58 protein-coding genes, 1 other RNA gene, 1 pseudogene, 1 riboswitch and 1 other annotated feature (2 of these 62 cut by a window edge) are annotated in these 57,671 nt (G+C 42.4%); of the genes and pseudogenes, 13 read left to right on the plus strand and 47 right to left on the minus strand.

Annotated features, from left to right (window positions below; genetic code table 11):
* From QNI08_RS04020 to QNI08_RS04045, 8 genes and pseudogenes are all read right to left on the minus strand, one after another.
* Window positions 1-66, minus strand: the 5' end (the start) of a protein-coding gene (locus QNI08_RS04020; protein ID WP_483313737.1) for an ankyrin repeat domain-containing protein. Its footprint begins 630 nt before the window's first position; 66 of the gene's 696 nt are visible here — the first part of the coding sequence; its start codon is at window positions 64-66; its stop codon lies beyond the left edge, outside the window.
* Window positions 67-351: 285 nt separating this feature from the next.
* Complete coding sequence (locus QNI08_RS04025; protein ID WP_285766143.1) at window positions 352-1,038, minus strand: response regulator transcription factor; 687 nt, start codon at window positions 1,036-1,038, stop codon at window positions 352-354.
* Entirely contained in the window at window positions 1,016-2,482 is a 1,467-nt protein-coding gene (locus QNI08_RS04030) for a sensor histidine kinase (RefSeq protein ID WP_285766144.1), read from the minus strand. Before QNI08_RS04030 ends, QNI08_RS04025 begins: the two co-directional genes overlap by 23 nt.
* Window positions 2,483-3,280: 798 nt before the next feature.
* A complete protein-coding gene (locus QNI08_RS22490) occupies window positions 3,281-3,484 on the minus strand; it encodes an aldehyde dehydrogenase family protein (RefSeq protein ID WP_352231196.1) in 204 nt (67 codons plus the stop codon).
* Window positions 3,485-3,567: 83 nt separating this feature from the next.
* Entirely contained in the window at window positions 3,568-3,768 is a 201-nt protein-coding gene (locus tag QNI08_RS22495; RefSeq protein WP_352231197.1) for an aldehyde dehydrogenase family protein, read from the minus strand.
* A gap of 164 nt (window positions 3,769-3,932) precedes the next feature.
* Window positions 3,933-5,214 (minus strand): annotated as a pseudogene (locus tag QNI08_RS04035) (phytoene desaturase family protein); the annotation flags it as partial.
* 56 nt (window positions 5,215-5,270) lie between these two features.
* Window positions 5,271-6,146, minus strand: a complete 876-nt coding sequence (locus QNI08_RS04040) for a phytoene/squalene synthase family protein (protein WP_285766145.1) — start codon at window positions 6,144-6,146, stop codon at window positions 5,271-5,273.
* A 4-nt stretch (window positions 6,147-6,150) separates the two neighbouring features.
* On the minus strand, window positions 6,151-7,695 hold the full coding sequence (locus QNI08_RS04045) for a phytoene desaturase family protein (RefSeq protein WP_285766146.1): 1,545 nt from the start codon (window positions 7,693-7,695) through the stop codon (window positions 6,151-6,153).
* A 347-nt stretch (window positions 7,696-8,042) separates the two neighbouring features.
* On the opposite strand from QNI08_RS04045, the gene QNI08_RS04050 reads away from it, so the two are divergent.
* Window positions 8,043-8,903, plus strand: a complete 861-nt coding sequence (locus QNI08_RS04050) for a MerR family transcriptional regulator (RefSeq protein WP_285766147.1) — start codon at window positions 8,043-8,045, stop codon at window positions 8,901-8,903.
* A gap of 265 nt (window positions 8,904-9,168) precedes the next feature.
* Here the strand turns inward: QNI08_RS04050 and QNI08_RS04055 are convergent, their stop codons facing one another.
* Together QNI08_RS04055 and QNI08_RS04060 are read right to left on the minus strand one after the other, a co-directional pair.
* The gene (locus tag QNI08_RS04055) at window positions 9,169-9,645 is read right to left on the minus strand and encodes an endolytic transglycosylase MltG (protein WP_285766148.1); all 477 of its coding nucleotides are present in this window, start codon (window positions 9,643-9,645) and stop codon (window positions 9,169-9,171) included.
* Entirely contained in the window at window positions 9,635-10,015 is a 381-nt protein-coding gene (locus QNI08_RS04060; RefSeq protein WP_285766149.1) for a hypothetical protein, read from the minus strand. The genes QNI08_RS04055 and QNI08_RS04060 overlap by 11 nt, the downstream gene beginning before the upstream one ends.
* Before the next feature lie 493 nt (window positions 10,016-10,508).
* Here QNI08_RS04060 and QNI08_RS04065 point away from each other — a divergent pair, with 493 nt between their 5' ends.
* Complete coding sequence (locus QNI08_RS04065; protein ID WP_285766150.1) at window positions 10,509-10,955, plus strand: DUF5392 family protein; 447 nt, start codon at window positions 10,509-10,511, stop codon at window positions 10,953-10,955.
* Window positions 10,956-11,072: 117 nt separating this feature from the next.
* Here QNI08_RS04065 and QNI08_RS04070 read toward each other — a convergent pair whose 3' ends face one another.
* From QNI08_RS04070 to hmpA, 4 genes are all read right to left on the minus strand, one after another.
* Window positions 11,073-11,516: a general stress protein gene (locus tag QNI08_RS04070; protein WP_285766151.1), complete on the minus strand. Its 444-nt coding sequence runs from the start codon at window positions 11,514-11,516 to the stop codon at window positions 11,073-11,075.
* Window positions 11,517-11,596: 80 nt separating this feature from the next.
* On the minus strand, window positions 11,597-12,844 hold the full coding sequence (locus QNI08_RS04075) for a glutamate-5-semialdehyde dehydrogenase (protein WP_285766152.1): 1,248 nt from the start codon (window positions 12,842-12,844) through the stop codon (window positions 11,597-11,599).
* Window positions 12,845-12,883: 39 nt separating this feature from the next.
* Entirely contained in the window at window positions 12,884-13,972 is a 1,089-nt protein-coding gene (proB, locus tag QNI08_RS04080) for a glutamate 5-kinase (RefSeq protein ID WP_285766153.1), read from the minus strand.
* 57 nt (window positions 13,973-14,029) lie between these two features.
* Window positions 14,030-14,246 (minus strand) — a binding site (T-box leader).
* 63 nt (window positions 14,247-14,309) lie between these two features.
* Window positions 14,310-15,518, minus strand: coding sequence for an NO-inducible flavohemoprotein (hmpA, locus tag QNI08_RS04085; RefSeq protein WP_285766154.1), 1,209 nt, complete (start codon window positions 15,516-15,518; stop codon window positions 14,310-14,312).
* Between the two features lie 170 nt (window positions 15,519-15,688).
* Between hmpA and QNI08_RS04090 the strand changes: the two genes are divergently transcribed.
* Entirely contained in the window at window positions 15,689-16,153 is a 465-nt protein-coding gene (locus tag QNI08_RS04090; protein WP_285766155.1) for an RrF2 family transcriptional regulator, read from the plus strand.
* A gap of 13 nt (window positions 16,154-16,166) precedes the next feature.
* On the opposite strand, the gene QNI08_RS04095 is transcribed toward QNI08_RS04090, so the two are convergent.
* From QNI08_RS04095 to QNI08_RS04105, 3 genes are all read right to left on the minus strand, one after another.
* Window positions 16,167-17,156, minus strand: a complete 990-nt coding sequence (locus QNI08_RS04095) for an HD-GYP domain-containing protein (protein WP_285766156.1) — start codon at window positions 17,154-17,156, stop codon at window positions 16,167-16,169.
* 84 nt (window positions 17,157-17,240) lie between these two features.
* The gene (locus QNI08_RS04100; protein WP_285766157.1) at window positions 17,241-17,426 is read right to left on the minus strand and encodes a zinc-finger domain-containing protein; all 186 of its coding nucleotides are present in this window, start codon (window positions 17,424-17,426) and stop codon (window positions 17,241-17,243) included.
* Window positions 17,423-18,103 carry a reverse transcriptase-like protein gene (locus tag QNI08_RS04105; RefSeq protein ID WP_285766158.1) on the minus strand — a complete coding sequence of 227 codons (681 nt, stop codon included), beginning with the start codon at window positions 18,101-18,103 and terminating at the stop codon, window positions 17,423-17,425. The genes QNI08_RS04100 and QNI08_RS04105 overlap by 4 nt, the downstream gene beginning before the upstream one ends.
* A gap of 213 nt (window positions 18,104-18,316) precedes the next feature.
* Between QNI08_RS04105 and QNI08_RS04110 the strand changes: the two genes are divergently transcribed.
* Together QNI08_RS04110 and QNI08_RS04115 are read left to right on the plus strand one after the other, a co-directional pair.
* The gene (locus QNI08_RS04110; protein ID WP_285766159.1) at window positions 18,317-18,730 is read left to right on the plus strand and encodes a reverse transcriptase-like protein; all 414 of its coding nucleotides are present in this window, start codon (window positions 18,317-18,319) and stop codon (window positions 18,728-18,730) included.
* A complete protein-coding gene (locus QNI08_RS04115; RefSeq protein WP_285766160.1) occupies window positions 18,714-19,625 on the plus strand; it encodes a DMT family transporter in 912 nt (303 codons plus the stop codon). The genes QNI08_RS04110 and QNI08_RS04115 overlap by 17 nt, the downstream gene beginning before the upstream one ends.
* Before the next feature lie 44 nt (window positions 19,626-19,669).
* On the opposite strand, the gene QNI08_RS04120 is transcribed toward QNI08_RS04115, so the two are convergent.
* The 7 genes from QNI08_RS04120 to QNI08_RS04150 form a co-directional block, all read right to left on the minus strand.
* Window positions 19,670-19,963: a DUF6123 family protein gene (locus QNI08_RS04120; RefSeq protein WP_285766161.1), complete on the minus strand. Its 294-nt coding sequence runs from the start codon at window positions 19,961-19,963 to the stop codon at window positions 19,670-19,672.
* A gap of 389 nt (window positions 19,964-20,352) precedes the next feature.
* The gene (locus QNI08_RS04125) at window positions 20,353-21,228 is read right to left on the minus strand and encodes a 5'-3' exonuclease (RefSeq protein ID WP_285766162.1); all 876 of its coding nucleotides are present in this window, start codon (window positions 21,226-21,228) and stop codon (window positions 20,353-20,355) included.
* Between the two features lie 85 nt (window positions 21,229-21,313).
* Window positions 21,314-22,141, minus strand: a complete 828-nt coding sequence (locus QNI08_RS04130; protein WP_285766163.1) for a sulfurtransferase — start codon at window positions 22,139-22,141, stop codon at window positions 21,314-21,316.
* A gap of 312 nt (window positions 22,142-22,453) precedes the next feature.
* Window positions 22,454-26,161, minus strand: a complete 3,708-nt coding sequence (locus tag QNI08_RS04135) for a dynamin family protein (protein ID WP_285766164.1) — start codon at window positions 26,159-26,161, stop codon at window positions 22,454-22,456.
* Window positions 26,162-26,353: 192 nt separating this feature from the next.
* On the minus strand, window positions 26,354-26,512 hold the full coding sequence (locus tag QNI08_RS04140; RefSeq protein WP_285766165.1) for a hypothetical protein: 159 nt from the start codon (window positions 26,510-26,512) through the stop codon (window positions 26,354-26,356).
* Between the two features lie 141 nt (window positions 26,513-26,653).
* The gene (locus tag QNI08_RS04145) at window positions 26,654-27,187 is read right to left on the minus strand and encodes an isoprenylcysteine carboxyl methyltransferase family protein (protein ID WP_352231194.1); all 534 of its coding nucleotides are present in this window, start codon (window positions 27,185-27,187) and stop codon (window positions 26,654-26,656) included.
* A complete protein-coding gene (locus QNI08_RS04150; RefSeq protein ID WP_285766166.1) occupies window positions 27,184-28,269 on the minus strand; it encodes a type III polyketide synthase in 1,086 nt (361 codons plus the stop codon). The genes QNI08_RS04145 and QNI08_RS04150 overlap by 4 nt, the downstream gene beginning before the upstream one ends.
* 192 nt (window positions 28,270-28,461) lie before the next feature.
* On the opposite strand from QNI08_RS04150, the gene QNI08_RS04155 reads away from it, so the two are divergent.
* A complete protein-coding gene (locus QNI08_RS04155) occupies window positions 28,462-28,911 on the plus strand; it encodes a chemotaxis protein CheX (protein WP_285766167.1) in 450 nt (149 codons plus the stop codon).
* 349 nt (window positions 28,912-29,260) lie between these two features.
* On the opposite strand, the gene QNI08_RS04160 is transcribed toward QNI08_RS04155, so the two are convergent.
* From QNI08_RS04160 to QNI08_RS04225, 14 genes are all read right to left on the minus strand, one after another.
* Complete coding sequence (locus tag QNI08_RS04160; protein ID WP_285766168.1) at window positions 29,261-30,580, minus strand: nucleobase:cation symporter-2 family protein; 1,320 nt, start codon at window positions 30,578-30,580, stop codon at window positions 29,261-29,263.
* On the minus strand, window positions 30,573-31,172 hold the full coding sequence (locus QNI08_RS04165; protein ID WP_285766169.1) for a xanthine phosphoribosyltransferase: 600 nt from the start codon (window positions 31,170-31,172) through the stop codon (window positions 30,573-30,575). The genes QNI08_RS04160 and QNI08_RS04165 overlap by 8 nt, the downstream gene beginning before the upstream one ends.
* A 162-nt stretch (window positions 31,173-31,334) precedes the next feature.
* A riboswitch (purine riboswitch) is annotated at window positions 31,335-31,436 on the minus strand.
* A 187-nt stretch (window positions 31,437-31,623) separates the two neighbouring features.
* Window positions 31,624-33,141: a carboxypeptidase M32 gene (locus QNI08_RS04170; protein ID WP_285766170.1), complete on the minus strand. Its 1,518-nt coding sequence runs from the start codon at window positions 33,139-33,141 to the stop codon at window positions 31,624-31,626.
* Window positions 33,142-33,262: 121 nt separating this feature from the next.
* Window positions 33,263-35,176, minus strand: coding sequence for an ATP-dependent DNA helicase (locus QNI08_RS04175; protein ID WP_285766171.1), 1,914 nt, complete (start codon window positions 35,174-35,176; stop codon window positions 33,263-33,265).
* A gap of 195 nt (window positions 35,177-35,371) precedes the next feature.
* Window positions 35,372-35,572: a cold-shock protein gene (locus QNI08_RS04180; RefSeq protein WP_034307871.1), complete on the minus strand. Its 201-nt coding sequence runs from the start codon at window positions 35,570-35,572 to the stop codon at window positions 35,372-35,374.
* Window positions 35,573-35,761: 189 nt separating this feature from the next.
* Window positions 35,762-36,913, minus strand: a complete 1,152-nt coding sequence (locus QNI08_RS04185; protein WP_285766172.1) for a THUMP domain-containing class I SAM-dependent RNA methyltransferase — start codon at window positions 36,911-36,913, stop codon at window positions 35,762-35,764.
* A gap of 21 nt (window positions 36,914-36,934) precedes the next feature.
* A complete protein-coding gene (locus QNI08_RS04190) occupies window positions 36,935-37,099 on the minus strand; it encodes a hypothetical protein (RefSeq protein WP_285766173.1) in 165 nt (54 codons plus the stop codon).
* A 301-nt stretch (window positions 37,100-37,400) separates the two neighbouring features.
* Window positions 37,401-37,790: RNase P RNA component class B (rnpB, locus tag QNI08_RS04195), an RNA gene on the minus strand.
* A gap of 77 nt (window positions 37,791-37,867) precedes the next feature.
* A complete protein-coding gene (gpsB, locus tag QNI08_RS04200; protein ID WP_057915139.1) occupies window positions 37,868-38,179 on the minus strand; it encodes a cell division regulator GpsB in 312 nt (103 codons plus the stop codon).
* A 200-nt stretch (window positions 38,180-38,379) separates the two neighbouring features.
* Window positions 38,380-38,931 carry an SLOG family protein gene (locus tag QNI08_RS04205; RefSeq protein WP_285766174.1) on the minus strand — a complete coding sequence of 184 codons (552 nt, stop codon included), beginning with the start codon at window positions 38,929-38,931 and terminating at the stop codon, window positions 38,380-38,382.
* Between the two features lie 66 nt (window positions 38,932-38,997).
* A complete protein-coding gene (locus tag QNI08_RS04210) occupies window positions 38,998-39,405 on the minus strand; it encodes a CotD family spore coat protein (protein WP_285766175.1) in 408 nt (135 codons plus the stop codon).
* A 498-nt stretch (window positions 39,406-39,903) separates the two neighbouring features.
* Window positions 39,904-41,178, minus strand: a complete 1,275-nt coding sequence (locus QNI08_RS04215) for a ribonuclease H-like domain-containing protein (protein ID WP_285766176.1) — start codon at window positions 41,176-41,178, stop codon at window positions 39,904-39,906.
* A gap of 32 nt (window positions 41,179-41,210) precedes the next feature.
* Window positions 41,211-43,490 carry a DEAD/DEAH box helicase gene (locus QNI08_RS04220; RefSeq protein ID WP_285766177.1) on the minus strand — a complete coding sequence of 760 codons (2,280 nt, stop codon included), beginning with the start codon at window positions 43,488-43,490 and terminating at the stop codon, window positions 41,211-41,213.
* A gap of 120 nt (window positions 43,491-43,610) precedes the next feature.
* Window positions 43,611-44,375 carry an alpha/beta fold hydrolase gene (locus tag QNI08_RS04225; protein WP_285766178.1) on the minus strand — a complete coding sequence of 255 codons (765 nt, stop codon included), beginning with the start codon at window positions 44,373-44,375 and terminating at the stop codon, window positions 43,611-43,613.
* Window positions 44,376-44,515: 140 nt separating this feature from the next.
* Here QNI08_RS04225 and QNI08_RS04230 point away from each other — a divergent pair, with 140 nt between their 5' ends.
* Window positions 44,516-44,974 (plus strand): Hsp20/alpha crystallin family protein, encoded by a 459-nt coding sequence (locus QNI08_RS04230; RefSeq protein WP_285766179.1) that lies wholly within the window; start codon window positions 44,516-44,518, stop codon window positions 44,972-44,974.
* 72 nt (window positions 44,975-45,046) lie between these two features.
* Here QNI08_RS04230 and QNI08_RS04235 read toward each other — a convergent pair whose 3' ends face one another.
* From QNI08_RS04235 to QNI08_RS04250, 4 genes are all read right to left on the minus strand, one after another.
* On the minus strand, window positions 45,047-45,691 hold the full coding sequence (locus tag QNI08_RS04235; protein WP_285766180.1) for a YppG family protein: 645 nt from the start codon (window positions 45,689-45,691) through the stop codon (window positions 45,047-45,049).
* Between the two features lie 79 nt (window positions 45,692-45,770).
* On the minus strand, window positions 45,771-46,139 hold the full coding sequence (locus tag QNI08_RS04240; RefSeq protein ID WP_285766181.1) for a YppE family protein: 369 nt from the start codon (window positions 46,137-46,139) through the stop codon (window positions 45,771-45,773).
* A gap of 67 nt (window positions 46,140-46,206) precedes the next feature.
* A complete protein-coding gene (locus QNI08_RS04245; RefSeq protein WP_285766182.1) occupies window positions 46,207-46,479 on the minus strand; it encodes a hypothetical protein in 273 nt (90 codons plus the stop codon).
* 351 nt (window positions 46,480-46,830) lie between these two features.
* The gene (locus tag QNI08_RS04250; protein ID WP_285766183.1) at window positions 46,831-47,793 is read right to left on the minus strand and encodes a DUF2515 family protein; all 963 of its coding nucleotides are present in this window, start codon (window positions 47,791-47,793) and stop codon (window positions 46,831-46,833) included.
* Window positions 47,794-47,937: 144 nt separating this feature from the next.
* Between QNI08_RS04250 and recU the strand changes: the two genes are divergently transcribed.
* From recU to QNI08_RS04265, 3 genes are all read left to right on the plus strand, one after another.
* Window positions 47,938-48,549, plus strand: coding sequence for a Holliday junction resolvase RecU (gene recU, locus QNI08_RS04255; protein ID WP_285766184.1), 612 nt, complete (start codon window positions 47,938-47,940; stop codon window positions 48,547-48,549).
* 28 nt (window positions 48,550-48,577) lie between these two features.
* On the plus strand, window positions 48,578-51,289 hold the full coding sequence (locus tag QNI08_RS04260; RefSeq protein ID WP_285766185.1) for a PBP1A family penicillin-binding protein: 2,712 nt from the start codon (window positions 48,578-48,580) through the stop codon (window positions 51,287-51,289).
* Window positions 51,290-51,361: 72 nt separating this feature from the next.
* Complete coding sequence (locus QNI08_RS04265; protein WP_285766186.1) at window positions 51,362-51,526, plus strand: hypothetical protein; 165 nt, start codon at window positions 51,362-51,364, stop codon at window positions 51,524-51,526.
* A gap of 48 nt (window positions 51,527-51,574) precedes the next feature.
* Here QNI08_RS04265 and QNI08_RS04270 read toward each other — a convergent pair whose 3' ends face one another.
* The 4 genes from QNI08_RS04270 to asnS all read right to left on the minus strand — a co-directional run bounded on the left by QNI08_RS04270 (window position 51,575) and on the right by asnS (window position 54,891).
* Window positions 51,575-52,114 carry a YpoC family protein gene (locus QNI08_RS04270; protein WP_285766187.1) on the minus strand — a complete coding sequence of 180 codons (540 nt, stop codon included), beginning with the start codon at window positions 52,112-52,114 and terminating at the stop codon, window positions 51,575-51,577.
* Window positions 52,111-52,767, minus strand: coding sequence for an endonuclease III (gene nth / locus QNI08_RS04275; protein WP_285766188.1), 657 nt, complete (start codon window positions 52,765-52,767; stop codon window positions 52,111-52,113). The genes QNI08_RS04270 and nth overlap by 4 nt, the downstream gene beginning before the upstream one ends.
* Before the next feature lie 20 nt (window positions 52,768-52,787).
* Complete coding sequence (locus tag QNI08_RS04280; RefSeq protein WP_285766189.1) at window positions 52,788-53,483, minus strand: DnaD domain-containing protein; 696 nt, start codon at window positions 53,481-53,483, stop codon at window positions 52,788-52,790.
* A gap of 115 nt (window positions 53,484-53,598) precedes the next feature.
* Window positions 53,599-54,891 (minus strand): asparagine--tRNA ligase, encoded by a 1,293-nt coding sequence (asnS, locus tag QNI08_RS04285; RefSeq protein WP_285766190.1) that lies wholly within the window; start codon window positions 54,889-54,891, stop codon window positions 53,599-53,601.
* 348 nt (window positions 54,892-55,239) lie between these two features.
* Between asnS and QNI08_RS04290 the strand changes: the two genes are divergently transcribed.
* The 3 genes from QNI08_RS04290 to QNI08_RS04300 are packed head-to-tail and all read left to right on the plus strand — an operon-like array spanning window position 55,240 to window position 57,206.
* On the plus strand, window positions 55,240-56,004 hold the full coding sequence (locus QNI08_RS04290; protein ID WP_285766191.1) for a fumarylacetoacetate hydrolase family protein: 765 nt from the start codon (window positions 55,240-55,242) through the stop codon (window positions 56,002-56,004).
* Window positions 56,005-56,020: 16 nt separating this feature from the next.
* Window positions 56,021-56,809 (plus strand): fumarylacetoacetate hydrolase family protein, encoded by a 789-nt coding sequence (locus tag QNI08_RS04295; RefSeq protein ID WP_285766192.1) that lies wholly within the window; start codon window positions 56,021-56,023, stop codon window positions 56,807-56,809.
* Between the two features lie 16 nt (window positions 56,810-56,825).
* The gene (locus tag QNI08_RS04300) at window positions 56,826-57,206 is read left to right on the plus strand and encodes a 5-carboxymethyl-2-hydroxymuconate Delta-isomerase (RefSeq protein WP_285766193.1); all 381 of its coding nucleotides are present in this window, start codon (window positions 56,826-56,828) and stop codon (window positions 57,204-57,206) included.
* A 74-nt stretch (window positions 57,207-57,280) separates the two neighbouring features.
* Here the strand turns inward: QNI08_RS04300 and hpaB are convergent, their stop codons facing one another.
* Window positions 57,281-57,671, minus strand: partial view of a 4-hydroxyphenylacetate 3-monooxygenase, oxygenase component gene (hpaB, locus tag QNI08_RS04305; RefSeq protein ID WP_285766194.1) — the end only. Its footprint extends 1,082 nt past the window's final position; 391 of the gene's 1,473 nt are visible here — the last part of the coding sequence; its start codon lies off the right edge, out of view; the stop codon is at window positions 57,281-57,283.

Genomic DNA, 57,671 nt, shown 5'->3' on the forward strand with positions numbered 1-57,671 from the left:
GGATTCAGGGGTACAAGCCTGAAGCAAGAGAACACTTCCTGCGATTACAAACATCCACTTCCACATCCTTAACCACCTCTTTTATCATTCATTAATCCTTCTTCCTGATTTCAGCGCGTTACTCACTCAGACTCTCCATAGTTTCTCCCGAATCACCTTCCATCCCGCTAAATTGACGACTCAAGTTTATACCGAAAGCGCCGTTCAATCTCCTCTACTGAGTTATGATTCTTTCACTATGATGTTAACGCTTAATCATTAACTCCCGATGTATAATCTCTTAAAAAAAGCTTAACGTTTAGTTAAACAACAAAAAACCGCCACTTTTGTGACGGATAGGAAGTGCAAGATTTAAACATTGAATCGGTAGCCAGCACCCCAAACCGTTTCCAAATATTTAGGACGTGCCGGTTCTCTTTCAATTTTTTCACGTAATTTTCTAATATGAACAGTCACAGTTGAAACATCCGCCGCGGACTCCATTCCCCAATTGCTTTCATATAGTTGCTCTTTGCTTAATACTTGGTTAGGATGCATCACTAGAAAAAGCAACAAATCGAATTCCTTTGTCGTGAATGGCACTTCTCCGCCATTGATATGAACTTTTCGCGATGCCTTATCGATGGAAATGCCATGAACGAAAACTGTATTCATTTTGGCATGATTCCCTGCCAAACGCTCGTAGCGGGATAAATGGGCTTTTACGCGAGCAACCAGTTCACTTGGACTAAAAGGCTTTGTGATATAATCATCCGCCCCTAAACCGAGTCCTCGAATTTTATCGATATCCTCCTTTTTAGCAGACACGATCAATATCGGAATATCCTTGGCAGCCCGTATTTGTTTGCATATTTCAAATCCATTTACACCGGGGAGCATGATGTCAAGAATAATTAAATCGTATTCTTTTTGAAGGGCCTGCTTAAGCCCAGCATCACCTGTATGTTGAATGTCGACTTTAAAATCATCAATTTCTAAATAATCACGCTGCAGTTCAGCAATGCTTACATCATCTTCAATAAGTAATATTTTTTTCATTTCCCTCACCTTTCTTTAAGGTAAAGAAGACACTTGTGCCTTTTCCTTTTTCGCTTTTAGCCCAAATATCCCCGTTATGCTCTCGTATGATTTGTTTAGCAATCGCCAGCCCTAAGCCGCTTCCGCCGGTTTGGGAATTCCTTGATTGCTCAGCCCGGTAAAAGCGGTCAAAAATGTAAGGAAGAGCAGAAGGTTCTATCCCTTGGCCATTATCCGTAACCTCCACAGCTACATCATCACGACCCTCATGCAAAGTTATGGAAATGTTCACTTTCTCCCTCTCTGCATACTTCACGCAATTACTGATTAAATTAGCCAATACACGCCTTAATTTCTCCCTATCCGCTGACACGAATACGGGTTTGAGCATTTGATTCCAGTCAAGTTGAGTCCCTCGTTGATGGAAATCCAAATGAAACTCTTCCACATAATCACTGATAAATTGATTCAACTCGACCGATTCAAAAGTGAATGGCTCTTTATTTAAATCCAGCTTGGAAAATAGGAATAATTCATCAATCAAGGCATCCATGTCTTTCGCCTTTAAATGGATGGTCGATAAGTACTTTTCCATTTTTTGCGGAGTATTGGCTACACCATCTTGGATTCCCTCTACATATCCGATAATTGAAGTGATCGGTGTTTTCAAATCATGCGAAATATTGGATAGAAGTTCTTTTCTGTTTTCTTCATATTGAAGCTGTATTTTAACGGACTCTTTTAATTTTATCCTCATTTCATCAAATGTCCGATTTAGCTGTCCGATTTCATCATTCGAAGCAGCATGTATTTCAAAATTCAAATCTCCTGATTTAATTCGATTCGCCCCTTCCTCAAGAAGCGAAATAGGTTTGATGATGCTTCTTGAAACCAAATAGTTCAACAGCCCGATAATCATGATGAAAAGAAATAATAATAGTCCGAACAAAATGGGGAATAACTCCCGAGCCAACTCAGCAGAGGAACTCGCCTTTCTCAACACGAAAATACTTCCTTCGGTTTTATCCGAGAAATAGAAATCAAACTTTACATACGTATAAAAAAAGTCGTCGATCTTAATCGTATCCCTCGTATTGATGTTCGTCTCTTCAAATCCCGGGAGAGACCGAGACAGAACCTTCTTGGTAAAGGAAAGCGAAGTATACTCGATTTTAGAATCTTTCCTGACGACGATGTCGATGTCGTCCAGCTTAATTTTCTGCAATTGATCTTTGTTTAGGAGCTGTTCAGGTTTATTTTTAGCCATGAGCTTCAAATCAAGAAATGCAGTTTCTTCCGCTGTAGTCAATGGTTTTTGGACATAAGATTTTTTGTAAAAATTTTCGATCGAGTTCGCATCGCCCGTTATCGCAAAAACAATTAAAAATCCAGCGACCAATAGTAAAGCGATGGAAAATAGGATTACGCCGACGTAAGATAACAGAAATCTTGTTTTAATTGACATTTAATCAACTCCGGATGTACTTCTCTTTGCTTATTTAAGGTGAAAATTCAATATTCTTTCATGCGAGTTTATCATTACAAAAACAATACCACAAAAATCTTAAAACTTTCTAAAGCAGGGATGAAAAATTCCTAAACAACGAAGGCGGGATCACAGAGAAGAAGATTATTTTAGAGGCAATTGTACGAGGAATCGATTTCGTGGGGTTGATCATTTTTCCTGATGGAATCATTCATTTCGAATTATGATCCTTAATATTCTTCATCATTCATCCATTAAAATTCGGCACATCCATTTTATTGTGGAGCCTGCCCCACATATTAATACTCCTTGGGCCATTTTCCCCATGTACAAAATAGCTGCTGGAAGCGAATAAGTCTTAAAAAAGCCATTTTCTCAGCTTGGGAAGGATAGGAAGAACATTGGATCGGTATGACGGATATTGCATGTTCAATTCAAAAAAGGTGTGTTCTTGGTCATACACTTTTCATAGCTGAACGCTTCTATGCTAGCGCGGCCATGGTAACTTCCAAATCCACCCGTGCCTGCACCTCCAAATGGAATATGGGGATTTGCTGCATGACTAATAGTTTAATTTACACTAATTGCCCCAGTGCGTTGCGTTTTTTTCATTTGCTGGATTGCTGTTCGATCTTTCCTGAAAATATAGGTGACAGGCGGGTCAGGTCCTCCTACGAAATGCTGCTTAAGGGAGTCCATGTCCGAAAAAGGAATAACTGGAAGAATGGGTCAAAAAAATCTCTGCTTGTCTCAGTTCACTCCCCAATGGGATGTCTGTCAGCAACGTAGGCTGGATATAATTTTGACTCGCGTCTGATGAAGATAACCCAACAGCTTGTTAAAGTGATCGGGATGGGCGATTCGCCCGTAATCACTGCTTCCTGCGGGATTCATTCCGTAGAATTGCGTAATTTGCTCGCGTAACATCGTTAAAAAAGGTTGGTACATCGATTGATGCACATATACCCTATCAGGGGCGATACAGGTTGGCCCGCGTTAAGAAACTTCCCCCAAACAATCCGGCGCGCAGTTGCATGAGAGACTCCTGTAGCATCAACAATGCATCAATTTTTCCCGCCCAGTTCGAGTATAGTTGTGATTTGATGTATCGCTGCCGCTAGATGTACTATCGTGCCTACCCCTGTACTCCCAGTAAAAAAAATCATCACCCAAGGCAATTCAAGCAAGCTTCCCGCTACAGCACCATCACCTTGGACGATGGTAACTTCTTCCGGAGAAAAATAAACGGGAATTAAATCTGCCAGTCATTGCCCCGTAGCTGGTGCAAGCTCCGAAGGCTTCAGGAAACAACCATTGCCAGCTGCTAAAGCCCCGATCATCGGCATTACTGACAGGTTAAAGGATAGTCCCAAGGACTGATAATGAATACTGAACCATAACCTTGATGTTCAATTTTCACTTTCTACAGCCCGCCAGGATTGATGGTACCGCCCACGAAATAAAGGTTATCGTTGCGCTCACTTTGCTTGGCATGTTTGAATCCCCGGTTCTTTTTACAGTGGGAGACAGTACCATAAATGGATCCGCGATGTGATCCATACCTTCTTTCAATATCATGTGGCGTCCACATGTCTTCCGTCACAATATTTTGCCGCAAATCAGTCAAGCCCATTTTCTCCAATTTCATCAATACTTTTTCCCGTAGGGCTATGTAATCATTCTGTGTGAATGGTTTATCTTGAATATATGGGATATGTGGAAGTACTTTAATATTCTCATGTCCTGGAAGTGCTTGAGATGGATCGGTTTTATTGACATTGACTAAATAGATGGTAGGATCATCTGGCAGTTCATGGTCACGGAAAACCTTATTCATTTGTTTTTGTAGATCATTAGAGAAAAAGACGTTATGATGGGCAAGCTGAGGGTATGTTTTGCGCACCACCCAAGTGCAGAATCAGACCGGAACTGGACGGCTCAAACCGTTTTTCAAGCTTCTTGATAAAGTGCTTTCCTACATCCAATAGCTTTTCATAGGCTGGGGTGACTTCCATATTGGAGATAAAATGATCCGCCGTTTTCCTCGTCCCATCATCCAGCTCAGCTGCCATAATCCCCCTTAAAGCCTCCTTGGTGATGAGTTTTTTGACTTCCTTTCCAGTATGTAATTCCACACCTAATTCAGTTGCAAGTTTGACCATACCTTGAGCATGCTGCATATAGATCATCATATTAAGAACGGCAGGGCATCGTATGGAGAGGACCCTACATATTTAATAAAATAAGCGAGCATATTCAGCAGCTTTGGATTGCTGATCCGTTTTTGGATGGCCTCATACATGGTTGAAAATAGATCAAAACCTTTCACCGATTCTATCAGACCATGTTGTTTAAAGATTTCCACCGTCGAATCCAAGCCCTTGTCAAAGTATCCTTCTTCAGTCACTTCATATATTCGCCTTGCATATTCTTAAAAATGTCCATACTCCTCCATGTCCTTTTCGGACAAGCAAGTGTTTTCCTGTAACATCACATTCAAGTCTCCATATAGATCAATGACCGAATCGTCTGGAAAGAAGGAACGCCATTCATGCTTTAAGCGAAGCGTAGGAATATAGTCAGCCATATCGCGTCCGCTTTTTACAGACAATCGTTCAAATATTTGTGGCATGGTCAATATTAATGGGCCAAGGTCAAAAACCGAAACCATCCCGTTCCAGCCGATTCAATTTACCACCAAGATGGTCGTTCCCATTCAAAAAAATGGATCAATAAATAAAGAATTATCTTTATCCACTATCCTTTCCTAAGTCGAAGCGAAAACCTTGGTTTCTTGTTGGATTTGCTGCATCTTCATTGGAGAAATGAAATTCCTCTTAAAAAAACAATCATATTCATTATCTCTTACGGCATTTAAGATTCCACGATAAAGACGTGCCGATAGCAAAACCTGGAATTGGCTGTCTTTATCAAAATATTGGATCCCTTCTTGAAATTCATCAAACAACTCTTCGGCTCGTAGGGCCATCTTCTCCCAAATCCTGATAAAGCCTATATTGATCCTTGCTTGTTTAATATCTTCTTCAGTGTACGACTCGGATTCCATCTCGTATAAAGGCAAGTATATTCGGTTATTTTTTCTATAGTCCTCCCCAATATCTCTCAATATATTAGTAATTTGCATGGCAATTCCAAGAGATGTAGCTTTTTGAGTTAGGTCCCGTTCAGATTCGGAAGCTATGATGGGCAAGAGCATTAAACCAACAGTGCCTGCAACATAATGGCTATATTCCTCTACTTGGCTCATTGATTGGGGAATGGTGAAATCAATATCCCTTTTCTGACCTTCGAGCTGATCGAAGAAAGGCTGAATGTCCATTTCATACCGATTAAATACATCTCGTAAAGCCCTCCAAAGGGGGTGATCAATTTCTTTATGTGCCTGGAACAAGGTTAACTCCTGACTTATACGGTTTAACCCGTTGATCTTTTCTGACCTGCTACCTCCGAGATCCACACTATCATCGGCAATTCTACAAAAAGCGTAGATGGCATAAACGGCATTTGCTTTCTCCTTTGGTAATCCTAAAAAAGCGAAATAAAAACTTTTTGAATTATGCTTGATGATGTCCTCACAATACCGATAATCTTCGTCCAATAATGTTTTATCAGTCAATCTCATCGGCCTACCTCCTCATTTTCCCTGCTTGCATTGTCTGCTTGCTGCCTCGATCGTCCAAAATCAATTCCTCTGTAGCAATCTTAGCTGAAAGTAAAACGATGGGCACACCGGCTCCAGGATGCGTGCTACTGCCCGTGAAATAGAGATTTTCACATTTTTTTGCTTTACTCTGCGGGCGAAGATGGTTACTTTGTGCTAAGTTAGGTCGTAATCCGAAGCATGCACCGTTATAGGCATTAAATTTCGATTCAAAATCAGGCGGTGTCATATGAGATTCCGAAACAATTTCATTTTCTATATTTTCAAAGCCATCAATATTCTTAAGAGCTTTCAACACTTTTGAACGGTAATGGTTAATCGTTTCAGCATTCCATTCGTATTCGGAGGTTGATAGATCAGATACAGGAACTAGAATGTAAATCCCATCTTTTCCTTCTGGAGCCAATGATGGGTCTATTTTAGAGCCAAGATAAACATAAAAAGATGGGTCATCCAAAAGCCGTCCATCAAAAATGTCATTTAAGTTCTTCTCCAAACCTTCGCTAAATACGAAATTATGGATCGTTTTTAACGATTCATATTTTCGATCCATTCCCAAGTACATAATAAAACACGAACAGGAGTATTTCATGCTGTCAATTTTTTTATCTGTATACTTGCCTTTTGATTTCGTGTCTTTGACCAGATTTTTCATTGCATATGGAAAGTCAGCATTACAAAGTACATAATCAGAATGAATTTCTCGATCATCGACTCTAATGCCAAGGGCCTGCTGATTTTCAATCATTATTTCTTGAACACTCGCATTATAGTGGACATTGCCGCCCAACTCTAAAAACAGCCGTTCCATTGATTGGGCCATCGTATGCATTCCACCCTTAATGAACCATACACCATAAAGTAATTCAATCATCGGGATGATGGTATATAAAGAAGGTCCATTATACGGTGAAACACCTATGTATAAAGTTTGAAAACTAATCATCTGCTTCAGGCGTTCATTTTTCACATATTTTCCAATGAAATGATCGGCATTATCGAATGTCTTCAATTTCAACGCTTGACGGATCATGAAAGGATTGTAGAAATCGGATGCGTGCCGGAATGGACGTTGAATGAAATGATTTTTTGCAACTATGAAACGTTCATAGATTTTTTGAAGATATTTCAAGAAACCTTCTGCATCTTTGTCGCTAATGTCCTCCAAGGTTTTCATCAAATCGACTAAGTCTGAAGAAATTTCGTAAGTATCTTCCGCTTTGCTTCCAAAGAAAACGGAATACATCGGATCTAATTTCTCCATTGGAATATAATCATCCGGATTACGACCTGTCAGTTCGAAAATTTCCTGATAAAGCTCTGGCATCATGACTATACTTGGTCCTAAATCGAATTGGTAACCATCTTTTTCAATTTTGTGCATTTTCCCACCGGGTATTGCTTCTTTTTCAAAAAGTTCCACCTGATACCCCGCATGCTGCAATCGAATTGCACTTGCCAACCCTGCTACTCCCGCTCCAACAACAATTACCTTCTTTTTATTAACCATGATTTCCCCCAATGTCTTTTTCCAAATCAGTTCAATTACTCATGAAATATTGTCAAATATTATTATGATGAGTTGAGCGTTACCTTTAATAAGTGTGAGCACTCCTTAAATATTATTGATTCAATTATTGCTAGGAAGTTGTTTGGTTGTCAACTATTTTGTATAATGTTTTTATACAAACGTTATACAAACTCAATGATTTTCTAATCATTTGACATGACAATGGCCCAAAACGGCCTTTTTATAGGTACATGGACTCAATGCCTTGTACAACGTTATAGGATTTTAATTATATGTTCGAACCGTCAGCTTATACCTAAAATATATTGTTATAAGGGATGAAAACTATGAACCATGCCCGTGGTGGTAGATTTTATATAAAAGAGGTTTCTGCAGTTACAGGACTTTCCAAACAAGTGATTCGAAAATGGGAAGAAAGATATGACATCATACAGCCTGTCCGCCATGAGAATGGATACCGTCTATACAGTGAGGAAGATATTAGCACTCTTTTAACTATTAAATCGCTTCAAAAAAAGGGATTATCTATTAAACAAGCAATGGTATTGGCCAAGGATGCTCATGTTACGGAGCTGAATTATTATGTGATTCAGTTGATGGAAATAGGGTATACGTGTAACGAGTTGGATTTACTCATTGTTTTAAAGCAGGCTTATCACTTTTACGGGTTGGAAAAATTCTTGACTTATGTCGTCTCACCTTTTTTTAAAAAAATCGGAGATATGTGGGAAAGCGGCGAATGGGATGAATATCAGGAATCTGTTTCGAGTATGGCAGTCAAGGACTTTCTTGTACAAATTCGCCGTAACTTTCAATACTCGGATAAAGCGAAATTAGTTTTGGGTGCTTGTCTTCCACATGAATACCATGAGATACCTGTTCACTATATTTTGTTACAGTTCATGTTAAGAGGCTGGAAAACAACTCTGATCGGAGCTTCACCAGCTCCTGGATCTATTCAATCACTAATAACAAGGTTAAAGCCCGTTAAAGTCCTGCTATCTGCATCGACGACACTTCCATTTGAAAAGGATCCTGATTTACTTAGCACCCTTGATTTATTCGCTGCTGAAAATAAAGAAATCGAGATTTTTTTAGGAGGAGCAGGTGCAATACAATACACTAAGGATAAAACGATCAATAATATTTGTGTTACCAACAGTATCGAAGAAATCTTACTTACGTAGCAAGTGAAGGGTTCCAGAATTTCAGGTCAATGAATGGTGAATTCAACTAAGACAGCGAAAGGCTGATATTCATTGTGCATGGATGTCTTTGTTAATCATTTCAACCCTTGAAAACTGGCCTAACAAAGGGGGCTCGTAGAGCCCTGATTTCTAAAATTCTGGCGAACATTCGAAGAGAATTTCAAAAGGGGTTCGGAATAGATAATTCCGAACCCCTTTTGTCTACAAACTGAAACGACCATTTAAAAATGGTCGTTAATCCTTGTTATTTAAATATGATGGAGATGATTTTTTCTGTCGTCATCTCACTGTCCACCTCATATGTTCCAGGGCGTAAACCGTTGGCCTTGCCTTTCTTTTCAACCTCTTTAGAAAATGCATTAGCATTTTTAATGACTTTTGCTTTTTGAAGGTCTTTCCCGACATCGATGCTTGTCGAACCTTTAGACACACGCAGGACTGTGCGGTAAACGATTTTTTCCTTCGATTCTTTTTCTGTTTCTGCCGCTTTTGCCGCATCCATCTGTTCTTTAATGGATTCCGCTTCAGCAATCTGATCTTCCCATTCTTTTTCTGAATGAATGACATACCCTTTGCTCGTGAGGGAATCTTTCATTTCATCTTCAGAAAGTTTCTCCGAAGTGCCCGTAGCTTCCCCTGGGCCAAAGAAGTATACTGCTCCGCACAGACCGGCAGCAACAATGAGGCCGCTCGCAAAACTGCGCAATGATTTAGATGTCATTGGCAACGGTCCTCCTTTCATTCTTCGCTTTTATGTAAGGAGTAAGCAAGTTTTCAATCTCATTCTCTGGATGTTTTGTTTTCAATGCAATGCTTTCAGTTGAATAGCCCCGCTTATGTAAATCAAGCACTTCACGCAATAAGGTCCGTTTTCCCGAAGACAGAGCAAGAACGCCTGCCTCTTGTGCCGTTATTTCTGCATCTATCTCGATGTTCCTGATTTTTTCTTGTAATACATTCATTTCATCTCCAAATGAGCTGGCAAGCTGCTCCATTTGTTCGTCCACTTTTACAGAATCCTTTTTACTAAACGATAAAATGAACAGTAAAACTGCTGCACCAAACAAAATGACAAGAGCCCATTCCATCATTCTATGTCCCTCCTTAATCTTTGTATCTATTGTCTCGCTTTCTCATTATATATTGATTTGTTTCAAAACTCGATTTAAAAGAACAAAATACCACAATAGTCACGCGTTTATGTAAAAAAAAGGCGCAATTTGACCATCACTCCCAGTTCACCCTTGATATAACGGAAGCTAAGGCTTCCATTTAAGGACCATTTTACCATAAATGAATCACTTTTAATAGAGAAGAGTCGAGGATGTATTTTGAAGCCAGTTGAAGCTCTCTTAAATAGTTGTAAGAAATATCATGGGCCCTCCCGATTATTTTCCCATCTCAAGTCATTCTTATTTATATCCATCCAGGCAACCTCAAGAAGTAGATTAACATGACAAATACGGTTTAAAGCGATAAGATATAGATATAAGATTCCTTTGCCTGATTCATATAATAGGTAAAAATATCGCCATGTCATTCGCTTGTAGGATGCATGCAGGATTATAAGGAGGAAACTATAACATGAATATTAAATTAACGAATATACCCCGTTTCATGCAGTCAGAAATCGAACAGCTTCAGGCAAGCCTATCTCCTCTGTTGAAGAAAAATATGAGATACGGCATTTTATCGACTGTAATGATCGGTTTTTCCGTGATCAATCTTTTTTTCCTTTTATTCAATAATGAAACATTATCGATTTCCAATATAGCACTAGGCCTCTATTCATTGATTGGAGCGATCGGTTTCGCTCTATTAAAAGAAAATAAGCACAACCAAAAAGAAATCGCGAAACTGAGCCGGAATTATATGCTGGAGAGGATGAAGAAAAGCCGTTATGTAACGGATGTTAGGAAAAGTAATTACTATAAAAAGATGAATGACGAGCCGCTTTTTGCCATGAATGTGTTTTTTGAATTCCTAGCGGAGGAACAGCAACGGAAGGAACGGTCCTTCAATCAAGAATAATAAAGGCTAAGACCCCTTCATCAACATCAGAAGGGGTCTTCAGGCATTCGCTTTAAATGGTCACATAGACAAACTTAAGCCCCCTCATGAACGGACAAGGGGGCTTTTCACTTATAGTCATTCACTTAAAACGGGATCGGCAATCACAAGGATTTTGCCTGCTTTGATATCTTCCACATATTGATCGACTTCCGTTTCCTCTAATCCCATATCCAATAATGGCTTCCTTAAGCCGCCTGCTCCTGAGGCTGCCCCAGCTGCAGCTCCGCCAAATGTAGCGAATATCGGACCCGCAGCCAGGATCGGTCCTATTCCCGGTACAGCCAATGCACTCATTCCTATCACCAGACCCGTCAATCCGACAGCCCCGCCTGCTGCTGCGCCTGCGACTAAGCCATCAGTCCTTGTTGGGCTGACTTCCTCGGCTTCATCCGGCAATTTGTCAATATTTTTGGCTATGATAGAGATTTGATCGGAAGTGTATCCTTGCTGCTTTAAATTCTCGACTGCTGAAGTCGCATCCAATTCATTTTCATATATTGCTATAAACCTCTTGTCCATGGTATCTGCTCCTTTAAAAGTAATGTACTATACAATACCCCTAATTGAGCAATCCTAACCTTTCAAGCAAAAAATGCATTTCACTCCCGGATTTGACCCTGTCCATATATGAAATACTTGCTTGATGTCATGGCGGTCAAGCCCATGGGTCCACGCGCATGAAGTTTTTGTGTTGAAATGCCGATTTCTGCACCGTAACCGAATTCAAATCCGTCGGTAAAGCGGGTGGAGGCATTATGATAAACTGCTGCCGCATCCACTTTATTTAAAAATAAGGAAGCAGTATGTTCATCTTTTGTGAGAATCGCTTCAGAATGTTTCGTACCGTAGCGGTTGATGTGTTCGATGGCTTCGGGAGCTTCTCCCACAATTTTCACACTGATTTTTAAGGCTAAATATTCATTTGACCAATCTTCCTCCGTAGCAGCTTGCGCTTTCGGAAAGGCTAGGCAAACCTCATCATCGCCAAATATTTCAATGCCAGCTTCATCGAGAAGCGTCAGTAAGCGTCCCCCATTTTCTTCAAACCATTTTTCATGTATAAGAAGGCTTTCGATTGCATTGCATACGGATGGACGCTGTGTTTTACCGTTTAAAACAACCCTCTCGACCATGGCGATATCTGCGGTCTCGTCGATGAAAATATGGCAATTGCCTGCTCCTGTTTCAAGGACGGGAACAGTGGATTCCTTAATGACCGTTTCGATTAAATTCTTACCGCCCCGGGGAATCAAGACATCTAAATACTCATGAAGATGGAAAAGCTCCTTTGCAGTTTCACGGCTCGTATCCTCGATCAGCTGTACAGCTCCCACAGGAACCTCCGTTTTCGCCAGGGCCCTATGGATGGAGGAAACCAAAGCCATATTGGAATGCCTCGCGGAAGAGCTTCCCCTTAATAGGACGGCATTACCCGTTTTCAATGATAAAGTGGCAGCATCGATGGTCACGTTCGGCCTTGCTTCATAAATCATCCCAATCACACCGATTGGCACGCGCAGCTTTTTAATCAATAAACCGTTTTCTTTTTTGATCGTCTCCAATGTTTCGCCAATAGGATCTTTCAATTCAATTAACAGCCTGATTGCGGCAGCCATACTATCAATTCGTGCACCATTTAACATGATTCGATCTAAAATTGATTCATTCAAGCCTTTTTTACGGCCTTCCTCAAGATCTTTTTGGTTTTCAATCAATAAACTTTCTTTATCGTTTACTAACTGCTCTGCTATTTTCTCGAGTGCCTCATTTTTCTTTTCCGTTGTCAAACCGATTAGATGATAACTGGCCGCTTTCGCTGCCTTTCCTTTCGCCATCACTTCACTCATTCAATTGCCCCCTTCTCCTGCTTCAGATTGGTTTTTAAACTATGCCTTCACCCATTTATCACGGTGGATGACCTCGATGGATGTAATCACTAGCTCGGTTGTACGCTTGCCCATGGCCTGTTTTAATTCCTCATCGGAATAAAGGACCTCACCGCGGCCCAATAATCCGTTAGCACCAAATACTTCGACGACGTCACCCTTGTTAAAAACGCCTTTTATTTCATAAATCCCTGCAGGCAATAGACTGCTGCCATTCGAAACCAAGGCACGTTCGGCGCCTTCATCAACGAAGATTTTTCCGGAAACCTGTGAATGAAGGGAGATCCATTGCTTGTTTTTCGTTACGGTCGTCAACACATCATTTCCGATGTATGTGCCGTCCCCTCTGCCCTCAAGGATCGTGAGGAGTTTTTCCCTACCCTCTCCAGATCCGATGAATGTTTTCACCCCAAGTGAAAGTGCTGTCTGGGCTGCAATCAGTTTCGACTTCATTCCCCCCGTACCTACATTGGAGCCGGCGCCTTTTGCCATCTGCAATAAGTCTTCCGTCACTTCGGAAAGCTTATCGAACCGTTTAGCCTCCGGATTAGTATGTGGATTGGCATCATAGAGACCATTGATATCGGTTAAAATGATCAAGTGGTTGGCGTGGACCAAGCCGCTCACTAAAGCGGAGAGCATATCATTATCACCGAAAGTCAGCTCTTCGACAGATACTGTATCATTTTCATTGATGATCGGAAGGATGCCGCGTTCAAGCAATTCCATTAATGTTGCATAAGCGTTTTTGTATCGGTCTTTTTTCGAAAAATCTTTGCGGGTCAACAAAATCTGTGCCGGCACGATACCAAACTGCCCCAGCTGTTCCATATACGACTGAATCAGCAAGCTTTGCCCCACGGCCGCTGCCGCTTGCTTCCCTTTGAGCGTAACGGGTCTTGTCGGATATCCGAGCTTACGAAATCCAGTAGCTACAGCACCTGATGAAACAAGGACCACTTCATGTCCGGCTTTCCTTAAAGCCGCCACTGCCTGAATATGATCGGAAAATTTGCTTTGGTCGATTTCACCTTGTGAGTTGGTTAAAGAACTACTACCTATCTTAACTACGATGCGTTTCTTTTCCATCGATTCTGTCCTCCAGTAAATATCTTAACCATGAAAAAAAGCCCTTTTCATCCTCAAAATAAGGACGAAAAGGGCTGCTCTCCGTGGTACCACCTTCATTGAATGCAAGTTTCATGCATTCCACTTTGCCTGATAACGCCAGGGTTTGCGCCTATGTGTTGCATAGGACTCAAGAAGCAGGTTCTGCGCTTTCCTGTCGCGGGTCTTCCAGCAAATGACGCCGCTCTCTGTCACAGTCATGTATCGCATACTAATCTTCTCTCAACGTTCATGGTTTTAATATAGTATGCAAAATTATCTTCTTGATGTCAACAACATTCCTTGCATCAGGAAGTTCTTAAAGCGCCATGGCAGGACCGAAGAACTCATAGTGAATCCGATCAGGGTTAACCCCTAACTCCTTCAGGCAAGTGATGATCGCTTTCATGAAAGGAACAGGCCCGCAAATATAATAGTCCGCTTCAGGCATTAGATGGGAGCTCAATAGTTCCTTATCCATGTATCCTTCCTTCACAAAATGTTGCAGCTGCTTATCCTCGTCATCCGGATTTTTAAACACGAACGATAATTGATAGTTAATAAGCTTCTGTGCTAGGTCCGTCAGTTCGCTTCTGAACGGCTGCATTTTGCCATTATCGGTTGCATGCAAGAAGTGGATTTCACGTTCGGGCATTTGATCGGCAACTGCATGGACCATGCTCATGAAAGGAGTGATCCCGACGCCGCCGGCCAAGAAGATGACAGGTGTCCTTTTTTCCAGGTCGATGGTGAAATCACCTGCAGGAGCGGTCAATTCAAGGCTGTTCCCCACCTGGATCGAATCATGCAGGAAGTTAGACACCCTGCCGTCCGGAGAGGTCCCCGGACGTTCTTTTTTGACAGAAATCCGGAAGCAGTCTTTTCCAGCCGCATCCGATAAACTATATTGCCGATTGAATAGAAAGCGTTCACCAGGTATGGCGATCCGGACGGTTACATATTGACCAGGCAGGAAGGCTGGGATTCCAGCACCATCTGCCGGCTTTAAATAAAATGATGTAATGACATCGCTTTCCGGTACTTTTTTGACCACCGTGAAAGATTTAAAGTCTGTCCAGCCCCCTTCCTGTACCGAAGCTTGGTCGTACATATCCTTTTCGATGCTAGTGAAAACTCCTGCAATGACTCCATAAGCTTCCCCCCATGCCTGGAGAATTTCCTCAGTAGCTGCTTCCTGCAATACTTCCTTGATTGCAGCCAATAAAAATTCCCCGACGATTGGGTAATGCTCTGGCTTAACGGCAAGGCTTCTATGTTTCTGCGCAATTTGTTTCACCACCGGCAATATCGTTTCGAGTTGGTCTATATTTTTCGCAGCTGCCAAAACTGTGTTGGCTAGTGCATTTTGCTGCCGCCCTTTTTTCTGGTTGGCATGATTAAAAATATTCAACAATTCAGGATGAGCTTCAAAAAGATTTTTGTAGAATAAAGTTGTGATGGTTGTACCATGTACCTCCAGTACCGGCACTGTAGATTTTATAATTTCGATTGTTTTCTGGGATAGCATATATAAACCCCTTTTCATAAACAAGTATTTTGAATACATGTTTATAGTAGAACGAAACGATCTTAAAAGCAATATATAATATACATCTTTTAAGTTGCTATCGTTTAATGTTTATAAATTGTTCACATTTATGATATAGTCAAATGGGGATAGAATGTGAGGCGATAGACATGAGGTTGACGAGTTATTCCGATTACTCACTTAGAGTGTTGATTTACCTGGCTTCCCACGACCAAAGCAAATTATCGAATATAAAAGAGATTTCAGAAGTTTATCAGCTATCGAAAAATCATTTGATGAAGATCGTTCATAATCTAGGTAAATTAGGATATATCGAGACGATACGCGGGAGAAATGGCGGTTTTCGCCTGGCAAAATCGCCTGCTGCAATAAACGTCGGGGAAATTGTAAGAAAAACCGAAGAGGATTTTTATTTGGTGGAATGTTTTAAGGATCACGACAATTGCATCATTTCTCCTGCTTGTTCATTGAAATTTGTCCTTAATGATGCTTTGGATGCTTTCCTGAAAGTCCTTGATCAATATACGATCGAAGACTTCATCGAAAATAAAGTGATGCTCAAAGCCTATTTCAATTCTGTTAAACAACACGACGAAGGGACCGATTCTTTATGATCGGTCTCTTTTTTCATGACCCAATAATCCGTTCGATGCTGCAACCCTCTTCCATTCTCAAGTCTACGATCCCTGTTTCCGTATTCAGCAAAACTTTAAGCGGATCGTATGGATTGATCATGATGATCTTCCCCGTTTGCTGATTGGTCAGCAGGACCTCTTTCCCTACCAAGGTCGACGTCAACTGAGTTACAAACCCAAGCAGGATTTCCGGGTTGAATTTATCGAACATATCACGGTTCATTTGCTCAATCACCTTATGAAATGGCATCGCTTGATGATATACACGGTTGGATGACATGGCATGGAATACATCGGCTATAGCCACGATTTTCGCATGAGGATGAATATCATTTCCCTCCAGTTTTAATGGATACCCCTTCCCATTTTCCCTTTCATGATGCTGAAGGGCTGATAATGCAACCGACGGAGGCAACCCAGGAATATCTTTAAGCAATTCATACCCATAGATCGTATGGCGCTTCATTTCCTCATACTCGGCAGCTGTCAATTTCCCCCATTTTTCCAATATACTCTCAGGAATTTTTGTTTTACCTACATCATGCAAGGTGGCGGCCAAAGTCAGGGCTGAAAGATTTTTTTGGGAAAATCCAAGCTGCCTCCCAATGTAAGTGGCAATGATTCCAACACCAATATTATGGCTGTAAGTGTATTCACTGCCCGCTTTCAATTGCTCGAACAGATAATGGATATCAGGATTTTTGGCAGATTCCAGAATGACAGGTGCAATATCCATTTGGATTGTCTGGAGCACTTCAAGCTGCATATATCCATTGTTGCGAATATCTTGCAAAAGGTCTTTCATTTGAAAGCAGGCTTCGCTAATTTTTTTATTGATATCCACATTTGGCAATGCTTGATATTCGCTATAGGACGATCGGCAATCTTCGCCATTCTCCAATTGTGCCATCATGATATCAATTTCAGGAATGGTAAGAGGCGGAAACGCTTTGTTATTCAGCTTCCCTTTTCTATTTTTCAATGTCCTCACACTTTTCTCTATTTTTTACTTATAATACCACACCCTTGGTGAACTTGCAGAATATTTTGCCTTACTTTTAAAGGCTTACAACTGGCCTTTAAGTTCGTTGCCCAACTCCTTTAGCTTTTCACCAACGGTACATTCGGAAATACAGAACTTATGGGCGTAAGAGCGCCCCTTTTCTTTCCGGAAATGTTTCCGCAAAAAGCAATCTTGGCAGAAAGAAGTGAGAACGTCTTCAACTTCCTCATATATTTTTTTCCTATTCATTGTTGATATGGCTCCTTTGACCCTGCAATTTCTGATTTGCTGAAAATGTCCTTTCCCTCGAGAGCAAGGGTTGCCAGTCGATCGGCTTCTTGATTATCCTTTCGCGCGATTGGCTTATATACAGGAATGATCTTTAATTTATCAAGCTTTGCTTCAATGCGGTCCAGCCATTTATTCAGGTTTTCTTCCATACATGGCCAATCTCCTGAAAGTTGATTCAATACAACCAACGAATCCCCTTTGAATACACAGCTTTGGTGATGGACCCCAAGTTCATCAAGTTGCCTGAGTGCTTCATGAAACGCAGCATATTCCGCTTCATTATTGGAATCCAATTGCTCCAATTTTAGATTGGAGCGTAAACGCCAGGATTTTTTGCCTTGGCGAAAGTATATCGCAACTCCGATTCCAGCGAGGCCTTCTTGTTTTTGATGTCCGCCATCAAAAAAAACCGTCACATCTTGCGGTTCTTCTTCCACTTCCGTCAAGAGTTTCTTTAACTCCTTCTTCGTCCATGCTGTATCGAATTCATCCTTGTATTCGACCTCCTTCAGCCTGCCTGCTTTTTCAAGGTCTTCTGTTATGACCAGTGCAGTGCCGGCTTCAAGCCAATCCGATACGAAAACGGCAGATGGCTTTTTGGAGGCATGATAGGTCCATTGCATAATAACCTTCAATGATTTCCAGCTCCTTATCATCTCAATGTCCTAAGTACAGTCGTATAATATTCATATCTGTTTTTCGTATATCATTTATAATATAATGTAGTGGAGTTTATACATTCGTACTATTATAATCCCCATATTAGCCTGAAATTCTCTGTTTCAATCTTATTTTTTACATTCACTAAATCCAATGGCGATAGCTGCTGCAGAGGGAGGAAAAACAGCATGATAGAAGTATATATCGATGGTGCCAGCGCAGGCAACCCGGGGCCAAGCGGCGCCGGTGTCTTCATAAATAATAACGGCGTCATCGAGCGTCATTCCATTCCGCTAGGAATCATGGAGAACCACGAAGCAGAATATCATGCTTTGATTAAGGCATTGGAAATTTGTGTTGCCAAAAAATATGGTGTCGTTTCTTTTCGAACGGATTCGCAAGCCATCAACCAGGCCATTGAAAAGGAATTTGCCAAAAAAAAGTATGCCCTTTTACTTGAACGGGCGCTTGAGCTTTCTGCCAATCTTGAGTTATTTTTCATGAAATGGATTCCTAGTATGGAAAATAAATCCGCCGATGAGTTGGCTAGACGGGCCATTCGCTTGAATCGGATTGAGGGTGCACATGACCAAGACTGCTGATCTTTCACTCTTATTCGTTGTATTCATCTGGGGAGTCACGTTTGTCATGGTTCAAAACGCCCTATCTTTTCTTGAGCCGTTCACATTTAATGCCGTCCGTTTTTCCTTGGCCTTCTTATTCTTGCTCATCCCATATTGGTGTACCGTAAAACAAAGGCAAAAAACAGGCGATAAAGGTCTATTATTAGCTGGAATTCATATTGGGGTTTGGCTTTTTCTGGGGTATGGGTTTCAAACGGTCGGGTTAAATTACACGACTCCTGCGAAGACAGGCTTCATAACAGGGTTAAGTGTCATCATGGTCCCAGTATTTTCGCTTCTCCTTTTAAAGCATAAGCTTTCCCGTCCAACCATAATAGGTGTCGGTTCCGCAACTGTCGGGCTTTACTTGATGACCTTCGCTGACCGATCGACCATGAATATCGGTGATTTACTGGTATTTTTATGCGCAATAAGTTTTGCGATGCAAATCATCACTACAGCCAGGTACGCCAAAAGCATGCCTGCTTTACCGTTGACGCTGATCCAGCTTTCAACAGTTTCATTATTATCCTTTTCGTCAGCCTTCATTTTCAATGAAGATCATTCCGTCATCTTCAGGCCATCAGTCATGCTGCAGAAAGACGTTTGGACTGCTTTATTGGTGACAGCAGCTCTTGCCACCGCATTCGCTTTCTTTGCCCAAACCTTTTTTCAGGCCTATACGACACCGACAAGGGTCGCACTGATCTTTTCGATGGAACCTGTCTTTGCAGCGTTATCCTCCTACATCTTGATAGGGGAAAAATTGACTTTGTCTTCCCTTATCGGCTGTGCTCTCATTTTCTTGGGAATGATACTCGCTGAGCTGCCGTCAAGGCGGAGGAAAATGAAGATATCCCAGGATATTTCCTGACACTACATAAAATAAATCGGACTTCTGCTTGAAGGAAGTCCGATTTATTTTAACAGTCCCTGTTCCATTGCGAAAGATATCGCTCCACTACGAGTTTCAATGCCGTTTTGTTTCAAATTTTCCAAAAATGAAATATAAAAGCTGCCGTCAAAATTCTTCTGGGCCTTTAAAGTCAACTCTATCGCAGCATTGACCAGGATATCACTGGCATCCGTATAACGCTTGCCAAAATAAATAAAGCCAATGGCATCATTGCCAAAAGTGAACCCCTTTCCTTCCAAAAAACGAACATACTCCTCAGTCGATCTCATCACTTCTGCATCCACTCCAAAATTCATGCCTTATTTTCATATTACCGTAAATATAAGAATTTGACTATCCATTTTTCGACAAAAAATTCAATGTATAATGGTAGGAACATCCGTTAGGAAGCTCCCCGACTGAGACAAATCTGCTGAAAATTGGATATGTTGATTGACCATCCACTCTTGGTGAAAACGTAGGAGTAAACTTCATGGCATGCGTTATGGAGGCTGTAATTTTACCGTTACTTGCCCCTACAGGCACTCCTTAGCGGACGATCTGTCTGTGCGCCCACCTTGACTCAAGGAAAGACCCGCTTGGGTTATAACCAAAGTTTCTCTAAGGCATCACAGGGGGGCTTATAAAGCCGAATCGACCATAATTCAAAGAGGAGCCTCCATAAGGAAGCCCCATTGTATCGGGTTTAAATCATTCTCAGTAATGCCCTGAATTCGTGATCCCTGGCAAGGGTTTGCACTTTCTCACGGTCATAGCGGTATACTGCCTCGTCCAAAGAACATGAAATCGGTACGTCACATTTTATTTCAGCAAGCTTTCTCGAAAGATGGAGCATATCAACGGCAGATTCAATCTTGGCCCGCTGCGTGTTGGTCAAAGAAGTGACATTTTCAAGAATCCCTTCGATACTTTGATACTGAATCAATAATTTTAGCGCTGTTTTCTCACCAATGCCCTTCACTCCGGGATAATTATCAGCAGTATCGCCCATTAGCGCTTTTAAATCAATCATTTGCCTTGGTGTGATCCCTTTCCATTCATAAAAGCTATCGGGATTATGGACCTCATAATTACCGTAGCCTTTCTTCAATAAAACAACGGAAATGTTGTCTTCTATTAATTGGAGCATGTCCTGGTCGCCTGTCAATATACTTACTTGGCTGTGCTTGGCGGATGCTTTTGCAATGGTTCCAATACAGTCATCCGCCTCATACCCAGATAATCCTATATTTGGAATATCAAACGCTTCTACTGCCTTTTTCGCCAAATCGAATTGCGGGAGCATTTCGACTGGAGCTTCGGAACGGTTGGCCTTGTATCCATCGAATAATTCATTACGGAACGTCTTGCTTCCCATATCCCAGCAAACTGCCATATGACTGGGTGAAAATTGATTCACGGCTGTCAGCATGTGCTTTAAAAAGCCTTGAACCGCGTTTGTCGGCATTCCTTTTGAATTGATCATGAATTGGCCTGTAACGGCCGTTGCATAAAAAGCCCTGAATAGGAGCGCCATTCCATCAACAAGCATGAAGGAATGTTGCTGCTCATTTTCTTTCATTAACACATTATCACCTCTATCATGATGTACATTCATTTTATCATACCTGTCCACTTTATCTAGCAGCGTTTAGTTGGAAAATCACTCAATCAACTGGATTACCATCGTAGGAAATCCAGTCACTAAAGCTCCCAATATACACCTTGACTTGTTCATAACCTGCCTCCTTCAAGGCAACATAATTGGGAGAAGCCGTAACTCCAGAACCACAGTAGACAATAATTTCCTTATCACTGTCGATGTCGCTGAAATTATTCATTAGTTCTTCCTTTGTTTTGAAATGTCCATCATCGAGCGCCTTCGTCCATAGCTTGTTGACTGCACCAGGAATATGACCTGCTTTTTTATCGATTGGCTCCTCTATCCCCAGAAATCGTTTCGGTTCCCTCGAATCGACCAAAACGATATTATTCGGTTTTTTCAATGTAAATTGCTTCACTTCCTGATAAGAGGCAAAAACGGAAGCATTTATTTCGATATGGTACTTTGCTGCTGGATAATATGAATGCGCAGCATCAATCGGGTAACCTGCCTCCTTCCAGGCAGTATATCCCCCGTCAAGCACATGGACCTTTCGATGGCCTAGATAACCCAGCAGCCAGACGAACCGGGAAGCAAAAGACCCCTCTCCACCGTCATAAGCCACAAGTACCGTATCATTCGTAATTCCGTATGCTTCCAATCTACCCTTAAAAGCCGTTAAGTCCGGAAGCGGGTGCCTCCCGCCATGTACCTGAACCTTTCCAGATAAGTCCTTCTCGAGATCGAAATAAACGGCGCCAGGAATATGGTCTTCGTTAAATTCCCTTTGCCCTGCGTCAGGAGAGCCTAGCCTAAATCGACAGTCACAAATCCTTATATCATTGGATGTCAACAAGGGCAATAATTCTTCTTTATTGATCAGCAAACTCATCTACAACTCCTCCTAATTAAAAACGTCCCCTTCACTTCCATTCAGAGTGCTTCATTGTTTCATTCTTTATGGAAGCTGATTTTCCCTCTAATGCTTTAGGATTATTTTCGCCTCGTCAGCGGCATCCTACTTTCCATTCCTCCGTTTATGGTTACAACCAACGCTGTTTTCCGGATTTATTTATTCCATAATCTGTCATAATTAGAAACTGGAAGAACCTTTGTTGCATTAAAAGGATGGCTGCCGACAGCAGCCATCCTTTGGATTACGATATCTTTTCTCGCTTGCATGGTTGGGCTTGTAAAACTGATTTTATTTCACCTGCATTCTAGCCAATTCCATTACTGCATTTTCATAGTATGGTATATCCACCTTTTCCTCCAAAGCTGCACGCAGCCCTGTAAAGATATCGGCTATCTCCTGCTTGAATTCGTTTTGGATGGCAAGCAATTCTTGATCGAGCACTTGATCATACATGGTATAAATCCGCTCTCCCTGCTCTTTGACATACGCTAGCGCAGGTTCATCCAAACGCTTCTGAAGACCATCGCTCATTTTCACTTTTTCATTTTTTTCAAAGAAAGACTTAGGGTTTTTAAATAAAGCCAATTCCTTCTTGAATTCCGCTGTCTCCAATTCGGCGAAGGCTCCCATAAATTCTGGAGATTCCCGCTCATTAGGTTCAAAAGGCTGTACAGAGAGGCTTTTTCTCACTTTCTGCATTTGCTGCAGCAAACTACTTTGTTTTTCATCCAACAATTTATTTACGAACAATTCAGACCTTAAAGCCGTTGCCCGCATTTCCTGGGCAAGGTCAAAGCCCAGCGCACCCAGTAAATTGATCAGTGCTTGCTTAAGGACCAATTTCAGATCTCCGCCATCGTCCTTCAATACGGCCGGGTTGAAGGACTCCTTGAAGAAGTCATTGAAGCGGAAGAAGACCCGTTGTTTACTATAAAAAGTCAATTCATCAATTTCCTTTTTCAACCGCTGCTTTTCCGCATCACCTTTCATGACAGCGAGAATTTCGGAAATGGCATGAGCCTCACTGGAAAGGGATTCCAAAGCTTTTCGTTTCGTTTTTTCATCCTGTTTTGAGGCCGCAATCACATCACGAAGCAGCTCCTCCGTCCTCTTTACGGCTGCTTGTGCCGATGCGATCGCAAGTCCTGTCAAATCGTTTTCGATGAAAGAATCGAACTGCTTCTGGAACTCGGAAATACCACTATCCCGAAGGAACGAGTGCTTAAAGGAACCAGGCGTTTGTTTTTCCGACAATGCCCCTTTGCTCGTAAGCGGGAACAGCTTTGGAAACCGAATGCCGAATCCATTCAGTTGATCTTTGACATAATCCATCACTTCGTCCAATTCATCGGTCGTTTGGGCAAGGTCGACGGCATTGACGATAAAGAACATCTTATCCATGGCGAACGAATCTTTCACACGGCCGAGCTGTATCAGGAATTCCCTATCTGCACGGGAAAATGGATGATTATAGTAAGTCACGAAAAGGATCGCGTCGGAATTTTTGATATATTCGAAAGCAGCCCCTGTATGCCGGGCATTTATCGAATCTGCCCCTGGTGTGTCGACAAGCACCATACCTTGCTTGGTCATTTCACAGTCATACCGTAATTCGATTAAATCCACGAGACAAGACTTGGACTCTTCCGCAGCAAATCGCTTGAATCCCTCCAGATCGACCGTAACCACATTGCCTAAATCGGCTTTATGCTCAGGCATCCCTTGGTGAAAGGCGCGAAGGAAGGATAAATGCGTTTTCCCTTTATCCACTTCTCCTGCTTTGTCAATGATTTGCCCTGCCAGTTGAAGGGCTTCATCCAGTGTCTTGGCCGATTTTTCAAAGGCAGCCAGAGCCATGCTGACATCTTCTAACAGCATCGCTTCCGTTTTTAATTTGACCGTTGCAGTACCATGGGGATGATCAGCATCGGAAGCCATGATTTTGTTGATCGCCGCAGTTGTCGGGTTAGGCGAAACAGGAAGGACGCTTTCCCCCATTAACGCATTGGCAAAGGAAGATTTTCCGGCACTGAAGGCACCGAAAAGGGCAACAGTGAAGGTCTGCTTCTCCAAGCGCTTTGCCTTGTCGGTCAATTCCTTGTAAAGCGATTGGAAGCCCCTCAACGGTTGGATCAAGTGTGCGGCCTGCTGTAAGCTCGCTGCCGTTTCCATTAGCTTTTCTTTTCCCCGTAAATCAGTAGCATCCGGCAGCTGAACCGCATCGGAAGGTACTGCATCCTGAGATCCTCGATCTTCCTCAGCTGGCTCTTTGACATGCTTTGGTGCACTTGCTTCAGTTGTTGTCATGATTTTGACGGTTATGTTTTTTTCTTCTTCATCCCACTCATTTAATAGATGGTCGATATCTTGTTCGGTTGCCAATGTTGCTGTTTGGTTGGCAATCGCCTCCAATCTTTCCGATTGGGCTTCAATTTCAGCGTTGATGGCAGCCATTACTTTTAAGGCTTCCGCGAACTCGGCAAACCCTTCAAGTTCCTTATCGATGGATCGTGACTGCTCTTCCACGATTCCTTCCATGACGGCAGCGATTTGATTCAAAAAGGCTTCCGATACATCACGGGCCTTCTTTTTGATGGCAGAGGCCAAGTCATTCGTATAGTTCAGGACATATTCACCAGTAATATCGACTTGAGGCTTTAGGGAACCTTTTATGTAAGCTTCCGTTACCTCGATTTGCAGTGTCTGGGCTTTGCTTTCAAGCGTTGAATCATGAACTTCGGCATTGGTCAGTGTTTTGACCGCCAATTCCTTAAGATGCCATTCAAGCTGTGTCTTCACTTTTTCTTGCAAGTCAGCCAAAAATGCCCGGATACGTTGCTCACGCTCCGCCTCCGTTTTTTTCTTGGCAAATAATAGGCCCATCTTAAAATCGGGCTGTGCCGATTCCAAGAAGGATTTTCCCAGGTCACGTGTGGACGCAGGCATGATGTACGCACTCTTCAAAATCGTTTCCAGAGCCTCGGAATATTGCACTTTGAGGGCCTCTATACGGCCATTCAATGATTTTTTTTCCTTCATTAGGCTGTCCACTTGATGCGTCAGTTGTGTTCGCTCTTCAAATGGAAGTTCCGACAGTACTTCAAATTCATTGGCGTGTTCCTCTTCATATTGCTCCTTCAGCCAGGCAAGATGCCTGTCGACTAATGCTTTAGCCGATTGCATGATGGCATCTTTTCCATCATTTTGGCCCTTATCAGCCATATCGAATATAAACTTGCGAACCTCTTCAATTTCATTATCCTTATTGTTCTGATCTCTAACGGATGTATAAAAAATCCCATCAGGGTATACATTCCAATTTGCAAATGCTTCAGAAACCGAAAGCTTGAAGTCCTGAAAGCCGAGTTCACCCTCATCATGCTTATCAATCATATTGATAATTAGGTATGTCGGTTTTCCAGCCTCCAGCAATTCTTTGGTGAACAGAAAATTCACTTCTGATTGAACATGATTATAGTCCATGACATAGAACACGACATCAGCAAGATGCAGGGCTGATTCCGTAGAGACCCTATGAGCATCGTCAGTCGAATCGATTCCCGGCGTATCCATGATCGCACATGAATCCGGCAGGGCAAAATGCTTAGAACTTATCGTTATCGCCGACACAGAATCCCCGTCTTTTGCAAATTTCTTCACCTCTTTAAAATCATATGGTGCAGGGAATAAAACGGGCGGCTGGTTATGATAAAAGACTTTGGCATAGTCCTCCCCTTTTTGGACTTTAACCGTATTGGCACTCGTTGGAATCGGTGAAGAGGGCAATACTTGATCATCAAGCAGGAAATTGATCATACTTGATTTACCTGCTGAAAAATGCCCGCAAAAAGCGATGATGAACTCTTCATCCTTCACTTTCATGATTAGCTGCTTCAGCTTATCAGCGTTGCCTGTGTCACCTGCCGACTGAAATTTCTCATACATGGCAGTCAAAATTCCCAATTTGGACTGTTGTTTAACTGTTTCTTGAATCATGAATCCATACCCCTTAATCTATCATCTTTTTAATATCCTTATTGTAAACGATTTCGATTGTTATTCATACCGTCAGCTTTAGTTTACTATATGATTCATTTCAGGGCATGTTAAAAAACCGCCGATTGGCGGGCGGATGGACACAGATGGGTTAAATAGAAACCTTTTTTGAAACAAAAAAAACCAGGCTATTTACCTGGTTGTAGGGGTGGGATTGAATGGCGCCCGGTTTTCCTTCGTTGACTCATCATACGGTTTGATTGCCTTTGCCGGTTTTTGAATATTACTCAGTACATATTTCATCACAAAACCATATGTAGCGACTGTCAATAAAATGAATACCCAGACCATTCCATACACCATCCTCTTTTATAGTGAACTGCTTTCAGTTTTCATTGAAATTTAATAGATCTTTGATTGAGAATAATTTTCATCTTCATTTAAAATCTTATCACGAACGATAATCATTTTCAATAAAAAAATAAACTTTTCTTACTTTCCTTTAAAAATCGTCGAGTATTCCGTATTTTCCTTTAAAGCTTTTTCTTCAAGCGGAATTCTTACCGCCATCATCCATGCGTTCAAGATCGTAAAGATGATGGCTGTATAATATGCATTAAATAATAAGGAAATTACGATTATCTCCGTAGCCACGATGATATAGTTTGGATGTTTGAAAAATTTATAAGGTCCTTTAATGACCACTTCGGCATTGGGAACGACGATGATTTTTGTGTTCCAATGCTTTCCTAATGAACTGATTACCCAAACCCTGCCAGACTGAGCAACCAGAAAAAGAGTCAGCCATATCGGCCATAGTGAAGAGACATTCCTTCCATACATTAGCACTTCAAAAATGAGGACGATAAAAAAACTTACGTGCATCAGGACCATCCATCTGTAATGGGATTCGCCATATTCGACCGCACCAGCCCCTTTGAGCTGCTTTTCATTTTGTTTGGCAATATATAATTCCACAAGGCGCTGACTGGCTATCAAGACAATGAATATGGAAAAAATCATCATGTCCACCTCATTAATAAGAGTTCAGATGAGAACCCTGGCCCCAGTGCAGCGGCCAAGCCTAAATCATCTTTATTTCCGCCACGCTGCATGAATCTCTCCAGGACATACAAAATGGTAGCTGATGACATATTGCCGAACTCCCTCAATACATTCATTGACTCTTTGGTCTTGCTTTCATCGAACCCCAAGGCTTCGTGATAGGCGTCAATGACCTTTTTCCCGCCTGGATGGGCAATGAAGTCCGCGACATCGTCCAGCTTCCATCCATTATCAGCTAAGAAGGCTTGGACATTCGGTTTTAGCCAATCCTTGATGATGGTTGGAATGTCCTTCGAAAAAACGACGTATAGTCCCTGATCCTTAACATCCCACCCCATTACATCCAAAGAATCCGGCATGAGGGTCGATTGGGAATCCAAGAAGGACAAATGACGATCTTTTCTTGATAGCTTTTGAGAAACCTCATCGCCGCACACCAATACGCAACTTACTCCATCAGAGAATAATGAGGTTCCAATGAGATTGCTTTTTGAAATATCATTTCTTTGGAATGTCAAACTGCATAATTCGACGCTCAAGACAATGACCTTCGCCTTCGGGTATGCTTTGCAATACTCGAAAGCACGTGCTAGTCCGCTCGCCCCTCCAGCACAGCCAAGTCCCCAAATCGGGATTCTTTTCGCATGCGGGTTAAATGGAAGCTCATTCATGATCCGGGCATCGATCGTCGGAGTGGCAATCCCCGTGCTTGAAACATAAAAGAAAGCATCCAGTTCGTTTGCCGGAAGCTCTTCTTTTAAAAAGTCCGTATTGGCCAGGCATTTTTGGATGGCCTCTACACCGAACTCGATCGCTTGCTTGATGTATAAATCATTCCGCTCGGCAAAAGTATGCTCTTCTTTAAACCAATCAAGATCATTGGAAAAATATCGATTTTCTACTTGTCCATTCTTGAAGGCTTTAAGTAACCGTTCAATATTTTTAAAGGAAGGTCCGAAAATCTCGCGAGAAAATTCCATTATTTTATCCTGTGACAGTAAATATGGCAGTTTCAGATGTGAAGCAGATAGCAAATATGGCATGAGCCCACCCCTTATTATTCATGATATGGTTAATATACCCACAACGCATACATTTATGCTTTCTGAACTAATTAGCAACATCAATTGGTGATTCCTTATATTTTTTCTTCATCCATGAAAATAAATAGGTAAAATAACCTATTTATTTGGTAAGATAGAGTATGAACTCATACTATCGGAGGAATTTATTATATGGAAATCAATGCTGTTATCACAAAAGTTTTGAACGGGACTATTCTTGCCGTTAAATCGGTCCTTCCCTTTTCGTTAGACATTCAAAAGCCGTCCCTCTTCAGGCAGCCTTTCGAGCAGGAATCGATAAGTGTCCTCATCGGCATGACAGGCGATATTCGTGGAAGATTGATCATAGAGGGCACAAATGAATGCATGAGTAAGATTGGTGAAAGTATGTTTGGTATGCCATTGGAAGGCGAAATGCTTGAATCTTTCGCAGCAGAGCTTGGGAATATGCTCGCGGGAAATATGGCTACTTCCTTGGCAGCCGATATAGCCATGGACATAACCCCCCCTACCGTCATTGTCGGCAAGACAAAATTATATGGCTTTAGTGAAGCCATTAATCTACCCGTTTCATTGGGTGGTGCAGGTACGATTCATTTGATCCTCATGATTGAAAAATAGCATACCCAATACAACCCCCTTACCGATGAAGTAAGGGGGTGCTTTCAATCTTCTTCTTTTACGGAAGATTGATTTTGTACCTGAATAATGATGCTTTGAAATTCCTCTTTGCCGCATACACTGCACCGGAACTCCTGACTTAAAATGGTACGGCAATGAATGCAATATTTTTTCTCCATCTCTATCACTACTTTCCTGAACATATACTATCAATATATTCAAAAGCAGAAGATAGTTTCCTTTTATCTGACAAAACGATCAATCGTCTTTAACGGTGCTGCATTTTTGTGCCAAGGAAAAATGCCCCGAATGAGAATTCGGGGCACCAATTGGCTGAACCTATTAAAAATCAGGCCGCCTTCGCCTTCTGGCCTTTCAGACGCGCCTTCTTTACTTTTTCATTGGTCGGAATGATGTTGAAGACAATATTCAAGAAAATCGCTGTCAAACTTCCGGCAACAATTCCGTTTGCCGTCAAGATTTGAAGATTTTCCGGAATTTGGGCAAATAAATCAGGTACTACCGTTACCCCAAGGCCCATTCCGACTGAACAAGCAATGATCAATAAATTTTCTTGTGAAGCAAAGTCCACTTTGCTCAGCATTTTAATGCCGGCAGCAACCACCATACCGAACATCGCCACCATAGCGCCGCCGAGCACGGATGAAGGGATAATCGTCGTGAATGCACCAATTTTCGGAACAAACCCTATAAAAATCAGGATGCCTGCCGTTGTATAAATAACATTCCTGGTTTTGATGCCTGACAGCTGGATCAATCCGACATTTTGCGAAAACGCAGTGTATGGAAACGCATTGAACAAACCGCCAATCATGATGGCCAGCCCCTCGGCACGATATCCTCGTGCTAGATCGTCTTCTGAAATCTCTTTTTCCGTAATTTCACCAAGCGCATAATATACGCCAGTCGACTCCACTAAACTGACGATCGCCACCAAGGTCATGATGATGATCGGAGTGACATGGAATGTCGGAAGGCCGAAGTAGAAGAAATGCGGCATATGCAGCCACGTAGCGTCGGCCACTGAACTGAAATCGACCTTTCCAAGGAAGAATGCCACCAAGGTCCCGGCCAACAGCCCCAATAAAATGGATATGGAGCGTACGAATCCCGTCGAGAATTTATACATGAAAATGATGAATAATAAAGTTCCAAACCCAAGAGCTACGTTAGTCAGGTCACCGAAATCCTCAGACCCCTGACCTCCGCCAAGATTGTTGATGGCAACAGGAATGAGCGTGATGCCGATGATCAAAACGACCGAGCCAGTGACGATCGGCGGGAAGAACCTTGCCAACTTCCCGAAGAATTTACTGATTAACACGACAATCAATCCCGAAACCAAAATGGAGCCATAAATGGAGTTGATTCCATATTGCGTACCGATGGCTATCATCGGGCTAACTGCTGTGAACGTGCACCCCAGGACGACAGGAAGACCAATCCCAAAGAATTTATTTTTCCATACTTGCAATAGGGTGGCTATTCCACACATCAAAATATCAATCGATACTAAGTAAGTTAACTGCGCTGCGGTCAATCCCAGCGCCCCGCCGACAATCAATGGAATGACGATCGCACCTGCATACATGGCAAGAACATGCTGTAATCCCAAGGAAGCAACTTTTAATGGTGATTGATTAGACATGGATCGGAGCCCCTTCCTTTTTTTCAACGAACGTTATCTCGCCAAACTTCAATTTAGCGATTTCAGCAAGGGACTCGACTTGAAAGCCTTGTTCCCTAAGGTCCTTGCCGCCGCTTTGGAAGGCTTTTTCAATAACGATGCCGATGCCTGCCACTTCTGCACCAACCTGACTGCAAATATCCACCAAGCCTCTAGCTGCTTGGCCGACAGCAAGGAAGTCATCGATAATCAAAACCTTATCGCCAGCTTCAATATATTTATTGGAAACCGTGATTGTATTGGTTTCTTGTTTTGTAAAAGAATGGACAGAAGCAGTCACTAAATCGTTGGTCAAAGTAAGCGATTTACGTTTGCGCGCAAAGATTAGCGGGACCTCCAATTCCAAGGCTGCCATCAATCCAGGTCCAATGCCTGAAGATTCTATGGTCAGCACCTTCGTTATTTCCTTTTGTTCAAAGCGCTTGGCGAATTCCTTACCGATTTCTTTCATTAGCATAGGATCCATTTGATGATTCAAGAATGAATCCACTTTCAATATGTCTTCAGATAAAGCTTGGCCCTCGGACAAGATTTTTTCCTTTAAAAGTTGCATGAAGGTTCCTCCCAGTTTTGGATGTTTATTGACCCATAAACCGTGCCTTGTTTCCCGGCAAATAAAAAAGCCCAGGAAACATTGCGGCACTTTGTTGGAGTGAAGCAATATTTCCTGGGCATACATGAAAAATGAATCAGCAAAAGCCTTCCATTTATGCAACAGAATCTATTACTCACCCATAGTCGAATCATTTACGGTAATTCGGTAGAAACTTGCAGGCCATATTCCTGCGATTATACGAGTGAAACTTTATACTTTTATTAATATATGAATTATAACAACGCTGCTTTAATTTGAAAAGGAATTTTTAATAAAAACCGAACTTTCAATTAAAATGCCAAAAAATCATTCGCGTTTTTAGAATATTATGATATTTGATAATCAACATATTACATCTGAAGCTTCAAATACGTGAAGACCTTGGCATTTTACCAAGGTCTTCCTGAAATCATTGGATTTTGTATACATCCTTGTATTTGCTTTCAAGGTACCGGATCAAATATTGGACATTCAATCCTTCTCCTGTCGTTTCTTCCAAAATCTCCAGAGGTTTTTTTGTTTTGCCGTATTTGTGGATCTTATCATTCAGCCATTTCCTGATGGGGTCAATGTTGCCAGCTTCCAACAAGTCATCAAAATCAGGCAAATCCTTCAGCATGGACTGCTTGATTTGGGCAGCGTACATATATCCCAATGCATATGACGGAAAGTACCCAAAGCTGCCGTCTGACCAATGTACATCTTGCAATACACCCATGGCGTCATTCTCAGGCATGATTCCTAAATATTCGTTATATTTTTCATTCCAGACTTTAGGTAAGTCCTTCACTTCAAGTTCTCCATTAAACAGGTCTTTCTCCAGCTCATACCGTATCATGATGTGTAAGGGATATGTAAGCTCATCTGCTTCGATGCGGATGAACGATGGCTTCGATTCGTTAATGCCGCGGTAAAAATCATCAAGCGTTACATCATTGAATTGCTCGGGAGCAAATTCTTTCAGAAGGGAATATTTATTCTTCCAGAAGCTGTAGTTCCGGCCAATGAAATTCTCGAAAAACAATGATTGAGATTCATGGATCCCCATTGATGTCCCCTCATCAAGCAGCGTTCCGGTTAACTCCTCCGCGATATTCTGCTCATAAATGGCATGTCCGCATTCATGGATCGTACCAAAGATGGCGCCCCTGAAATCATTCTCATCGTAGCGGGTCGTCACCCGGACATCGCCCCGATTGATTCCAGTCGCAAAAGGATGAACGGTTTCATCCAACCTGCCAGCTTTGAAATCGTATCCTAGCTGCTCTAAAACGGCTAGGTTCAATTGATGCTGTTTTTCTTTTGGGAACGTATCATAAAGGAATGACGTTTCTGGCTGATGTTCGCTTGAGGCGATTTGCTTTACAAGAGGCACGATACTCGCACGGAGTTCACTGAATACCTCGTCAAGTATATCTACGGTTACGCCTGGCTCATACATTTCCAATAGGGTATTGTATTTCTGTCCCTCATAGCCCCAATACTCCACGAACTTACGCGTATAAGCAACAATTTGCTCTAGATACGGTTGAAATAACGAAAAATCCGCTTTTTCCCTTGCCTCTTCCCATGCACTTTCAGAGCGGGATTGCAGAATCACGAATTCCCTGTACTCATCAGCAGGAATCTTTTTATTTCTATCAAACTCCTTTTTACATTCTTGCACCATTTTATTGGTCGTTTCGCTCAAGTGCGCTTCACTCATTGCAAGTTCTGTTATAAAGGATTCCATCTCTTTACTTGTACTCATATTGAAAACCTCTGAAGAAATTACCCCAATCACTTCTGATCGCTGCTCTACCCCTTTTTTCGGGGCACCTGTGCGCAAATCCCAAAAAATTAACGCCAGTGCCTCCTTATAGGCCGCAATTTTCTTCACATACTCTATAAATTCTTTTTCTATCGGTTCAATACCCTTTTTAATCATATGCACTGCTCCTTCCAACTACACTTTACCATATTATACTAAACTCTTTCATCTCAGAACTACCAGTAAAAAAAAGAGCTCAAGGGAGCTTATCCCCTTGGGCTCTATACTGATATACGGTTTACAGCGTAACCGGAAGAACCGACATGATCTTATCTTTCACCTGTTCCTCAAGATTTTTTTCCGTCAAAATCTGAACGGTTCCAGAGTCATTGCTCGTCCTGATCAAGCGTCCTATTCCTTGACGCAGGCGAAGAAGCATGTACGGAAGATCGACTTCCTCGAATGGATGGGAAACCGAATTCCGTTTAGCTTCAAACACTGGATCAAGCGGAGGGAATGGCAAGGAATGTATTACGACATTTTGCAGAGATTGTCCCGGTACATCCAAACCTTCCCATAAATGATAGGAGAATAGAGAAGAGTGCTCATCTTCTTGAAACTTTTTAACAAGATCGCTGATTTCCGCTTCTCCTTCAAAATAAAACGGATAAGCGGATTCAGGACAATGATCCTTGAACCATTGCAATTCTTCTTTAGAATGGAATAACACCAACGTACGTCCTTCATTTTCCTCTATCGTCTTTATCGTGTACTGAAGTTTTGCCATTTGGTCTCCATTTTCAAAGATAGGCATGTTCATTTTCATGACTTCATCATATTCGAATGGTGACTCCACAGAGAAACTGTCATACTTTTCGATTCCCAAGCTATCAGCAATATATTGGAACGATTTGTTATCCGATAAAGTCGCTGATGAGAAAATGTACGGAATCTTTTTAGAGAATACTTGTTCAGACAGGATGTCCTGTACCATCCTTGGCATGATGACCAATGTCTTCGTCATTTCATTTTCTTCAAACCAGGAAACGGCCTGTTCATCCTTAACGAACAAAGAAAGTGAATAGCCAAGCTGCTCTAAATATTCCTCCGTCACTTTTAGGTCATAGTCATTAATCGTGTACATTTCGGCTTCAAAAACGAGGCTCTCCTCCAACTCTTCGACCTTTTTTTGAAGCTTTTGAGCGAAGCTCGTTATTTGTTTGGACATGGGAATTTCATAGCGATTAGATCCGGTGACATGAATCGCTTTATCATCGAGCAAATCAAAAAATTCCTCATTGATGTCAATCAAGTCCTCGATGATGTATAGCGTTTCTTCACGAACCTGATTGCCTGTCAGCAATTCCAATACAGAAGCAAGCGTTTGTTCGCCAACTTTATATGTCAACGCTTTTTGGGCAGCAAACTCCAGCAGGTGGCCTTCATCAAAAACGACACAGCTATGCTCCGGCAGTAACGGCAATTGCCCTTCACGCTTCCGTTTCTCTTTTGTCCATACATGCTCCATGAAAAAGTCATGAGAACAAATGATCAAATCGCTTGATTTGCGATAGTGATCCCGGGATAACGTCTGGCCGCAGCGATGCCGTTTATCACAAGTGAAACAGTTTTGAAGCTGATCCCAGCCGACTTTGGACCAATCTTCATCATTCAAATAGGGGTATTGTTTACGATCCCCGTATGCTGTATAGGCATTCATGGATGAATTGTCATGGACAAACTTAGGGAGTTCATCATAAAGCTGATCTATTCCCTCAGAGTCTTCATGATTGACCGCATGTTCCAATTTCTTTAGGCAAACATATTGATCGTGGTATTTGGCAAGGCGGACGTCCACTTCGATTCCCAAGGCATTTTTAATTTTTTCTATATCGCCTTCTTCTTTCACAAGCTGTTCTATCAGAGTTTCATCCGCACACGAAATAATTGCCGGTTTATTCGTATATCTTGCATAACAAATCGCATATAGTAAATAGACCAAGGTCTTACCGGTCCCTACACCTGCTTCAGCAAAACTTACATTCTTTTCTTTAAAGGCTTTTTCCAACTGAAAAGCCATGAAGATTTGTTCATCACGCAGCTCAAATCCTTTTTCGGGAAGAATATCGTAAAAGACATCACCGATCCATTCTGAAAGCTTATCGTAAAAAGAATCTTCCTTCGTTACCGAAAAAGGCAGTGTTTTAAGCATCCTGGTCTCCCCTTTTATCTATCATAAATAAACTAATCCGTACAATAATGATCTTAAGCAAAAGTATATTATCCTTTATTACACATCAATAGTCAAGGCAATTACCAATATACCAGGAATGTTACGCTACGGATCCAATTAAAAATAAAAGACAGGCTCTTATCAGAGCCTGTCTGTACCTGCTATAGGGTTGAATTAAGCTTTGTTTACGTTTGATGCTTGTGGTCCACGTTGACCTTGTTCAACATCAAATGTAACATCTTGGCCTTCTTCAAGTGTTTTGAAACCTTCGCCTTGAATAGCTGAGAAATGTACGAATACATCGTCTCCACCTTCACGTTCGATGAAGCCAAAACCTTTTTCTGCGTTAAACCATTTTACTTTACCTTGTTCCATTTTTGTTGCCTCCTAGTGTGTTCTCCACACATTATATTACTATCCTTGCTCATTGCACATTAAGGTTTTCCTTAAATCTGAACAAAAATAATTCATTATTAGAATAACAGAAAAGGAAATGATAAGCAAGACTGGAACCTATTATGAATAAAACGTCCTGATTATTCAAAATGTTCCATTATATTGGACCTATCCTTCGACGCGAGGCTGTCTTGGCGGGCGTTTTCCCCAATACTGATAAAGGTCGGCCCGGATGAAGCCGTTAAACAATTTCCTTTTTTTAGTTGCTGGTTTACCATAATGCTGTTCGAAGTCCGGGTTGGAAGTGATCATGTATACCGACCAGGTATCAAGCTTCTTGAAGGCTTGGCCCATTTCACGATACATCTGTTCGACCGCTTTTTTCTCCCCAAGCCGCTCACCGTAAGGCGGGTTACCGACAATGACGCCAAACTCTTTCCTCGTCGAAATATCCCGCACCTGCATTTGCTTGAACTCAATCAAATCCCCCAAACCTGCCTCGAAACTATTGGCTTTCGCGATATCAACCATCCGATGGTCTATATCACAGCCTGTTATATCCAAATGCTGATCATAATTTGCTAAGTCCTCCGCTTCATCCCTCGCGTCATCCCAGACCTTAGCTTCCATCCACGACCAGGTTTCGGCAACGAATTCCCGATTGAAGCCAGGGGCTATATTCTGCCCGATCAAGGCTGCCTCGATTGGAATCGTTCCCGATCCACAAAACGGATCTATGAATGGCTTATCCGGTTTCCAATTGGTCAGCATGATTAAGGCCGCAGCCAAGGTTTCCTTGAGGGGCGCTTCCCCCTGCCCGGTCCGATAGCCTCGCTTATGCAAGCCTGCACCTGAGGTGTCCATCGTAAGCGTCACAACATCTTTCAAGATCGATACCTCAATTTTGAACAGCGGGCCAGTCTCGGCAAACCAGGAAACTTGCTTATATTTGCTTTTCAATCTGTCAACGATCGCCTTTTTGACGATAGCCTGGCAATCAGGCACGCTGTAAAGCTGTGACTTGACTGATTTTCCGCTTACAGGGAACTCGACATCTGCAGACAAATAATCTTCCCAATTCAAGGCTTTCGTTTTTTCAAACAATTCATCAAAGGAATATGCTTTAAATTCACCGACTTTTATTTTGACCCTATCAGCACTCCGAAGCCATAAATTGGAGCGGGCAATCGCAGACTGATCGCCTTTGTACATGATCTTTCCATTTTCAACCTGACAATCGTAACCTAAATCCCTGACTTCCTTTGCAACGATTGATTCCAATCCCATTGCGGAAGTCGCGATAATATCGAATTGTTTCATTGGTCTTGCACCTTCTTTCCATTAATTCAAATCAATGCCGCCTTCACGGCCTTCAATTTCAATACAAGCAATACCTTTTTTTATTCGCTTAGCATTCGTGTTTGCGTGCCATTTGACACTTTCATTTCTTCTATGTATCGACTGGTCAAGCTTGCACTCCTCCAAAGAGGAAATGAAGGTATTCATGCAGAGCAAATACCACCCATTCATAACTCCTTTATGCACTAGCTGTTGAACCCTTATTTATAGAGGATGCCCAAAAACATGGAATTGCTTAACTTTCCCGCGCTTTTCAAGCATACAACGAATGAAAAAATCCCATTTGTGAATCGTGATCCCAAAACACGTCAAGTACATAGTGTAACACAGAGCAGGATTGGATAACGAGTAATTTTGGAATCCGTCCACTTTTTAGCAAATGGCTGTTTCATAAACAAAAACTCTCCTTTTAAAAGGAGAGCTGTGCTTTTGATATAATATGATAACGTTCTGTAAGCCATGTTTTGTTCCTCAGTACTGCAAGCGACTCACGTCTCGTACTTCGGCGGTAATCATCTATCTACAGAAGCTTGGCTTCTGTCCTTCTCCTCGTTCAATTCCAAGGAAGAAAGCGCCCCTACCATTAATTTGGGTTTCTCGCTCGTGGGGTTTACCTCGTTCCACCCTTTACATTTCTGTAAAGGCTCCGTCACTGTGGCACTTTTATAGGTAGTCATGCCATATCCAATGGACTTAGGCATTTTCCCAGCCGTCAGCAATCCTAGACTGCTGCCCAAGCTTATTTTTTCGCCAGGCACGAACACTACGGACATCGCAGTCCGTGCGAGCATGGACTTTCCTCTACTGCAAAAAAATGCAGCAGCAATTACCCAAACGTTAACATAACATCATTGATTATACTTCATTAACCATTAAAACACAATACCAAGATCATTTTCTTTTTTAAAAAAGGAATCAATCAAAAAGCTTGTTTCCAAAAACGTGCTTTTCCAAATTGGATAGCCGTTTCAGGATGTCAAAGTTAGTGGTTCCCGGTGTTGCACTGGGAGCAGGTTGGTTGGGACGTTTTGTACTTTCTTCGGCATGTTTTTTTAATTTGAGATTTTCTTGTTTAAGATCTTCAATCTCCTGATGGAACACTTCATAATCTTTAATGATCAGATCCAGGAATTGATCTACATCTTCAGGCTTATAACCGCGCATGGCTGTTTTAAAATCCTTCTCAAGAATATCCTTAGCCGTTAATTTTATCTTATCGGATAGCATAAGACTCACCTCAATACTTTCGCCAATACAATCGACTTTTTATTATTTTTTCAAATCTGTCTGGGTTTGTCAACGAAACACACTGATAATTGAATAATGCTTACGTGCACGCTATGTACTCCCATGAATCTCTATCTAAATTTCATCATAATATGAATGGCTTCCAGAAACAACTTTTAATCGATAAAATTTTCGGTCCGTCACTCCTCCGACCACGTGCTCTCTTCCGCGGCCATTTGCAGGTCATCGAAGTTTACCTGATAGATGGGATATGATTGATTTTCCGCTTTTTTTAATGCTTCTTGATATGGGTATTTGGCTGATCCATCTTTTTCGTCTTCAAATATGATGAGCATCGCATCACTTTTATGGACCATATACTTATTTTTGATTTTTAGTTGCTGGGGACCTTCATACGGTTTATGGAAGATGGAATCGACGAAATCGGCACGGGCCACTATTGACCGATAATATTCCTGATTGGTCTCGTTCCATGATTCTTCCTGTTTCAGATAGGGTGTAAGCACGCCTAATTTAAGCTGATCATACTCCTCCTGCAGGGCAAATACCACTTCGGCTCCCCAAAGCTCGGTGCCTAATTGTCCGGATATGATCACCCATTCGAGACCATCTTCCACCATTGGCAGCAGACGCTGCTCAATGGCTTTCTTTATATATTTCACGGCCTCATGGTCATTTTTGAATATCCCGAATTCAAACGCCTTGTAGCCGGTTAAATATAAAACCTTCATCGCTTGGCCAAACTCCCTCTTTTATGATTATGTATGAAAAAAATAAGGGCTAAGAGCCCTTATTTATCAGTATCCGAAATGTCTAGGCGGACAGCACGGGTTGTGCGGTTTTCCACAAATCAAGTTTTGGGTATAGCATTCATTCACCACGGATTGTGTATGCGGGAAGTAATGCTTATACGTGTTCACATGTTTGTTGACCGTTGTAGTATGTGATGGATGAACAACAGGAATCACCGTGTTCGAAACATTCGTATTAACATATTGCTTGGTTGGATTGACTTGGGCTGGGGCCACTTGGGATGGAGAAGTTTGCGTCGGGCCATATTGCATCGGTTGAGAATAGGCACCCATGACATTGGAGTTATTATTGTTTGATACGCCCATGACGTTATTATTATTCGATACGCCCATGACGTTGTTGTTATTTGATACGCCCATGACATTGGCGTTATTGTTGTTATAAGCGCCCATTACTCCTGGTGCGTTCCCGTAAGCTCCCATTACATTGGAGTTGTTTCCTCCACAATTACGAAAATTCATCTAAAATACGTCCCCTTTCGTCTGATAAGTTTAGTCTTACCATTACAGACTATGAAAAAAAGAGGAGACGTGTACTGATGAAATGACCTATTTATAGGGAATAGGCAAAAAACTCTTTGTGACAGACACCACGTACACATCTTGAACTATGGCTAACCCTTAATCATTTCCTTAAAGGTGATGAGTTTTCTTACAAAAAGGAGTAGAAACTGCCTTTTAGTGATGTGAATAAAACAATTGTTAAACAAAGGACAACAAAAAATAGGAATAAAGTCGTTTTATGCATTTCTCCGCTCCGCTTTCAAATTTAAATGATGCAAGGAGTGAAATCAATGTCTCGGTGTTTCAACCCTCAGCTCTTTCCATTTTACACATAATAGTTGACGGCTACAATATTTGTATTCTTTTTTTTCCTGACTAATCGGAGCCTTATTTTCTTGCACCATTGGCAAAATCTATGGCTATTTCTTTCTGCTCAAGCCTCCGAATCCTTTTTTCCAGCTCAATCCGCTTCTTTTCGGCAGCAAGACCATATTCTCCCCCCGCCATCTCTTCCTTTGCAGCCAAAGAGCATTCCAGCGCGGCGGATACATCCTTGAACTGATGCTCATATAACTTTGCACATTCAATTTTTGCCGCCACCCTCAATTGGTCATCCCCCTTCAAGGCAACCTCTTTCCAAATGTCGAGCGCTTCAATGTATTGTTTCTGCTTCTTCTTCTGGAAGGCCAGGGCGTGGCCGGCCACAATCCGATCTTCTTCATTACCTGCGACGAGGATTTTTTCATAAGCGTCCGCGGATTCCTGTTTCTTTCCTAAATAATCGAACCAACGCGCAATTTCTATGGATTCTTCCGTATATCCGTCCAGTTGGAGAATTTTACGGGACAAATGGATATACAAAGTGATCAGAGATAATACATCGATTTCATTGTGCTTCATGATCCCGAATAAAATTTCCGGATTCTTTCTTTCAACAAAATCGAAATAAATCATCGGTGCCAAGTATCCAGGAATATCATCTTTCCGATGCACACCCAGAATATCCGTTTCGACTGCAGATAGCTTCACGCGTTCCAATTTATTTTTCCAAAGCCTTCTAGAAGCATGGTATAAATCGAAATGTCCGAATTCAGGGAGTTTCGGAACATGTTCCTTAATCAGGGTATGCCTCGTTTTTAACTGAGGCCAGTCAAATGACTTACCATTATAAGTAACGAGTGTCTCGTAATTTATGTTTTCAAGGAAGCTTTGATAAAGCGGTATTTCACTGCCTGGCTCCCGCAGGATATGTTGCTTCACGACCACCTCTTCCCCTACAATATAGGCATAGCCGAGTAAAAAAATCGTATTTCCTGTACCGCCGCCTAGCCCTGTCGTTTCAGTATCGAAGAAAAAAAGCTCTTCACTTTTCCTTCCCTTGGTGGAAAGCGGATGCGAAAGCGGCGTTCGATTCCATTCCTTGACAATCTCTTTCAGTTCGGAAAATGCATATTTTCCATGTTTATGATCCAAAGGGTAACGGACCTCCCTTATGAAGCAATGGTCATCATCGAAATGATAGGAAACGGTATCGTTTTCCATCCACTTTTCAAAATAAGGAATGTCCCCTGCGCTCCCAGTATTTTCAACAGGCAAAGCAGGTTTAACCTGCTCTAAATTCATATGTTTTTTCATCCGGTTCAATTTATTTTTTAAAGACATGAACAACACCTCTTTTCACCAATAACTGCACTCTATGATTGTTTTTCCTTACAAAATTGCCCCAATAACCTTTTGGCATCACTTTTCGCATTTTTTGTTGAAGATTCCGTGCCAATACAGGAAGGGCACCCGCTTTCACACGCGCAATTTTCAATCATCGAGATCGTTTCCTGGAGAATGAGCTCAGAATTTTCATATACTTTATCACTCAAACCGATTCCACCTGGATAACTATCATAGATAAAAATCGTCGGCTTTTCATTATGCGCCGCTTTAACCTGGGGATACACATGAATATCATGGGGGTCGCACATAACATAAAGGGGGATCATGCAATTCAGTGCATGGGAGGCCCCCACCATTCCCTGCTCGATCCGGTTTTCATCCCATTCAAATATATCCGGCTCCATAGATAGCATCGCAGAATTTGTATGTAATTCCATTTCCGGGAGAGTGATTGGGCCAGAACCGATATTTTCATGCGTTTCAAATTTGATTTTTTTGAAGATCGTCGGCATCGCCCGTATGGCCACATCCCCGAAGGCTGCTGAGGTCGAAGCGAAAATCCGCTGTTTATCCACGTCCAATACAGATAGCTGGACTGCAAGGTTTGCATCCGTATAATAATCCACGTTGACTTCACGTACAAAAGCTTTCTTTTCTTCCCAATCCAGTTTTTCAACTTGGAACTGAGTGCCCTGATGTAAATAGATGGCTTCGTCGTGAAGAAGGGTCATTGCACTGAACGTATCCATTTCCCCAATGACCTTATTCCCCGGGGCATTAGTTTGATCGATGATCACGACATTTTCCTGGGCAGCGGAACGAAGGCTGATATTGCTTGCTGGAAATGCATCATTCATCCAATGCCATTTGTCGCCATTTTGATGCAAGACTCTTTCTTCGGTAAGGAATTCCAGCACGTCCATGATTTCCGCCTTTCCAAACGTATCGCCTTTTTTAAACGGAAGCTCATATGCTGCACATTTAACATGATCCACCAGGATCAAAAGGTTATCTGGATTGATTCTTGCCGTTTCCGGATTTCTGTTAAAGAAATAATCGGGGTGCTGAACGATGTACTGATCTAGGGCACTGGAGCTCCCGACCATAATGATAAGCGCTTCACCGTGCCTTCTTCCTGCGCGGCCTGCCTGTTGCCAGGCACTGGATATCGATCCAGGATAACCGGTCATGATGCACACCTGTAGCTGGCCGATATCGACTCCAAGCTCCAGGGCATTTGTAGATATCACACCATATATGGACCCATCCCTCAAGCCTTGTTCAATTTCCCTGCGCTGTGTGGGAAGGTAGCCGCCGCGATAACCCCTAATCGATTTCGGCCCAAGCTGCTTGGATACAAGTTCCTGCAAATATGTCAGCAGAATTTCTACACGAACCCTGCTCCTGGCAAAAACGATCGTTTGAATTTTATTCTTCAAAAATTCATTTGCCAGCTTCCTGACCTCCAAAACCGCACTCCTTCGAATGTTCAGCGGTTTATTGACGATTGGCGGGTTGTAAAAAACAAAGTGTTTTTTCCCGCTCGGCGCCCCATTATTATCGACTAGGACCATCGGAGTTTCCGTAAGCTCCATGGCCAGCTCTTTTGGGTTGTTGATCGTAGCGGACGTACAGACGAATACGGGATCGCTTCCGTAAAAGCTGCAGATCCTCTTTAACCTTCTAATGACATTTGCCGTATGACTTCCGAAAACGCCACGGTATATATGAAGTTCATCAATAATCACGTACTTCAGGTTTTCAAAAAGGGAGACCCATTTCGTATGGTGAGGCAGAATTCCTGAATGAAGCATATCAGGATTGGTGATGACGATATGTCCAGCTTGACGTATTTTTTGCCTAATATTGGAAGGTGTATCTCCGTCGTACGTATAGCTATTTATTTGAGCTTCCATTTCGTGAATCATTTCGTTCAATTCGCTTTTTTGATCATAACTAAGCGCTTTAGTCGGAAAAATATAAAGCGCCCTCGCTTTTTCATCTTCCAAGATCTTTTGAAGGACCGGCAAATTATAGCATAGCGTTTTACCCGATGCCGTTGGCGTGACTGCCACAAGGCTCTTGCCGCCAATCGCAGTCTCAAACGCAGTTGCTTGGTGGGTATACAGCCCATTGATTCCTCTTTTGGTCAGTGCCTGTTTGATCTTATCGTCCAACCGGCCAGGAAAAGGGACCTGCCTTGCCCCCTTTGCTTCAATTACTTGCCAATGTACGATATTCTCCTTAAAATCCTCATTCGTTTTTAAATCAGTGATGATCTCTTGTAAATTTTTTCGCAGTTTCATATATCCACCTCATAATCCTATTCTACCGAATGAACGTTCTATACAAAAGGGAAACTATTTCCTTTTAAAAAAAAAAAACAGGAAACGGTACACTCCCGTTTCCTGCCTAACCCAAATGGATTAATTTTTTTCAGCAAACTCCCTGATTTCTTCTGCCAATCTTCTTGGAGTTTCAAGCATCCCCATATGCCCGCTTCCTTCGAGGGTAACTTTCTGAATATGACTGCCCTCAACAGAAAAGGTTTTTTCTGCAGATATGATCTTATCTTGTTCACCTGCAACCAAAAGGACAGGCAGCTTCGTTTCTTTCAGTACGTGGTTTCTGTCCACTCTGGCCCTCATGGCATGTAATGAGCCAATCGCTCCGCCTTCACTTGTTTTATACCCAATTTCTTTAGCCGATTGAATGCGGGGGTCATCAGAATGGGCGAAGAGCTTCGGCACAAGACCATCAACGAAAGCGGGGACCCCTTTCGCTTCGATTGTCTCAATGGATTTTAAACGGCCTTCTTTACCAGCTTTATCATCTGGCAAAGCGGTGGAATGAACCAACGAGAAACCAGACAATTTCCCAGGAAACCTTTCTGCAAACGCCAGAGTAACATAGCCGCCGAGGGAGTGCCCGAACATATAAACCTGATCGATTCCCAAGTCTTCCAATACCGCTGCGAGATCATCTGCCATATCTTCGATTGAAAAAGATGCAGAAATCGGCTCACTTTCGCCATGTCCTCGTAAATCGACCGCCACTATACGGAATTCATCTTTTAATTTCGAGATGATATCCTTCCAATATTCATGGCTGCCGCAAAAGCCATGGATAAATAGCAACGTTTTATTTCCCTTCCCCGTCTCTATGTATGAAAGCTTGCTATTTCCTGCCATATCGAACCCTCATTTCCTTTTATTTTCATTCCATAACGTTATTCCCCATAGCCGGCCATCTAAAACCCAGCGTTGCATTCACAAATTTCCACCGCTTACATAGCCTATAGGCAAAGGAGTTTTTAGGAAGGAGCACCGTGATGACCTCTTCTGGAAAAAATAATAGGACCCGGAACGAGCCGTTCACCCACTTCATCAATAAGATGGATCGGCTGTTTTCCGAAAGACCGCCTAAAGGCATGCTGCAATCTTTGGATGATTTCTTCGGTACCACTAAAGAACGCAGCTTTCCGGTTGATGTACAAGAAACGAATTCGGAATATATCCTTACAGCCACCCTGCCTGGCATTTCACGCAGCCAAATATCGATAGATGTGCTCACACAGGCTGTATCCATATCGGCAAGGCAGACAGGGAAGGATCATAAACATTCCGGCACCCACGGAATGTTTCAAAAGGAAGGCGCCAAAGGAACCATGTTACGCACCATCACCTTTCAAAAGCCGATTGATGATGCACAAGTTACCGCACGACATCGCGACGGCATCCTTACACTGCACCTGCCCAAAATTAGAGGAAATCGAATTGAAATCAATTAGGCAATTTTAAAGCAGACTTAGTAAAGTGGCTGGATCACTTGTAAGTCTGCTTTTTCGTTATTATTTATCATTTTAAGCTTTAAAGAAGCCCCCTACCCCTTTTACCATCGAAGAAACCTGGGAAACCGTATTCATCATTTGTCCAGCTGTATTCATCATCTTGGTTATATCCATGGAGCCATCTTGGGTCTTGAATTGGTTCATCACCGATTTAAAGCCTGATGGCTGGGGTTTTTGCATGAACTGCTGCTTCGGATAAGGATTATGGGCCTGTTGCTGCCCCTGCGGCGGCCTTTTGGCCGGCAACAACGGATTGGCGAACGGACTAAAAGCTTGCTGCTGTGGATACTGATTGTAATGATTCGTTTGCATTTGCGGATTGTACGGCACTTGTGGTGCTGGCTGCTGCATTGGCTGCATTTGCGGCATTGGGGACATTGGCTGCATGACACTGTTGCCCGGCTGTTGCGCACTTACAGGCATTGCCGGCTGCTGCATTGGCTGAAAAGGGTGATAAGCCCCCTGCTGATAAGGATCAGGATATGGCATCGTATAGCCCTCCGGATTGTGGGGATAGGGTGGATTGAACCCATCATGGGCCTGGTCATGGTGCAAGGGATACTGCATGGACTGCTGGTATCCACCGCCATATTCCGGCTGGGAATGGGGATACTGTCCTTGATCTGGGGAGAATTGGTTAAAACCGGATCTCATCATTTTCAATGAGCCCTCCTCTTTTTTCATTACATGGTTCTAATATTATATGAAAAAAGAGGTGATAAAGTGTAGGTGTTTTTTATGATAAGATCCGTGCGATTTCGGTTTTCACATTATGCAAAATGAATTCGACGGATTGGACATGACTTTTGAACCGCTTATAGCTAGTCTTCGGGAAAAACGCCTGAACGGCTACATCGGATAGATTATGGGCAGTTTGTTCGATTTGCTCGGGGAAAAGGTGCTTAAATCCAGTTTCCTCCATCCATTCCTTCATACCAGTTTCCCATTCGATGCACGCTTCCCTTACTTGATCTGCAAATGGCTTAACTTCTGAAAAGAAATCTTTTTCTTTTCCAGCTTCACGAACTTCCTCATAGATATCGTTCGCTCTTGCCGTAAATTTTATTAATTGATCTGTTAATCGTTGCAGCTTTTCTTTTTCCACAATGGATTCCTCCGGACATTTTCCCCTAAGTATAATCCAGAACAAGAAAAAATTGAAATTCCCTGCCTTACGCCTGAACCTCAGCCAAAAGCATGCGTTTATTCACTGATTTTTCCGTAACGAAGGAAAAGGAGCGGTCATCCGCCGTATTCACCCAATAATCCTCGGCTTTGTCTATGGCCTCCTGGGCGTCATTCACCAATGTATATTGCTCTGCCCATAGTTTGCACCGTACAGTATTGATGGTTTCACCATAAGAAAGTTCCAAGCGATCCAGGCTGGTACTGATCTCAGCTATCATCCTCAATATTTCCTCTGTTGCTACACTTTTATTGACCATGCTGATCCCTCCCATTCTTTACCTGTACTATTCTTTTTTTTATCTTAAAGCCCTTCATGACTGACAAAACTAGAAGCGAATCGGCAAAGAAAGTGGAATTCGCTTAATTTATTATGCCCTTCGACAACAATGGCAGAATGAAGATCGGACTTTTAAACAAAAATACAGATAGGAGGTGATTTCATGCAGTCGAATGATAGCAAAGAGCAAGAATACGAAAAACGACAAAAGCCGCCCTCCAAAAAAGCTGGGACCGGCAACCCGAAGCTTAGCGGGAAAAACCATCCCTCTACGTAACAAATAAAGGCTAATGCCACAAACAGGGAAGGCTTTATACGTTGCCTTCCCTGTTTACTTCCTAATGAAGCCCAGCCAATCCTTCACCAATACAGCTATGTGAAGCTGTTTCTGCTTATGGTCATACCATTCGGTCAATTGCGGATTTTCTTCCCACTCCGGTTCAGTCAACCACTTCCTTCTTACCCTTCTATACCTATCCCACTGTTCCGTCTTCTCTACTTTATGGGAAATGACCGGATAAACTTTTCGCAGCATCGGCGTTTCTCGCCGCCTTGGTTTTTTCCGATATTGTTCATAATCAAATCTAGCCCCTGTCGGCTCGGTCCTGCAGGAAAACTCTAAAAATAGAGGAAACAATTCTTCGGAAAACAGGAGTCCTGCCAACCTTTTCCCCAATTTAATCCTTTCATCGATATTTCTAAAATGAGAAACGGACGAGCCATACAGCACACCAGTGCACGTCGGAAAAAGCACCGTGCTAAAATGCATCCAGTCCTGAAGGAAAAATAATAAAGAATGAAAAACGAATGATTGTTTTTTAATGACTGGTTTTTCAATGATATTTTGTTCGTTTATTATGAGGGCCGTGACCAAATTCTCGCGATTTCCCTGTTTCCAAAAAGCGTTCCAAGCTTTTGTCATGAATTGGGTAATGAAAAAAAATCTGCCTAAATGAAACAAAGGGCGACCGTATCTCGTCGAATAATGATAAAGAAGTAATTGCGGAAATGCATCTTGAAATATTCTCCAATTCGCTTCTTCATATGTCAGGAACAAGTGCCGCCTGTACTTACGACCAAGCAGTCGGGAAAACCAAATTCCTTCCAGATCACACATATTCCAGCCTGCATTCCTGGAGACCATCCCAGCCAGGAATGCCCATTGTATTTCTGGATGTTTCCTAAAAAATTGTTCATAAGCCTTCGTTCTTGATATATTATCACTATTCGCTTTTGCTGTTTGCTTTCTTATCGAACGAAGCAATTGCTTTTCCGTCTTTGACAGATGATTCATCTTGGAACCAACCCTTCCTTAAACGTGTGAATTGTGGCATATCAGTGTATTTAAACCCTATCGTTCTAAGAAACAATTCTTTTTATTCACATTTTGGATACTTTTTTTGCTAATATAGATAAGTGAAAAAAAGGAGGGGTAAAAGTGGCATTTCATTATCCCAATGGACGAAGATTCATACCGCAGGCTATGGAAGAAAAAAAAAGCCCACTTAAAAAAATCAGTTATAGCAACCGGGGAAAAACATTGGAAGATGATTTGAACGAAACCAACAAGTATTATTTGGCAAACGGCATTGCCGTCATCCATAAAAAACCGACACCCATCCAAATTGTCGATGTCCACTATCCGAAGAGAAGCGCAGCAGTCATTAAGGAAGCCTACTTCAAACAAGCATCGACCACTGATTACAACGGTGTTTATAAAGGAAGGTACATTGATTTCGAGGCAAAGGAAACGAAAAACAGCAGTTCCTTCCCCCTCAAAAACTTTCATGACCATCAAATTGAACATATGAAACACATCGTCCAGCATGGTGGAATTGCCTTTGTGATCATCCGATTCTCCGCAATGGATGACATATACTTGATGAGTTCTGGTCAGTTGAGTTTTTATTGGCAGAGAATGAAAGATGGCGGACGCAAATCCATTACTCTAAAAGAGGTTGAAAACTGTTCAAAGAAGATTACTCTTGGCTTTCAACCGAGAATTGACTATATTAAAGTAGTAGATTTGCTTATCGCAGAAAATTTTTAGTTTTTTTTAGAAAGGCAGGTTAGCTGTAATGGCTGAAAAATATAATACTAGGGAAGAGCGCCGAAAGCAGGGTCAGTCTCAAAAGAAGAGCCCCAAAAAAGGCCCTAAGACGTCAACCAACATGCTTAAGCGCATTTTCCTTATACTTGTTACAATCGGGATTATCGGATTGGTGACGGGGGGCGCGGCATTGGCTTATTTCATAAGCGATGCTCCAAAACTCGATGAAAAGCTATTGAAAGATCCGGTCACATCCAAAATACTTGATGAAAATGGTAAATTACTAGCCGAAGTCGGTACCGAAAACCGGGACTTTGTCAATTATGAAGACATACCCGACCTTGTCGAACACGCCTTCCTGGCAACGGAAGATTCTCGTTTTTACAAGCATCACGGGGTCGATTTCCTGCGACTGGGCAGTGCCGTCATTGCCAACGTCAAAAATGGATTCGGCTCGGAGGGTGCAAGTACATTGACCCAGCAGGTCATCAAGCGTTCCTATTTAACGCCTGATAAGACCATCAAAAGGAAAGTCCAGGAAATGTGGCTATCCATCCAGCTTGAAAGGAAATATACAAAAGAAGAAATCTTCGAAATGTATGTGAATAAGATTTTCTTCGCTAACCGTGCAAATGGAATCCTTACCGCTTCCCGCACTTATTATGGAAAAGATCTGGACAAATTGAAATTGAACGAAGCGGCGATGCTTGTCGGGTTACCGCAAAGCCCAAGCCGATATGATCCATATAAATATCCGGAACGGGCGAAAGAACGGCGTGATATCGTCCTTCATTTAATGAATAAACATGGCTATATCACCGAAAAGGAAATGAAGGATGCACAAAGCATCGATATTAAAGAAGGATTGCAGGAAATCGATAAAAGCCAAATCGATACGACCGCTTACGATGCATTCATCGATTTAGTCATTGAAGAAGTCGGTGAGATGGGTGACTATAACGTCTTTACCGATGGTTTGGAAATTCAAACGACGATCGATAAAGATGCCCAGGAATATGTCTACAAAATGTTGAACAGTGATGAAATCATCAATTATCCAAGTAAAGATCTTCAAGCTGGAATAACCTTACTGGATACGCAATCCGGTGAAATCAAAGCAGTAGGCGGCGGCAGGAACACGACGGTCAAACGCGGCTGGAACTATGCCACGGATGCCAAGCGTTCACCTGGTTCGACCATCAAGCCGATATTGGACTACGGCCCGGCTGTTGAATATTTGAATTGGTCCACCTACCAACAAATCAAAGATGAGGAATATTCATATAGCAACGGAACACCGCTGAAAAATGCATCTGGACGCCATTATGGCACGGTAACGATTCGCGAAGCACTGGCACGGTCATTGAATATCCCAGCCCTGAAAACACTTCAGGAAGTCGGATTGGACCGGGCACGTGATTTTGCCGTTGATCTCGGCATTCCTTTCGATAAGGAAATTACGGAATCAGCTGCACTTGGCGGCGGCAAGGACGTATCGACCCTTGAACTTGCCGGGGCATACAGCTCATTCGGAAACAACGGTACTTATAATCAACCGCATAGTGTGAAAAAGATTGTTTTGCGTGACAAAACGACCATCAAGAACAAGACAGAATCGAAACCGGTCATGAAAGACTCCACTGCTTTCATCGTGACGGATATGCTGAAAAGCGTCTTGAATGAAGCTTATGGAACGGGAAGACTAGCGAACATTCCTGGTCTGCCTGTAGCCGGTAAAACGGGTTCCACCAATTTCACGCCTGAACAGCGTGCAGCTAACAATATCCCCTCTTCCGGTGTAAAAGACAGCTGGATGGCGGGTTATACAACCAATTATACAGTCGCGGTGTGGGCTGGCTATGATAATGCTTCAGGTAAAAAATTGGAATACCTCGGCGATTCATCACAAAGAATCCCTAAGGCGATTTTTAAGAATTTGATGGCGCACATGGCGCAAACAAAAGCGACCAAGGACTTCGAACAGCCGGATAGCGTTGTGAAGGTTGGCGTCATAAAAGGTTCTAACCCAGCGGTTAAAGCCAATGCCTATACACCGAGCAGTAAAATCAGTTATGAGTATTATGTTAAAGGTCATGAGCCGACAAAAGTTACGACAGAATATGAAAAAATCAACAAACCTAGCATAAGTGCTTCATACAACCAGGAAAGCAATGAGATTAACTTATCATGGGCATATCCAAAAGATGATGGAGATACACAATTCGAGGTGAACATGTCCGTTGATGGCGGTGCACAAAGTGTATTGAAGAAATCGAAGGATACGAGTTTGAAGATCCCGAATCCAACTCCGGGAAGTAAGTATACCTTCTCCGTGGTAGCATTGGCGGATGGCCAGCAAAGTGACCCTGCCAGCACCTCCGTTGAAATTCCTGCAGAAGCGGAAGAGCCGGAAGGTACGGATGAGGAGATTGAAGATCCTGCCCAAGGTGAAAATCCGGATCAAGAAAACCCTGCTGAAGGCGAAGAAGATAAGCAGGATGAAGATAAAAACAACAATGGCGATACAGATAACGGAAACACCGATAATAACGGTGATGGCAACACGGATAATGGTAATGGAAACAATCCTGATGACGGAAAAGGGAACAATGATGATGATAATGTTGAGGATGGGAATAGCGGCACCGACCCTGGTACGGTGGAAGAAGATAAACCCGCTGAAAACCCTGATCCAGAAAAAGAAAAAGATAAAGACAAGAACAACGGTAATAATGGCTAACTAAAAAGAACCGCCTAAGTGAACTGCACCCCAATTGTTAGACAACATCTAACAATTGGAGGTGCAGTTTTTTTGGCTACTTATACGATAGACGAAAAATCCAACTTGTTGGGTTCACTTCAAAGCTTTCACTTAGGCGATTCTTTTCGTGTATTGCCGAAGCTGGCCCTTCTCCCTTCAGATCATCACACCTTTGTTGAACAAGCTGGAAAGGGAGCACCTGCTGCGAAAGCTTAATGGAAATAAGCGGCGGTAGCATCAAACAAAAAAACGTCGAGCATTCGCTCAGACGTTTTTTTTGTCATGATTATGTTTTATCAAGTATTTAATATATTGTTTCTCAAATTCCTGGAACAACTCGCTAAGCTGTCTATATGAAGGAAAGAAAGCCGGTCGAGAAAGGATGAAGGCAAGCCTTTCTGCCGTGTTTACCGGAGTTGTAGGAAAGGACTTCAGTTGCTCCTGCCAGACATTCAGCATCACAGGCCTGCCATGCAGCCAGAAGATCGCTGCCAAAAATAAGGCAATGCCCCGCTTCATGAGTTCTAATGTCTGTCCGGCTTTCCGTTCTGAAAATAACAATCTGCATTCAGAATCGATTCGCTTCCATTTTGCCACTACTTCCCTTACATGCCCGGCCCCCATTTTCCAAGGAGTATATGAAGCAACATCATTAAAATGAAGGCACTCATATGGAAACGCCTCAAATGGGATTTCCTCACTCCAGCCTGCATACTGTTCTTTAACCAAAACGATTTCCTTTTCAGGGAAAAATAAAGGATGATCCAATTCCTTGGGCACCTTTAACAAAACGTGATGCGTCACTTGGCCTCTTTCCTTTTCATTCGTTTTTTTCCTTCACGGCATAATTCAAGAAGCGGGCAGATTTCGCATTTTGGCGACTGGGCTTTGCAATGGTACCGTCCAAAGAAGATGAGGCGATGATGCGTAACCGACCATTCATCCATCGGAATTTTAGCCATCAATGTTTTTTCTACCTCCAAAACGCTATCCTTCCAGCGGGAAAATCCTAAGCGCTTTGAAACGCGCTCTACATGCGTATCTACTGCTATCGCCGGCACATCATAGGCAACGGATACGACCACATTCGCCGTCTTTCTGCCAACGCCTGGTAAATTAACTAGCTCATCGCGGTCACGTGGCACCACCTTGCCGTAATCTTCGATAAGCATGCGCGAAAGCTTTTGAATATTTTTAGCCTTGTTACGAAACAAACCGATGGAGCGAATGTCATTTTCCAGCTCTTCTATCGGAACGCTTATGTAATCCTCAGGCGTTTTATATTTTTGAAATAAATCCTTCGTGACTTTATTGACCAATACATCCGTACATTGAGCTGACAGTGCAACGGCAATCACCAATTCAAATGGATTGGAATGATTCAGCTCACAATGGGCGTCCGGAAACAGTTCTCCCATTTTATCCAGACAAAATCGAATTTGAGCTTTGTTCAACATGTTCGTTCTCCTTCATTGCATTACTGTTCGAGCCAATTATAAAAGGGCACATCTTTAATTGGTTGAGCTGCTTCGGTCTTACGTTCCCTCTTTTGATGAACCCTGAACTTTTGTCCTTGCTCCCTTGCCTGTGCCAAAGTTTTTATCCCATTCTTTTTCCACTCGAACAAGATCCGGTCAATGTAGCGGAAATTCAACTTTCCGGAAATGACCGATTCCCTAAGGGCCGACTTGATAATTTCAGGTTGGTGATCATCCTCCATCCACATGGCCAATGTCTCACATTCAAATGGAGATAAAGGGCGGCCAAACTCCTGTTCGAAAATCGTATATAAGCTCTCCTCCGCTTTTTGCTGCTCCGCTGACTCTGCCTGCTTCAGCGTTTTCAGGAAACAGTCCATCATTTTTTCATAAAGTGGCGCCAGCGAGTATTTTTCTTGGCCGATATCCTGATTCTCTTCAACCGCCATTTGGACGAAACCCCGTTGGACCAATCGTTGAATCAAGAACAAACATTCCGTTTCCTGCAAGGTCATTCGATCGGATATCTGGGACGGTGCAGGAAAATGGTTACCTTTATCGATGAAGCTTTGCATTTGTAATAATAGGACCATTTCTTGTTCATTAAGTCCCATTGTCTTATAGTTAGTCAGCAAAAAGGATGGAATCGTTATCGTTCCTTCCTTAAACCACGCATATAAATGTTCTTTATTCATGTTTTTGGACACCTCGTTTTCAGTATAACATGAATACGGCTCTGCGAATAAGTTTATAATTTTAACAAAAAACGGTTATCTGCCAAAATGACAAGATAACCGCATCTTCATGAAATCATGGATATAATCGATTTAACAGACGAGGGAACGGAATCGTCTCCCGGACATGCTCCACACCGCTAATCCAGGCAACTGTGCGTTCCAATCCCAAGCCGAAGCCTGAATGTGGCACAGAGCCGTATTTCCTTAATTCCATATACCATTTGTATGCATCTTCGCTCAAGCCATGCTCATTTATTCTCTGTTCAAGCAACTTTTGATCATGAATCCGCTCCGAGCCGCCAATGATTTCCCCATACCCTTCAGGGGCGATCAAATCTGCACAGAGGACGACTTCCTCCCTATCAGGGGCTGGCTGCATATAGAATGGTTTGATCTTGGTTGGATAATGCGTGATGAAAACCGGCTTATCATAACTTTCAGCAATTGCTGTTTCATGAGGAGCTCCAAAATCATCCCCCCATTTTATATCTTCGAAACCTTGTTCATGAAGGAATTTAATTGCATCATCATACGTGATCCTTGGGAAAGGAGCTTGTATTTGTTCAAGTTTTGCCGTGTCACGGCCTAAGGTATTCAGTTCAAGCTTGCAATTCTTCAATACCGACTGCACTACGAAAGAAACGAACTGCTCCTGAACTTCAAGGTTTTCTTTAAATTCCGTGAAGGCCATTTCCGGTTCAATCATCCAAAATTCGATCAAATGACGCCTTGTTTTGGATTTTTCAGCGCGGAAAGTAGGACCGAAGGAAAATACCTTTCCAAGCGCCATGGCTGCCGCTTCCATATAAAGCTGACCGCTTTGTGAAAGGTATGCATCCTCATCGAAATATTTAGTCGCAAATAATTCACTTGTTCCTTCTGGGGCGCTTCCAGTCAAAATCGGCGGATCGACTTTGACGAATCCTTCTTCATTAAAAAATTCATATGTAGCACGGATGATTTCATTGCGGATCTTCATCACGGCATGCTGACGTTTTGAACGCAGCCACAGGTGGCGGTTATCCATTAAGAATTCAGGGCCATGGGCTTTAGGCGTAATCGGGTAATCCAATGACTCATGGATGATTTCAATATCTTTCACTTGCAATTCAAAGCCGAATGGCGAACGTTCATCCTTTTGGATGACACCCGTTACATACAAGGATGTCTCTTGTGAAACCGATTTCGCACGGGCAAAAATTTCTTCACCCACATCAGCCTTCACGACCACGCCTTGTATGAAGCCTGAGCCATCACGGATTTGAAGGAAGGCAATTTTCCCACTGGAACGTTTGCTGGCAAGCCAGCCTCCAATCGTAACTTCTTGATCGACGAACTTGCTAGCTTCTTTTATTGTAATTTTCACGGAATTTCCCTCCAAAAATAGCTTAACTTACTAAGGAATTTACTCTACTTATTATACCTATAGCCCTCCTTACAAGCAAATAAATCACATATCTGATATTCACCTGCTTACAAACATGTTTCAGAAAAGCTGCACGCTCATATTTTAATAGATTAGATTAATCGATTACGAACACACAACAATCCTGGTGCTTTGCTAACCGAGTTTCAAAGTACCCCTTCAAAAGTGTTGATGCATTTACTTTTCTTTCATTTATTTATTTACATAATATTCAAAAAATATTGAATTTTACCCTTAAATCATATACGATATCATATATGATTATAATAACTCGAGGAGTGAGTGTTCATGTTAAAGGCAAGGGTGAAACTTGACGATTCGGAGTTTTCAGAAGAGGTCGATATCTCCTATCACAATATCATATTGAACGGAAAAAGCCGTGAGTTGTCTCAAGTGAATCTGGATGTTCCGGTTACAGGAACGGTGTATGGAACATTATTAAATTACAAGGGTTCATTGGAAGCGTTAAAGGACCAAGTTCACCATCCTCCTTATAATGAACCGCCCAAAGGGCCTGTGCTCTACATTAAACCTAAAAACACGTTCTCTGCTTTTGCGAGGCCGATCCCGCTTCCAGCCGGAGTACCTGAGTTGGAAATCGGGGCAGCCCTTGGAATCGTAATCGGTAAGACAGCCTCCAAAGTAAAGAAAGCGCTAGCAATGGATTTTATAGAAGGATTTACGATTGTCAATGATGTCAGCATTCCCCACGAAAGCGTATACCGACCGGCAATCCGTTTCAAGGCCCGTGATGGTTTTTGCCCGATCGGACCTTGGGTTGTCTCCAAAGATTCGATCTCGGATCCCGATGGTTTAGGAATCCGTGTGTATATCAATGGGCAGCTAAGGCAGGAAAATACAACGGTCAATCTAATACGGCCCATTTCCCAGCTCATTGAAGATGTAACAGACTTCATGACCTTGAACGCCGGAGATGTCCTTTTAACCGGAGTTCCCGAGAATGCCCCTCTCGCGAAAGCGAACGATCATATCAGGATTGAAATAGATGAAATCGGTTATTTGGAAAATCCGATTGTTCCAGGAAAAAACTAGCGATGGAGGGGATATCATGAAGAAAGCACGAGTAGCATATGCCGGTGCCATCCATGAGGCATGCGAATCTAATGGACAGCTTAAATTAGCAGATGGCCGGATCGTTGAAGAGCAAGATGTTGTATGGCTTCCCCCGTTGGTGCCCCGCACCGTATTCGCGCTAGGCTTGAATTATGCGGATCATGCAAAAGAACTTGCTTTTAAAGCTCCCGAAGAACCTCTCGCTTTTTTAAAAGGACCAAATACCTTCATCGGACACCGCGGACAGACAAGAAGGCCTCTTGATGCCACATATATGCATTATGAATGCGAGCTGGCTGTCGTCATCGGCAAAACGGCGAAGGGGATAAATAAAGCGAAAGCGTTTGATTATGTTTTGGGCTATACCATAGCCAATGATTACGCAATAAGAGATTACCTCGAGAACTACTATCGCCCCAACTTAAAGGTGAAAAACCGGGATACTTGCACCCCGATCGGACCTTGGATCGTCGACGCAGGAGATATTCCCGACCCGATGAACCTAAGTATCAAGACATACGTTAACGGAAAATTGACCCAGGAGGGCAATACGAAAGACATGATATTCGGCATTGCCGAGTTAATTGAATACTTCAGCAGTTTCATGACTTTGAGTCCAGGAGATGTGATATTGACCGGTACTCCCGAAGGATTGGCAAACACCGCCGTAGGAGATGAAATAACGACTGAAATTGAAGGGATCGGAAAGCTCGTCAGTACAATCATCAGTGACGATATTTTTACGAAGGGACAGGGTCCGTCGTATAACGAAGTCCATAATTAAGGGAAAGGATAGGGTCATGCCTCATATCATTATAGAATATACGGATAATATAAAAGGTGAAATCGAGATTGGGGAACTATTAATGAAAATGAATGATGTTTTAATCTCCTATGCCACCATCTTTCCGGTTGGCGGCATTCGTTCCCGAGCCATTGAATTGAAGCATTATCGTGTTGCCGATGGCTCTGAGGATGATGCCTTTGTTCACGCCATGCTGAAAATTGGTGCTGGACGAAATGAGACTGATAAGGCGAAAGTATGTGATAAGCTTTTTGCAGCGATGGAAGACCATTTTGATCCGCTTTTTTCCAAAAGATATCTCGCCCTTTCCATGGAGCTTGTGGAATTCGGTGAGTCAGGCACATATAAAAAGAATAATATTCATGATCGATATTAATGAAAACCTGCATTTCCGCTTTAAAGGCCTCCCGATGTTCGGGAAGGCCTTTTGTTATTGCATGGGACATACATTCAATTGATTTCTGCGAGGTGTCCTGAGCGGTTTAAAAATTCTTTGACGCGGTCCACAAATACCTGTTTATCATAGCCGTTATATAAAGCGCTTGCCATCCTGATCGGATCTCCAAAAAAGAACCGTTCATATAGTGTTTGCCTCGTGCCAAATGAACTCATGCATACATCCCATGCCAGCCGGTACAATCTGACCCTTTCATAAGCCGGCCCATTTGCTGCCTGAAGATATTTTTCTAAATCCGGCCGGAGCTCGGAATTGAAATCGGCTTCATTCGGGATGGCCATCAAGCCGCTAGCCCCCAGAATCTGCATGATTTCACCGAATCTTGGATAAATTTTCGGATAATAATTACGGGCAATGTTCAACGGGGTGAACTCGGGTGTCATA

Origin of the sequence: Peribacillus folii (assembly GCF_030271255.1) — a bacterium.
Classification (GTDB): Bacteria; Bacillota; Bacilli; order Bacillales; family DSM-1321; genus Peribacillus.

Coding starts and splice junctions, on each gene's coding strand:
- QNI08_RS04030 (WP_285766144.1), bottom strand. CDS start 2,482: ATGTCAATTAAAACAAGATTTCTGTTATCTTACGTCGGCGTAATCCTA.
- QNI08_RS04245 (WP_285766182.1), bottom strand. CDS start 46,479: ATGGTCAATAAAAGTGTAGCAACAGAGGAAATATTGAGGATGATAGCT.
- QNI08_RS04160 (WP_285766168.1), bottom strand. CDS start 30,580: ATGTCTAATCAATCACCATTAAAAGTTGCTTCCTTGGGATTACAGCAT.
- QNI08_RS04115 (WP_285766160.1), top strand. CDS start 18,714: ATGACCAAGACTGCTGATCTTTCACTCTTATTCGTTGTATTCATCTGG.
- hmpA (WP_285766154.1), bottom strand. CDS start 15,518: ATGCTATCCCAGAAAACAATCGAAATTATAAAATCTACAGTGCCGGTA.
- QNI08_RS04050 (WP_285766147.1), top strand. CDS start 8,043: ATGAACCATGCCCGTGGTGGTAGATTTTATATAAAAGAGGTTTCTGCA.
- QNI08_RS04190 (WP_285766173.1), bottom strand. CDS start 37,099: ATGAATACCTTCATTTCCTCTTTGGAGGAGTGCAAGCTTGACCAGTCG.
- QNI08_RS04100 (WP_285766157.1), bottom strand. CDS start 17,426: ATGAATAGGAAAAAAATATATGAGGAAGTTGAAGACGTTCTCACTTCT.
- QNI08_RS04210 (WP_285766175.1), bottom strand. CDS start 39,405: ATGGGCGCTTATAACAACAATAACGCCAATGTCATGGGCGTATCAAAT.
- QNI08_RS04165 (WP_285766169.1), bottom strand. CDS start 31,172: ATGCAACTTTTAAAGGAAAAAATCTTGTCCGAGGGCCAAGCTTTATCT.
- gpsB (WP_057915139.1), bottom strand. CDS start 38,179: ATGCTATCCGATAAGATAAAATTAACGGCTAAGGATATTCTTGAGAAG.
- QNI08_RS04280 (WP_285766189.1), bottom strand. CDS start 53,483: ATGAATAAAGAACATTTATATGCGTGGTTTAAGGAAGGAACGATAACG.
- QNI08_RS04120 (WP_285766161.1), bottom strand. CDS start 19,963: ATGAATTTTGGAGTGGATGCAGAAGTGATGAGATCGACTGAGGAGTAT.
- QNI08_RS04295 (WP_285766192.1), top strand. CDS start 56,021: ATGAAGAAAGCACGAGTAGCATATGCCGGTGCCATCCATGAGGCATGC.
- QNI08_RS04045 (WP_285766146.1), bottom strand. CDS start 7,695: ATGGTTAATAAAAAGAAGGTAATTGTTGTTGGAGCGGGAGTAGCAGGG.
- QNI08_RS04260 (WP_285766185.1), top strand. CDS start 48,578: ATGGCTGAAAAATATAATACTAGGGAAGAGCGCCGAAAGCAGGGTCAG.
- QNI08_RS04130 (WP_285766163.1), bottom strand. CDS start 22,141: ATGAGTTTGCTGATCAATAAAGAAGAATTATTGCCCTTGTTGACATCC.
- proB (WP_285766153.1), bottom strand. CDS start 13,972: ATGGAAAAGAAACGCATCGTAGTTAAGATAGGTAGTAGTTCTTTAACC.
- QNI08_RS04110 (WP_285766159.1), top strand. CDS start 18,317: ATGATAGAAGTATATATCGATGGTGCCAGCGCAGGCAACCCGGGGCCA.
- QNI08_RS04250 (WP_285766183.1), bottom strand. CDS start 47,793: ATGAATCATCTGTCAAAGACGGAAAAGCAATTGCTTCGTTCGATAAGA.
- QNI08_RS04070 (WP_285766151.1), bottom strand. CDS start 11,516: ATGGACAAGAGGTTTATAGCAATATATGAAAATGAATTGGATGCGACT.
- QNI08_RS04175 (WP_285766171.1), bottom strand. CDS start 35,176: ATGCTTAAAACACTGCCTTTTTCGGTAACGAAGGAAGATTCTTTTTAC.
- QNI08_RS04300 (WP_285766193.1), top strand. CDS start 56,826: ATGCCTCATATCATTATAGAATATACGGATAATATAAAAGGTGAAATC.
- QNI08_RS04220 (WP_285766177.1), bottom strand. CDS start 43,490: ATGAAACTGCGAAAAAATTTACAAGAGATCATCACTGATTTAAAAACG.
- QNI08_RS04225 (WP_285766178.1), bottom strand. CDS start 44,375: ATGGCAGGAAATAGCAAGCTTTCATACATAGAGACGGGGAAGGGAAAT.
- QNI08_RS04040 (WP_285766145.1), bottom strand. CDS start 6,146: ATGAGATTGACTGATAAAACATTATTGGACGAAGATTATCGGTATTGT.
- QNI08_RS04230 (WP_285766179.1), top strand. CDS start 44,516: ATGACCTCTTCTGGAAAAAATAATAGGACCCGGAACGAGCCGTTCACC.
- QNI08_RS04180 (WP_034307871.1), bottom strand. CDS start 35,572: ATGGAACAAGGTAAAGTAAAATGGTTTAACGCAGAAAAAGGTTTTGGC.
- QNI08_RS04145 (WP_352231194.1), bottom strand. CDS start 27,187: ATGATGATTTTTTCCATATTCATTGTCTTGATAGCCAGTCAGCGCCTT.
- QNI08_RS04185 (WP_285766172.1), bottom strand. CDS start 36,913: ATGAAACAATTCGATATTATCGCGACTTCCGCAATGGGATTGGAATCA.
- QNI08_RS04060 (WP_285766149.1), bottom strand. CDS start 10,015: ATGATGGAATGGGCTCTTGTCATTTTGTTTGGTGCAGCAGTTTTACTG.
- QNI08_RS04140 (WP_285766165.1), bottom strand. CDS start 26,512: ATGGTCTGGGTATTCATTTTATTGACAGTCGCTACATATGGTTTTGTG.
- QNI08_RS04170 (WP_285766170.1), bottom strand. CDS start 33,141: ATGATTAAAAAGGGTATTGAACCGATAGAAAAAGAATTTATAGAGTAT.
- QNI08_RS04150 (WP_285766166.1), bottom strand. CDS start 28,269: ATGCCATATTTGCTATCTGCTTCACATCTGAAACTGCCATATTTACTG.
- QNI08_RS04215 (WP_285766176.1), bottom strand. CDS start 41,178: ATGTCTTTAAAAAATAAATTGAACCGGATGAAAAAACATATGAATTTA.
- QNI08_RS04290 (WP_285766191.1), top strand. CDS start 55,240: ATGTTAAAGGCAAGGGTGAAACTTGACGATTCGGAGTTTTCAGAAGAG.
- QNI08_RS04125 (WP_285766162.1), bottom strand. CDS start 21,228: ATGAAAGAAAATGAGCAGCAACATTCCTTCATGCTTGTTGATGGAATG.
- QNI08_RS04055 (WP_285766148.1), bottom strand. CDS start 9,645: ATGACATCTAAATCATTGCGCAGTTTTGCGAGCGGCCTCATTGTTGCT.
- QNI08_RS04075 (WP_285766152.1), bottom strand. CDS start 12,844: ATGAGTGAAGTGATGGCGAAAGGAAAGGCAGCGAAAGCGGCCAGTTAT.
- QNI08_RS04065 (WP_285766150.1), top strand. CDS start 10,509: ATGAATATTAAATTAACGAATATACCCCGTTTCATGCAGTCAGAAATC.
- QNI08_RS04155 (WP_285766167.1), top strand. CDS start 28,462: ATGGAAATCAATGCTGTTATCACAAAAGTTTTGAACGGGACTATTCTT.
- QNI08_RS04025 (WP_285766143.1), bottom strand. CDS start 1,038: ATGAAAAAAATATTACTTATTGAAGATGATGTAAGCATTGCTGAACTG.
- QNI08_RS04135 (WP_285766164.1), bottom strand. CDS start 26,161: ATGATTCAAGAAACAGTTAAACAACAGTCCAAATTGGGAATTTTGACT.
- QNI08_RS04235 (WP_285766180.1), bottom strand. CDS start 45,691: ATGATGAGATCCGGTTTTAACCAATTCTCCCCAGATCAAGGACAGTAT.
- nth (WP_285766188.1), bottom strand. CDS start 52,767: ATGTTGAACAAAGCTCAAATTCGATTTTGTCTGGATAAAATGGGAGAA.
- QNI08_RS04205 (WP_285766174.1), bottom strand. CDS start 38,931: ATGAAGGTTTTATATTTAACCGGCTACAAGGCGTTTGAATTCGGGATA.
- QNI08_RS04090 (WP_285766155.1), top strand. CDS start 15,689: ATGAGGTTGACGAGTTATTCCGATTACTCACTTAGAGTGTTGATTTAC.